Source organism: Streptomyces sp. NPDC033966 (genome assembly GCF_055575955.1).
Map to the genome: position 1 here is coordinate 1 of NZ_JBVIRQ010000008.1, position 55,080 is coordinate 55,080.

Annotated in this window: 50 protein-coding genes (1 of these 50 only partly in view); 22 read left to right on the forward strand and 28 right to left on the reverse strand. The window is 74.3% G+C overall.

Features of this window, described 5'->3' with window-relative positions; all coding sequences use genetic code 11:
- The 3 genes from ACZ518_RS22585 to ptsP form a co-directional block, all read left to right on the forward strand.
- The coding region (locus ACZ518_RS22585; protein ID WP_469114798.1) for a hypothetical protein at nucleotides 1–265 on the forward strand (265 nt) is incomplete at its 5' end.
- Between the two features lie 278 nt (nucleotides 266–543).
- Nucleotides 544–993, forward strand: a complete 450-nt coding sequence (locus ACZ518_RS22590; RefSeq protein ID WP_469114799.1) for a PTS sugar transporter subunit IIA — start codon at nucleotides 544–546, stop codon at nucleotides 991–993.
- Nucleotides 994–1,081: 88 nt separating this feature from the next.
- Nucleotides 1,082–2,752, forward strand: coding sequence for a phosphoenolpyruvate--protein phosphotransferase (gene ptsP, locus ACZ518_RS22595; RefSeq protein ID WP_469114800.1), 1,671 nt, complete (start codon nucleotides 1,082–1,084; stop codon nucleotides 2,750–2,752).
- A gap of 87 nt (nucleotides 2,753–2,839) precedes the next feature.
- Here the strand turns inward: ptsP and ACZ518_RS22600 are convergent, their stop codons facing one another.
- Both ACZ518_RS22600 and ACZ518_RS22605 read right to left on the reverse strand, forming a co-directional pair.
- Nucleotides 2,840–3,763 (reverse strand): hypothetical protein, encoded by a 924-nt coding sequence (locus ACZ518_RS22600; protein ID WP_469114801.1) that lies wholly within the window; start codon nucleotides 3,761–3,763, stop codon nucleotides 2,840–2,842.
- Between the two features lie 57 nt (nucleotides 3,764–3,820).
- A complete protein-coding gene (locus ACZ518_RS22605; RefSeq protein WP_469114802.1) occupies nucleotides 3,821–5,797 on the reverse strand; it encodes an acetoacetate--CoA ligase in 1,977 nt (658 codons plus the stop codon).
- Between the two features lie 209 nt (nucleotides 5,798–6,006).
- Between ACZ518_RS22605 and ACZ518_RS22610 the strand changes: the two genes are divergently transcribed.
- The gene (locus tag ACZ518_RS22610; protein ID WP_469114803.1) at nucleotides 6,007–8,388 is read left to right on the forward strand and encodes a glycoside hydrolase family 31 protein; all 2,382 of its coding nucleotides are present in this window, start codon (nucleotides 6,007–6,009) and stop codon (nucleotides 8,386–8,388) included.
- A gap of 79 nt (nucleotides 8,389–8,467) precedes the next feature.
- The gene (locus ACZ518_RS22615; RefSeq protein ID WP_469114804.1) at nucleotides 8,468–9,046 is read left to right on the forward strand and encodes a hypothetical protein; all 579 of its coding nucleotides are present in this window, start codon (nucleotides 8,468–8,470) and stop codon (nucleotides 9,044–9,046) included.
- A gap of 38 nt (nucleotides 9,047–9,084) precedes the next feature.
- Here ACZ518_RS22615 and ACZ518_RS22620 read toward each other — a convergent pair whose 3' ends face one another.
- Complete coding sequence (locus tag ACZ518_RS22620) at nucleotides 9,085–9,606, reverse strand: SMI1/KNR4 family protein (RefSeq protein WP_469114805.1); 522 nt, start codon at nucleotides 9,604–9,606, stop codon at nucleotides 9,085–9,087.
- A gap of 2 nt (nucleotides 9,607–9,608) precedes the next feature.
- A complete protein-coding gene (locus tag ACZ518_RS22625) occupies nucleotides 9,609–10,130 on the reverse strand; it encodes an NUDIX domain-containing protein (RefSeq protein WP_469114806.1) in 522 nt (173 codons plus the stop codon).
- Between the two features lie 87 nt (nucleotides 10,131–10,217).
- Here ACZ518_RS22625 and ACZ518_RS22630 point away from each other — a divergent pair, with 87 nt between their 5' ends.
- Together ACZ518_RS22630 and ACZ518_RS22635 are read left to right on the forward strand one after the other, a co-directional pair.
- Entirely contained in the window at nucleotides 10,218–10,673 is a 456-nt protein-coding gene (locus ACZ518_RS22630; RefSeq protein WP_469114807.1) for a Zn-ribbon domain-containing OB-fold protein, read from the forward strand.
- Nucleotides 10,670–11,860, forward strand: coding sequence for a lipid-transfer protein (locus ACZ518_RS22635; RefSeq protein WP_469114808.1), 1,191 nt, complete (start codon nucleotides 10,670–10,672; stop codon nucleotides 11,858–11,860). Before ACZ518_RS22630 ends, ACZ518_RS22635 begins: the two co-directional genes overlap by 4 nt.
- A gap of 197 nt (nucleotides 11,861–12,057) precedes the next feature.
- On the opposite strand, the gene ACZ518_RS22640 is transcribed toward ACZ518_RS22635, so the two are convergent.
- From ACZ518_RS22640 to ACZ518_RS22655, 4 genes are read right to left on the reverse strand one after another with little or no spacing between them, the layout of a single operon-like run.
- A complete protein-coding gene (locus ACZ518_RS22640) occupies nucleotides 12,058–12,684 on the reverse strand; it encodes a GTP-binding protein (protein WP_469114809.1) in 627 nt (208 codons plus the stop codon).
- A complete protein-coding gene (locus ACZ518_RS22645; RefSeq protein ID WP_469114810.1) occupies nucleotides 12,665–13,096 on the reverse strand; it encodes a DUF742 domain-containing protein in 432 nt (143 codons plus the stop codon). The genes ACZ518_RS22640 and ACZ518_RS22645 overlap by 20 nt, the downstream gene beginning before the upstream one ends.
- A 10-nt stretch (nucleotides 13,097–13,106) precedes the next feature.
- Nucleotides 13,107–13,544 carry a roadblock/LC7 domain-containing protein gene (locus tag ACZ518_RS22650; RefSeq protein ID WP_469114811.1) on the reverse strand — a complete coding sequence of 146 codons (438 nt, stop codon included), beginning with the start codon at nucleotides 13,542–13,544 and terminating at the stop codon, nucleotides 13,107–13,109.
- On the reverse strand, nucleotides 13,541–16,339 hold the full coding sequence (locus ACZ518_RS22655; RefSeq protein WP_469114812.1) for a sensor histidine kinase: 2,799 nt from the start codon (nucleotides 16,337–16,339) through the stop codon (nucleotides 13,541–13,543). Before ACZ518_RS22655 ends, ACZ518_RS22650 begins: the two co-directional genes overlap by 4 nt.
- 353 nt (nucleotides 16,340–16,692) lie before the next feature.
- Here ACZ518_RS22655 and ACZ518_RS22660 point away from each other — a divergent pair, with 353 nt between their 5' ends.
- The gene (locus tag ACZ518_RS22660) at nucleotides 16,693–17,115 is read left to right on the forward strand and encodes a hypothetical protein (RefSeq protein WP_469114813.1); all 423 of its coding nucleotides are present in this window, start codon (nucleotides 16,693–16,695) and stop codon (nucleotides 17,113–17,115) included.
- Between the two features lie 66 nt (nucleotides 17,116–17,181).
- Here ACZ518_RS22660 and ACZ518_RS22665 read toward each other — a convergent pair whose 3' ends face one another.
- From ACZ518_RS22665 to ACZ518_RS22680, 4 genes are read right to left on the reverse strand one after another with little or no spacing between them, the layout of a single operon-like run.
- Nucleotides 17,182–21,897: a hypothetical protein gene (locus ACZ518_RS22665; RefSeq protein ID WP_469114814.1), complete on the reverse strand. Its 4,716-nt coding sequence runs from the start codon at nucleotides 21,895–21,897 to the stop codon at nucleotides 17,182–17,184.
- A gap of 48 nt (nucleotides 21,898–21,945) precedes the next feature.
- Nucleotides 21,946–22,884, reverse strand: coding sequence for a hypothetical protein (locus ACZ518_RS22670; RefSeq protein ID WP_469114815.1), 939 nt, complete (start codon nucleotides 22,882–22,884; stop codon nucleotides 21,946–21,948).
- Entirely contained in the window at nucleotides 22,881–23,054 is a 174-nt protein-coding gene (locus ACZ518_RS22675) for a hypothetical protein (RefSeq protein ID WP_469114816.1), read from the reverse strand. The genes ACZ518_RS22670 and ACZ518_RS22675 overlap by 4 nt, the downstream gene beginning before the upstream one ends.
- On the reverse strand, nucleotides 23,051–24,556 hold the full coding sequence (locus ACZ518_RS22680; RefSeq protein WP_469114817.1) for a hypothetical protein: 1,506 nt from the start codon (nucleotides 24,554–24,556) through the stop codon (nucleotides 23,051–23,053). The genes ACZ518_RS22675 and ACZ518_RS22680 overlap by 4 nt, the downstream gene beginning before the upstream one ends.
- Before the next feature lie 122 nt (nucleotides 24,557–24,678).
- Here ACZ518_RS22680 and ACZ518_RS22685 point away from each other — a divergent pair, with 122 nt between their 5' ends.
- Genes ACZ518_RS22685 through ACZ518_RS22695 form a run of 3 tightly spaced genes read left to right on the forward strand, consistent with a single transcriptional unit; the run spans nucleotide 24,679 to nucleotide 26,938 of the window.
- A complete protein-coding gene (locus ACZ518_RS22685; protein ID WP_469114818.1) occupies nucleotides 24,679–25,458 on the forward strand; it encodes a LamB/YcsF family protein in 780 nt (259 codons plus the stop codon).
- Entirely contained in the window at nucleotides 25,455–26,075 is a 621-nt protein-coding gene (locus tag ACZ518_RS22690; RefSeq protein WP_469114819.1) for a 5-oxoprolinase subunit B family protein, read from the forward strand. The genes ACZ518_RS22685 and ACZ518_RS22690 overlap by 4 nt, the downstream gene beginning before the upstream one ends.
- 5 nt (nucleotides 26,076–26,080) lie before the next feature.
- Nucleotides 26,081–26,938 carry a 5-oxoprolinase subunit C family protein gene (locus tag ACZ518_RS22695; protein ID WP_469115132.1) on the forward strand — a complete coding sequence of 286 codons (858 nt, stop codon included), beginning with the start codon at nucleotides 26,081–26,083 and terminating at the stop codon, nucleotides 26,936–26,938.
- A gap of 450 nt (nucleotides 26,939–27,388) precedes the next feature.
- Here the strand turns inward: ACZ518_RS22695 and ACZ518_RS22700 are convergent, their stop codons facing one another.
- Together ACZ518_RS22700 and ACZ518_RS22705 are read right to left on the reverse strand one after the other, a co-directional pair.
- On the reverse strand, nucleotides 27,389–28,786 hold the full coding sequence (locus ACZ518_RS22700) for a HEAT repeat domain-containing protein (RefSeq protein ID WP_469114820.1): 1,398 nt from the start codon (nucleotides 28,784–28,786) through the stop codon (nucleotides 27,389–27,391).
- Between the two features lie 345 nt (nucleotides 28,787–29,131).
- Nucleotides 29,132–29,530 carry an ankyrin repeat domain-containing protein gene (locus ACZ518_RS22705; protein WP_469114821.1) on the reverse strand — a complete coding sequence of 133 codons (399 nt, stop codon included), beginning with the start codon at nucleotides 29,528–29,530 and terminating at the stop codon, nucleotides 29,132–29,134.
- Between the two features lie 390 nt (nucleotides 29,531–29,920).
- Between ACZ518_RS22705 and ACZ518_RS22710 the strand changes: the two genes are divergently transcribed.
- Complete coding sequence (locus ACZ518_RS22710; protein ID WP_007262923.1) at nucleotides 29,921–30,115, forward strand: hypothetical protein; 195 nt, start codon at nucleotides 29,921–29,923, stop codon at nucleotides 30,113–30,115.
- A 181-nt stretch (nucleotides 30,116–30,296) separates the two neighbouring features.
- Entirely contained in the window at nucleotides 30,297–31,919 is a 1,623-nt protein-coding gene (locus ACZ518_RS22715; RefSeq protein ID WP_469114822.1) for a hypothetical protein, read from the forward strand.
- Nucleotides 31,920–31,937: 18 nt separating this feature from the next.
- Here the strand turns inward: ACZ518_RS22715 and ACZ518_RS22720 are convergent, their stop codons facing one another.
- A complete protein-coding gene (locus ACZ518_RS22720; RefSeq protein ID WP_469114823.1) occupies nucleotides 31,938–33,440 on the reverse strand; it encodes an SCO1417 family PLP biosynthesis transcription factor in 1,503 nt (500 codons plus the stop codon).
- A gap of 214 nt (nucleotides 33,441–33,654) precedes the next feature.
- Here ACZ518_RS22720 and ACZ518_RS22725 point away from each other — a divergent pair, with 214 nt between their 5' ends.
- The 3 genes from ACZ518_RS22725 (at nucleotide 33,655) to ACZ518_RS22735 (ending at nucleotide 36,594) form a co-directional block, all read left to right on the forward strand.
- Nucleotides 33,655–34,425 (forward strand): glycerophosphodiester phosphodiesterase, encoded by a 771-nt coding sequence (locus tag ACZ518_RS22725; protein WP_469114824.1) that lies wholly within the window; start codon nucleotides 33,655–33,657, stop codon nucleotides 34,423–34,425.
- A 66-nt stretch (nucleotides 34,426–34,491) separates the two neighbouring features.
- Nucleotides 34,492–35,874: an MFS transporter gene (locus ACZ518_RS22730; protein ID WP_469114825.1), complete on the forward strand. Its 1,383-nt coding sequence runs from the start codon at nucleotides 34,492–34,494 to the stop codon at nucleotides 35,872–35,874.
- 345 nt (nucleotides 35,875–36,219) lie between these two features.
- Nucleotides 36,220–36,594 carry an RNA polymerase-binding protein RbpA gene (locus tag ACZ518_RS22735; RefSeq protein ID WP_007262928.1) on the forward strand — a complete coding sequence of 125 codons (375 nt, stop codon included), beginning with the start codon at nucleotides 36,220–36,222 and terminating at the stop codon, nucleotides 36,592–36,594.
- A 98-nt stretch (nucleotides 36,595–36,692) separates the two neighbouring features.
- Here the strand turns inward: ACZ518_RS22735 and fxsA are convergent, their stop codons facing one another.
- The 4 genes from fxsA to ACZ518_RS22755 all read right to left on the reverse strand — a co-directional run bounded on the left by fxsA (nucleotide 36,693) and on the right by ACZ518_RS22755 (nucleotide 40,642).
- The gene (fxsA, locus tag ACZ518_RS22740) at nucleotides 36,693–37,289 is read right to left on the reverse strand and encodes an FxsA family membrane protein (protein WP_469114826.1); all 597 of its coding nucleotides are present in this window, start codon (nucleotides 37,287–37,289) and stop codon (nucleotides 36,693–36,695) included.
- Between the two features lie 73 nt (nucleotides 37,290–37,362).
- Nucleotides 37,363–38,127 (reverse strand): polyprenol monophosphomannose synthase, encoded by a 765-nt coding sequence (locus ACZ518_RS22745; protein WP_469114827.1) that lies wholly within the window; start codon nucleotides 38,125–38,127, stop codon nucleotides 37,363–37,365.
- A 326-nt stretch (nucleotides 38,128–38,453) separates the two neighbouring features.
- Nucleotides 38,454–40,085: an amidohydrolase gene (locus ACZ518_RS22750; protein ID WP_469114828.1), complete on the reverse strand. Its 1,632-nt coding sequence runs from the start codon at nucleotides 40,083–40,085 to the stop codon at nucleotides 38,454–38,456.
- A gap of 116 nt (nucleotides 40,086–40,201) precedes the next feature.
- Nucleotides 40,202–40,642 (reverse strand): Lrp/AsnC family transcriptional regulator, encoded by a 441-nt coding sequence (locus ACZ518_RS22755; RefSeq protein ID WP_030011705.1) that lies wholly within the window; start codon nucleotides 40,640–40,642, stop codon nucleotides 40,202–40,204.
- Between the two features lie 217 nt (nucleotides 40,643–40,859).
- Between ACZ518_RS22755 and ACZ518_RS22760 the strand changes: the two genes are divergently transcribed.
- On the forward strand, nucleotides 40,860–41,309 hold the full coding sequence (locus ACZ518_RS22760; RefSeq protein ID WP_469114829.1) for a hypothetical protein: 450 nt from the start codon (nucleotides 40,860–40,862) through the stop codon (nucleotides 41,307–41,309).
- A 7-nt stretch (nucleotides 41,310–41,316) separates the two neighbouring features.
- Here ACZ518_RS22760 and ACZ518_RS22765 read toward each other — a convergent pair whose 3' ends face one another.
- The 3 genes from ACZ518_RS22765 to ACZ518_RS22775 all read right to left on the reverse strand — a co-directional run bounded on the left by ACZ518_RS22765 (nucleotide 41,317) and on the right by ACZ518_RS22775 (nucleotide 44,351).
- Nucleotides 41,317–42,408 (reverse strand): phosphotransferase family protein, encoded by a 1,092-nt coding sequence (locus ACZ518_RS22765; protein ID WP_469114830.1) that lies wholly within the window; start codon nucleotides 42,406–42,408, stop codon nucleotides 41,317–41,319.
- A 29-nt stretch (nucleotides 42,409–42,437) separates the two neighbouring features.
- Nucleotides 42,438–43,511: an Rv3169 family protein gene (locus tag ACZ518_RS22770; protein WP_469115133.1), complete on the reverse strand. Its 1,074-nt coding sequence runs from the start codon at nucleotides 43,509–43,511 to the stop codon at nucleotides 42,438–42,440.
- A 222-nt stretch (nucleotides 43,512–43,733) separates the two neighbouring features.
- Entirely contained in the window at nucleotides 43,734–44,351 is a 618-nt protein-coding gene (locus ACZ518_RS22775; RefSeq protein WP_469114831.1) for a hypothetical protein, read from the reverse strand.
- A gap of 107 nt (nucleotides 44,352–44,458) precedes the next feature.
- Between ACZ518_RS22775 and ACZ518_RS22780 the strand changes: the two genes are divergently transcribed.
- Nucleotides 44,459–44,722, forward strand: a complete 264-nt coding sequence (locus ACZ518_RS22780) for a hypothetical protein (RefSeq protein WP_469114832.1) — start codon at nucleotides 44,459–44,461, stop codon at nucleotides 44,720–44,722.
- Nucleotides 44,723–44,744: 22 nt separating this feature from the next.
- Here the strand turns inward: ACZ518_RS22780 and ACZ518_RS22785 are convergent, their stop codons facing one another.
- The 3 genes from ACZ518_RS22785 to ACZ518_RS22795 form a co-directional block, all read right to left on the reverse strand.
- Nucleotides 44,745–47,234 carry a DUF6185 family protein gene (locus ACZ518_RS22785; protein WP_469114833.1) on the reverse strand — a complete coding sequence of 830 codons (2,490 nt, stop codon included), beginning with the start codon at nucleotides 47,232–47,234 and terminating at the stop codon, nucleotides 44,745–44,747.
- 99 nt (nucleotides 47,235–47,333) lie between these two features.
- Nucleotides 47,334–48,506, reverse strand: a complete 1,173-nt coding sequence (locus ACZ518_RS22790; RefSeq protein ID WP_469114834.1) for an acyl-CoA dehydrogenase family protein — start codon at nucleotides 48,504–48,506, stop codon at nucleotides 47,334–47,336.
- 157 nt (nucleotides 48,507–48,663) lie between these two features.
- Complete coding sequence (locus tag ACZ518_RS22795; RefSeq protein WP_469114835.1) at nucleotides 48,664–49,356, reverse strand: TetR/AcrR family transcriptional regulator; 693 nt, start codon at nucleotides 49,354–49,356, stop codon at nucleotides 48,664–48,666.
- Nucleotides 49,357–49,460: 104 nt separating this feature from the next.
- On the opposite strand from ACZ518_RS22795, the gene ACZ518_RS22800 reads away from it, so the two are divergent.
- Both ACZ518_RS22800 and ACZ518_RS22805 read left to right on the forward strand, forming a co-directional pair.
- Nucleotides 49,461–50,075 (forward strand): DUF6230 family protein, encoded by a 615-nt coding sequence (locus ACZ518_RS22800; protein WP_469114836.1) that lies wholly within the window; start codon nucleotides 49,461–49,463, stop codon nucleotides 50,073–50,075.
- The gene (locus tag ACZ518_RS22805) at nucleotides 50,066–51,019 is read left to right on the forward strand and encodes a DUF6114 domain-containing protein (RefSeq protein ID WP_469114837.1); all 954 of its coding nucleotides are present in this window, start codon (nucleotides 50,066–50,068) and stop codon (nucleotides 51,017–51,019) included. The genes ACZ518_RS22800 and ACZ518_RS22805 overlap by 10 nt, the downstream gene beginning before the upstream one ends.
- 8 nt (nucleotides 51,020–51,027) lie before the next feature.
- Here ACZ518_RS22805 and ACZ518_RS22810 read toward each other — a convergent pair whose 3' ends face one another.
- The 3 genes from ACZ518_RS22810 to ACZ518_RS22820 all read right to left on the reverse strand — a co-directional run bounded on the left by ACZ518_RS22810 (nucleotide 51,028) and on the right by ACZ518_RS22820 (nucleotide 53,288).
- Nucleotides 51,028–51,180 carry an SCO1431 family membrane protein gene (locus ACZ518_RS22810; RefSeq protein ID WP_469114838.1) on the reverse strand — a complete coding sequence of 51 codons (153 nt, stop codon included), beginning with the start codon at nucleotides 51,178–51,180 and terminating at the stop codon, nucleotides 51,028–51,030.
- A gap of 138 nt (nucleotides 51,181–51,318) precedes the next feature.
- Entirely contained in the window at nucleotides 51,319–51,747 is a 429-nt protein-coding gene (locus tag ACZ518_RS22815) for an SPW repeat protein (protein WP_469114839.1), read from the reverse strand.
- A 95-nt stretch (nucleotides 51,748–51,842) separates the two neighbouring features.
- Nucleotides 51,843–53,288, reverse strand: coding sequence for a peptidase C39 family protein (locus tag ACZ518_RS22820; protein WP_469114840.1), 1,446 nt, complete (start codon nucleotides 53,286–53,288; stop codon nucleotides 51,843–51,845).
- A gap of 113 nt (nucleotides 53,289–53,401) precedes the next feature.
- Between ACZ518_RS22820 and ACZ518_RS22825 the strand changes: the two genes are divergently transcribed.
- Nucleotides 53,402–54,037, forward strand: a complete 636-nt coding sequence (locus tag ACZ518_RS22825; protein ID WP_469114841.1) for a uridine kinase family protein — start codon at nucleotides 53,402–53,404, stop codon at nucleotides 54,035–54,037.
- Nucleotides 54,038–54,403: 366 nt separating this feature from the next.
- On the forward strand, nucleotides 54,404–55,080 hold the 5' portion of the coding sequence (locus ACZ518_RS22830; protein ID WP_469114842.1) for an AAA family ATPase. Its footprint extends 1,240 nt past the window's final position; 677 of the gene's 1,917 nt are visible here — the first part of the coding sequence; its start codon is at nucleotides 54,404–54,406; the stop codon falls past the right edge of the window.

Sequence of the window (55,080 nt, forward strand, 5' to 3'; positions counted from 1 at the left end):
TTGGCACGCTGTTGAGTTCTCAAGGAACGGACGCTTCCTTTGTACTCACCCTCTCGGGCTTTCCTCCGGGCTTTCGTTCTTCGTTCTTGCGTTTCCGACTCTATCAGAGTCTTTCTCGCTCGCTTTCCAGGTCCTGCGCTTTCGCGCTTTCCCATTCCGGCGATTCCGACTCTATCAGTGGTTTTCTGTCTCTCCGACCACTCTCCGTTTTGCCATGACGGCACACGGAAAGGATCAAACGGAGATCGAGATGATCACTGATTGAGGAGGAGTCCCGGCCATCGACTGTTCGCGAGATGTTCACGCGGCACGTCCTGGCGGGAGTCACGACAGTACAGCTCCCGTAGGAGACAGGCAAATCGATTCACGCGTATGGTCTAGTCCACCGGTCTAGTCCACTAGTCTCCGTGTCCAAGGGCCAGCCCGGATCGGGACCATTATCGGGCGAACCCGTACAACCTGTGCAATATCCTTCAGACGAGTACGCCGTTCGCGACAGGCAGTGACGGCGGCACGACGAAGCCCCACCCCTGGGAGGCCCCCATGACCAACGTGACGTCCCCTCTCGCCGGACGCGCCATCGGGCTCGCGGCAGTGCCCGACCCGGTGTTCTCCGGCGCGATGGTGGGACCGGGCACCGCCATCGATCCCGTGCGCGAGCCCTCGGAGGCGGTGTCCCCGGTCGACGGTGTGGTCGTCTCCCTGCACCCGCACGCGTACGTGGTCGTCGACGGCGAAGGCCACGGCGTTCTGACCCACCTCGGTATCGACACGGTCCAGCTCAACGGCGAGGGCTTCGAGCTGCTCGTCAACAAGGGCGACACCGTGACCCGCGGCCAGGCCGTCATCCGCTGGAACCCGCAGGCAGTGGAAGAGGCCGGCAAGTCGCCGATCTGCCCCGTAGTGGCGCTCGAGGCGACGGCCGACTCGCTCGGCGAGGTCCGTGAGGACGGCGACGTCAAGGCCGGGGACCAGCTCTTCAGCTGGTCCTGACCTCATCCGCACCGAGGGTTGCGGTCCAGCCCGAACCGCCCCTTGCGGGGCGTGACCAGACCACTACAGGCCAGGGAAGACTGAACTGATGGAGACAACGCTGCGAGGCGTAGGCGTGAGCCACGGTGTGGCGATCGGCGAGGTTCGGCACATGGGTACGGCCGTACTCGAACCGCCCGCGAAGCAGATCGCCGCGGACGAGGCGGAGCGCGAGCAGGGGCGCGCCCGTCAGGCCGTGGAGGCTGTGTCGGCCGACCTGATCGCACGCGGTCAGCTGGCCGGCGGCGAGGCCCAGCACGTGCTCGAGGCCCAGGCGATGATCGCCACGGACCCCGAGCTGATGTCGGACGTCGACCGGCGGATCGTCGTCGGCAGCACCGCCGAGCGCGCCGTCTACGACGCGTTCGCCTCCTACCGCGACCTGCTCGCGGGCGCCGGCGAGTACATGGCCGGGCGGGTGGCCGACCTGGACGACGTACGGAACCGGATCGTGGCGCGGCTGCTGGGCGTGCCGATGCCCGGCGTGCCGGACAGTGACGAGCCGTACGTGCTGATCGCGCGGGACCTGGCTCCCGCCGACACCGCGCTGCTGGACCCGGCGCTGGTGCTCGGTTTCGTGACCGAGGAGGGCGGGCCGACCAGCCACAGCGCGATCCTCGCGCGGGCCCTGGGCGTGCCGGCGATCGTGGCGCTGCCCGGTGCGGGTGAGATCGCCGAGGGCACGGTCATCGCCGTCGACGGCAGCACCGGTGACCTGTTCGTGGAGCCTACGGCGGAGAAGCGGGCCGAGCTGGAGGCAGCGGCCGCCGAGCGGAAGGCGGCGCTGGCCGCTTCCTCCGGTCCCGGTGCGACGTCCGACGGTCACAAGGTGCCGCTGCTGGCCAACATCGGCGGGCCGGCGGACGTGCCGGCCGCGGTGGAGGCCGGGGCCGAGGGCGTGGGTCTGTTCCGCACGGAGTTCCTGTTCCTGGACGACAGCAGGAAGGCGCCGTCCGAGGAGAAGCAGATCGAGTCGTACCGCAAGGTTCTGGAGGCGTTCCCCGAGGGGCGTGTCGTCGTGCGGGTGCTGGACGCCGGCGCGGACAAGCCGCTCGACTTCCTGACCCCGGCGGACGAGCCGAACCCGGCGCTGGGCGTGCGCGGCCTGCGCACGCTGCTGGACCACCCGGAGGTGCTGCGTACGCAGCTGACCGCGCTGGCCAAGGCGGCCGAGGGGCTGCCGGTCTACCTGGAGGTCATGGCCCCGATGGTGGCCGACCGCCAGGACGCGAAGGCGTTCGCGGACGCGTGCCGCGAGGCCGGTCTGGTGGCGAAGTTCGGGGCGATGGTGGAGATCCCCTCCGCCGCGCTGCGGGCGCGCTCGATCCTGCAGGAGGTGGAGTTCCTGTCGCTGGGGACGAACGACCTCGCGCAGTACGCCTTCGCCGCCGACCGGCAGGTGGGCGCGGTGTCGCGGCTCCAGGACCCGTGGCAGCCCGCGCTGCTCGACCTGATCGCGATGTCGGCCGAGGCCGCCAAGGCGGAGGGCAAGAGCTGCGGTGTCTGTGGTGAGGCCGCTTCGGATCCGCTGCTGGCCTGTGTGCTGACGGGTCTGGGTGTCACCTCCCTGTCGATGGGTGCCGCTTCGATCCCGTACGTGCGGGCGACGCTCGCCAAGTACACCCTCGCGCAGTGCGAGCGTGCGGCCGCCGCCGCGCGGGCCTCGGACAGCGCCGAGGAGGCGCGGGTGGCCGCGCAGGCGGTGCTGTCCGGCGAGTAGCGGGCGGTACGCGTTTCTCCGGTCCGAGGGGCCTTCGCCGGTGGCGGGGGCCCCTCGGGCGTTTCGGTGCGGGCCGGGCCCGGCAGGCTACTCGTGGTGCGGGCCGGGGACGTCCACCTCGTAGCCGGGGCAGTATTCGACGCCGGGCTCCGGGGCCACGGGGTCGCCGGTGTCGGCGTCCGTGCAGTAGGCGTCGAAGACGGCCGCGGCGGTGAGGGCGACGAGGCGGCCCCGGTCCAGGCGCCAGCCGTGGACCCGGTCGCGGAAGCCTTCGGTGGTGCTCCGCAGTACCAGTCCCCCGGAGCCGCCGAGGGCGAGGCCGGCGGCCAGGACGGTCACGAAGTCGAGGCCCTCGCGGCCCTGGACGCGGGGCCGGGCGCCGGGCTCGGCGGCCGCTTCGGCGTGCAGGACGGCGATGAGCTGTTCCTCCTCGGCGGGGACGCTGCACACCAGGTGGTGGTGGCCGGGTCCGGCACCCGCGACGAGGCGGTCGAGCATGTCGGCGGCGCGCTCGAAGGAGGCCTTGCCGATGTCCTCGCCGCAGTCCGCGCAGGCGCCGACGCCTGCGAGGAGCTCGGTGGAGTACTCCCAGGTGGACTGCCGGACGGCTTCGTCGACGAGGAGCGGTACGAGTTCCTCGACGGGCTGGCCGGCGTAGGGCAGTGTCGGGCCGCCGGCGAGTTCGGCGGTGAAGCGGGTGCGGGTGTGGGCGCTGTCCGGGTCGAGGCCGTGTTCCGCGCAGTAGCCGGCGTACTCCTCCGGGTCGAAGAGGGCGACGGTGGTGTGGATGCCCTGGGCGGCGAGGGAGCGCAGCAGGGCGTCGATCCGGCGGAGGTAGTCGGGGTACTCGTCGTGGTGGTCGAAGCAGAAGGTGCGGTAGTCCCGCATGGCCGCGAAGTCCCCGGGGTCGGTGATGAGGCCGACGGTGCTGGGGACCTCGCGGCGCAGTGACGCGGTGGCCGATGCGGGTGCGGTCGCGGTGGTGCGTGGTGTGTCGGGCGTGGCGTTCATGGTTCCCCCTGAGCGTGCGATCACTTGCTCACTCACGGTAACCACCACCACTGACAGTCACCCCCGGGTGCGGCCGATCTCCTCGTAGAAGGCGAGCAGCTCCGGGTTGTCGACCGAGCCGGGGTTGACCGCCTTGGCCATCGGGGTGCCCTGGAGGAGGCGCTTGACCGGGACCTCGATGCGCTTGCCGGTGAGGGTGTGCGGGACGGCCGGGATCTCGATGACCTCGTCGGGTACGTGGCGCGGGGAGAGCTGCTCGCGGATGGTCGAGGCGATCTTCTTGCGCAGGGCCTCGTCGAGGACGGCGCCGGGGGCGAGGTGGACGAAGAGTGGCATCCAGTAGCCGCCGTTGGGCTCCTCCAGGCCGATGACCAGGGATTCCTTGATCTCGGGGAGGCGTTCGACGACCTCGTAGATGTCCGCGGAGCCCATCCGGACGCCCTGCCGGTTGAGGGTGGAGTCGGAGCGGCCGTGGATGACGACGGAGCCGTGGTCGGTGATCGTGATCCAGTCCCCGTGGCGCCAGACGCCGGGGAACATCTCGAAGTAGCTGTCGCGGTAGCGGCTGCCGTCGGCGTCGTTCCAGAAGTGGATCGGCATGGAGGGCATGGGGGCCGTGACGACCAGTTCGCCGACCTCACCGGTGAGGGGCTTGCCGGCCGGGTCCCAGGCCTGGAGGTCCGTACCGAGGCACGCGGCCTGGAGTTCGCCGATGTGGACGGGGAGGGTGGGGACGGCTCCGGCGAAGCAGCTGCACACGTCGGTGCCGCCGCTGACGGAGGCGATCCACAGGTCTTCGGCGACCTCCTCGTGGAGCCAGCGGAAGCCGTCGGGCGGCAGCGGGGAGCCGGTGGTGGCGACGCACTTGACGGCGGAGAGGTCGAAGTCGCGGGACGGGTGGACCTCGGCCTTCTTGCAGGCCATCACGTAGGCGGCGGAGGTGCCGTAGAGGGTGGCGCCCGTACGCTCGGCGATCCGCCACTGGGCGCCGGTGTCGGGGTAGCCGGGGCTGCCGTCGTAGAGGACGACGGTGGTGCCGGTGAGCAGGCCGGAGACGAGGAAGTTCCACATCATCCAGCCGGTGGAGGTGTACCAGAAGAACCGGTCCTCGGGGCCGAGGTCGCAGTGCAGGCCGAGCTGCTTGAGGTGTTCGAGGAGGATGCCGCCCTGGGACTGCACGATGGCCTTGGGCGCGCCGGTGGTGCCGGAGGAGTAGAGGATCCACAGCGGTTGGTCGAAGGGGACCGGCTCGAAGACCGGCTCCTGCGTGCCGGAGGTCAGGTCGGCCCAGGCTCGGGTGCCCTCGGGGGCCTCGGTGCCCAGGAGGGGGATGTGGACGACGGCCCGCAGGGAGGGGAGGCCTTCGCGCAGCTCGGCGACGGTCTCGCGGCGGTCGTGTTCCTTGCCGCCGTAGCGGTAGCCGTCGATGGTGAACAGGACGACCGGTTCGACCTGTTCGAAGCGGTCGAGGACGCTGCGGGCGCCGAAGTCGGGGGCGCAGGAGGTCCAGACCCCGCCGACGCTGGCGGTGGCGAGGAAGGCCACGACCGCTTCGGGGATGTTGGGGAGGTAGCCGCTGACCCGGTCGCCGGGGCGCACGCCGAGGGCGCGCAGCTCGGCGGCGAGAGAGCCGACCTGGCGGCGGAGCCCGGCCCAGGTGAGGGGGGCGGGTTCGTGGGTCTCGTCGACGTGGAGCAGGGCGGGGTCCCCGGCGCGGGCGGGGTCCTCGGCGGCGCGCAGGGCGTGCTCCGCGTAGTTGAGGGTGGAGCCGGCGAACCAGCGGGCGCCCGGCATGGAGCGGTCGGCGAGGACCTCCTGGTAGGGGGTGGTGAAGCGGACCTCGAACCACTCGGCGACCGCCTGCCAGAAGGTGTCGAGTTCGTCGACGGACCAGCGCTGGAGGGCCGGGTAGCCGCCGTCGGCGGGGGCGCCGAAGCGTTCGGCCGCCCAGGCCTGGAAGCGGGTGACCTGGGCCCCGGCGATCCTGTCGGGGCTCGGGGACCAGAGGGGTTCCGGCTGGGTGGCAGAGGTCATGGGTCGGCTCCCGGTCAAGTCTGGCTCTCGCGCTTCGTGTGCGTACGGCGCCGTCGCGGCGTCGGTGTGCGCGGCGGCTCACAGGGACCATGCCATGTGATCGACATCCGCACCAGAGCTGTCCTGGTCCGGTCGGTTTGATCGTTTTCCGGGTGAACGGCAGCTGAACGCCGCCCGCGCGGCGGGGGGCCGGTGGCAGGGTGGCCGGCATGGACGGTCGTGATCTGGTGCGTGCGGTGAGGGAGATCGGTACGGCGCGCGGGCGGCGGGCCTGGCGCTCGGCGTGGCGCCACCGGCGTGCGGACGCCGAGGGGCTGCCGCGCCGGGGCGCGGAGCGGGCGCGGGTGCCGGGGCTGCTGGCGGGTACGGAGGCCCGGCCGGGCGGTGGCGTGCTGCGGTTCGCGCGCAGTGAGCTGCTGGTACGGGTGGCCGTGGGCGGTGCGGTGTTCTGGGGGTGGGACGGGGCGGAGCCGGGACCCTCGTACGCGGTGGTGGGCGGTGGCCCGGCGCCGGATCCGCGGGCGGTGCTGGAGCCGGACACCGGGGGTGGCTGGCGGGTGGTGTCGGAGCGGGTGACGGTGGCGGTGTCCCGGCACGGCGCGGTGGAGGTGCGGACGCCGGGCGGGGCGGTGCTGCGGAGGGAGCTGCCGCCGCGCTGGTGGGATCCGGTGGGGGGCGCGGACGGCGACGGCGCGGACCCCGTGCCGGCCGGGGACGGTTCGCGGTGGCTCCAGCGGTCGGAGGTGCCGGCGGACGCGCGGTTCTTCGGGCTGGGCGGGCGGGCGCGGGGGCCGCGGCTGCGGGACGGGGAGTACCGGCTGTGGAACACCGATCCCAAGGGCGGTTTCGGGCCGGACACGGACCCGCTGTACATCACCATGCCGGTGCAGGTGGTGGCGGCGGACGCGGGGACGCACCTGGCCTTCTACGACAACCCCTGGGAGGGGCGGGTCGTGCTGCGCGAGGGCGAGGAGGGGGCCGGTTCGGGGGCGGACCGGCCGGGGACGAGCGAGCTGCGGATGGAGGGCGGGCCGCCGAGGTGCTGGGTGCTGCCGGGGACGCCGGCGCGGGTGATGCAGGGGTGGTCGGGGCTGACGGGGGCGGCGGCGGTGCCGCCGGAGTGGGCGCTGGGGTACCAGCACGCGCGGTGGGGTTTCGGGAGCGAGGCCGAGGTGCGGCGGGTGGTGGCCGGGTACGAGGAGCGGGGGCTGGCGCTGTCGGCCGTGCACCTGGACATCGACCACTACGACGGGCACCGGGTGTTCACCGTGGACCGGGAGGCGTTCCCCGATCTGCCGGGGCTGGCCCGGGAGGTGGGGGCGCGCGGGGTGCGGCTGGTGTCGATCGTCGACCCGGCGGTGAAGGCGGGGGACGCGGTGCACGCCTCGGGCCGGGCGGTGGGGGCGCGGGGGGCGTTCGTACGGGACGCGCGGGGCCGTGAGGTGCGCGGGGAGGTCTGGCCGGGCGAGTGCGCGTACCCGGACTTCACGGATCCGGCGGCGCGGGAGTGGTGGGGCGGGCTGTACGAGGAGCGGCTGGCGCAGGGCTTCGCGGGGTTCTGGCACGACATGAACGAGCCGGTGTCCTTCGCGCCGTGGGGTGACGCGACGCTCCCCCGGTCGGCGCGGCACGTCCTGGAGGGGGCGGGCGGGGACCACCGGGCCGGGCACAACGTGTACGGCCTGTTGATGGCGCGGGCCGGCTGGGAGGGCCTGGTGCGGCTGCGGCCGGCCGAGCGGCCGTTCCTGTTCTCCCGGTCGGGGTGGGCGGGGATGCAGCGGTACGGGGGCACGTGGTCCGGTGACGTGGAGAGCAGCTGGGAGGGGCTGCGGGCGTCGCTGGCGCTGGTGCTGGGGCTCGGGCTGTGCGGGGTGCCGTACTCGGGTCCGGACGTGGGGGGTTTCGGGGGGTCGCCGTCGCCGGAGCTGTACCTGCGGTGGTTCCAGCTGGGGGCGTACCTGCCGTTGTTCCGGACGCATTCGGCGATCTGGGCGGGGCGGCGGGAGCCGTGGGAGTTCGGGCCGGAGGTGGCGGAGCCGGCCGCGGCGGTGCTGGCGGAGCGGGAGCGGCTGCGGCCGTACTTCGTGACGCTGGCGCACCTGGCGCGGCGGACGGGGGCTCCGTACGTGCGGCCGGTGTGGTGGGGGGCGCCGGAGGACCGGCGGCTGCGGGACTGCGAGGACGCGTTCCTGCTGGGGGACGCGCTGCTGGTGGCCCCGGTGCTGGAGTGCGGGGCGGACCGGCGTGCGGTGCGGCTGCCGCGGGGGCGCTGGTACGACACGGCCACGGGGGCGGCGTACGAGGGGCCCGGGCAGGTGCTGTTGGAGGCCCCGCCGGGGCGGATGCCGGTGCTGGCGCGGGCGGGGGCGGTGCTGCCGGTGCGGCGGGGGGACGGGGCGGTGGGTCTGGAGGCGTGGGCCCCCGCGCGGGGGCGGACCGGCGGCGGGGTGGTGATCCGGGATCCGGGGCCGGGGTTCGAGGCGGGCGAGGTGGAGCGGTACACGGTGCGGTGGGCCGGGGAGGAGGTGGTGGTCGAGGACGAGGCGGGGGGTGTGGTGAGCGGGGTGGAGGTGCGGGGACTAGGGGTGTAGGTCCGGTGTAGGGAGGAGGAGGATGCTGCGGGCGGCGGCGGGTGTGCCGTCGGCGGTCGGTCGGAGCAGGGAGTTTGTGATGGTCTTAACGAGCCCGGCGCGGGCGTACGCGCCGGACCGGTCGGCGCTGGGCCGGCGGGTGCTGGCCACCGCGCGGCGGTGGGACCGGGTGCCGGGTTCCGAGGTGGTGGGGGCGTGGCAGCCGGTCACGGTGTGGGCCCTGCTGCTGGTGACCGGGGTGGTTCCGGCCGGGAGCCCCCGGGAGTTGGGGGTGGCCGCGGTTTCGCTGGCCGCGGCGGGTTTCCTGCACGGGCTGCTGCTGGTCAAGCCGCTCGCGGCGCTGGGCCGCTGGACCGCCCGGGTGAGCGCGTGGCCGCGGCCGGTCGCGGTGGCGGTGCTGGCCGCCCCGGTGTCGGCGCCGGTGGCCGTGGTGGTGCGGTGGTGGCTGGGGACGCAGGGCGCTCCCGTGCCGGGCTTCGGCGTGGTGTGGGCCGGGTGCGTGGCGGGCGCGGTGCTGCCGTTGGCGGTCGGGGCGTTGCTGCGGGGGCGGGCCCGGCCGGTGCCTGCGGGGGCGCTGTGGGCGCGGGGTGCGGTGGTCGCCGGGACGGCGGTGGGGGTGGTCGGGCTGGCTTCGCTGGTGATGGCGCTTCCGGTCTAGGGGGTGGGTGTCCGGGGTGGTGCGGGGGGCGGGTGCCGTCAGGGGAGGAACGCGTAGGTCGGGCCGTCGGGCGCGCGGTCGCGGGAGCACAGCGTCACGTCCCTGCCCTTGAGGTAGGCCAGCAGCCACTCGCCGAAGGTCATCTCGTAGCGGGTCCAGGCCGGGCTGTCGAACTCCTGGACCACGACCCGCCAGGGTGACGAGGGGGCGTCGGGGACCTGGAGGAAGACCGCTTCGCCCGTGGTGGCCGTCGCCACCGGCAGCAGCTCGCCGGGGTTCGTCCCGGCCGGCCCCGGCAGGAACTCGGCCATGTCCTCCTCGCGCCAGAGTTCGAGGTCCTTCCTGATGAAGGTCCCGAGGTCGTGCAGGAGATGGGGCGCGGGGTGGTGCAGGTACAGCTGGGAGTTGACCTCGATCGAGCCGTAGGCATCGGTGAACTCGCGGAAGTCGGCGGGGAATCCGACGCCGAGTTCGGCCTCCAGTGCGGTCCACGGCGCCGGGTCCGACCAGTTGAAGCGGGGTTCTCCCAGGAGGGCCGTGATCTGCGCGAGCGTCGCCACCGTCACTCCCCCGCCCGCGCGTAGTGGCCCGCGAACCAGGAGGCCGCCGCCCGGGTGTGGAGGGGGAAGGCCAGTTCCGCCGGGGCGTGGAGGAGGTGCCAGCCCGTCGTCTCGTCCGTGGCGGCCGAGGGCGGGAGGGCGGAGGCCGGGCGGGGCGGGAGGAGGCCGAAGACGAGGAGGTGGCCTCCCGGGGAGCTGAGGACGTCGGCGAGGGCCACTTCGGAGGCGGGGGCTTCGATGCCCGTCTCCTCGCGGAGTTCGCGGACCACGGCCGTGCGCCAGTCCTCACCGAAGTCCATGAACCCGCCGGGGAGCGCGATGCCCCCCAGGGCCGGTTCGATGGTGCGGGTGATGACCACCAGTCCGGTGCCGGCCGCGTCCTCCACCGGGAGGAGGGCGACGGCCACCGGGAGCGGGTTGCGGTAGGTGACCGCGTCGCACGCGGCGCACTTGCGGGGCCATCCGGCCGTGTCGAACGGAGCTCCGCAGGTGGAGCAGTGCGAGTCCCTCAGCTGTGCCGGCATGCGGCGATGGTACCGGCCCCTGTCGCGGCGGGGCGGCCCGTGGCAGACTTCTGACGCTTCGTCAGATCACGCTGTCCGGGAGGGGACTTGGAACGCACACGCACGCCCGTGCTGAGCGGGTGGTTCACCGACGCGGGTGCCGGGGGCGGCTTCCGCCTGCTCGGCACCCGGTGCTCCGCCTGCACCTCGGTGTTCTTCCCGCGCGAGGACGCGTACTGCCGCAATCCGCACTGCCCCGGCGGCGGCGAGCTCGCCGAGGTGCCGCTGTCCCCGCGCGGCCGGGTGTGGTCCTACACCGACGGGCGCTACCGGCCGCCCGCCCCCTACGTGTCCGATCCGGACGCGCCCTGGGAGCCGTACACCCTGGTCGCGGTGGAGCTGGAGGCCGAGCGGATGGTCGTGCTCGGGCAGGCCGCGCCCGGGGTGACGGTGGCGGACCTGGCGGTCGGCATGGAGGTGGAGGTGGTCGGCGGGGTGCTGGACGGGGACGCCGGGACCGGGTGGACCACCTGGCGGTTCCGGCCGGTGGAGGGGGCGCGGTGAGCGGGGACGTGGCCGTGCTGGGGGCCGGCATGCACCCGTGGGGCAAGTGGGGCCGCAGCTTCGTCGAGTACGGGCGGGCCGCCGCCCGGGCCGCGCTCGACGACGCCGGGCTGCAGTGGGCGGACGTGCGGTCCGTGGTCGGCGCCGACACCGTGCGCGGCGGCTACCCGGGGTACGTCGCCGGGGCCACCTTCGCGCGGGCGCTCGGCTGGCAGGGGGCCCGGGTCACCAGCGTGTACGCGGCCTGCGCCTCGGGGGCCCAGGCCATCGGTGCGGCCCGGGCGCAGATCCTCGCCGGGCTGGCGGACGTGGTGCTGGTGGTGGGCGCCGACGCCGCGCCGAAGGGGTTCTTCGCCCCGGCGGGGGGCGACCGGCCCGACGATCCCGACTGGCTGCGGTTCCGCATCCTGGGCGCCACGAACCCCGCCTACTTCGCGCTGTACGCCCGGCGCCGGATGGCCCTGCACGGGGACACCGCCGAGGACTTCGCGCTGGTCAAGGTGAAGAACTCGGCGGCCGGGGCGCACAACCCGTACGCCCGCTACCGCAAGGCGGTCTCCGCCGGGGAGGTGGCGGCCTCGGCGGTGGTGGCCGACCCGCTGCGGCTGCTGGACATCTGCGCGACCTCCGACGGGGGCGCGGCGCTGGTGCTGAGCAGCATGGACTTCGCGCGGGCGCGCGGGGTGGCCGACCCGGTGCGGATCCGGGCGGTGTCTACGGTGACGCCCACGTATCCGCGTACGGTGCTGGACCTGCCGGACATCGCGACCGACTCGGCGGCCGCCGTGGAGCCCGCGGCCGGCTCCTTCCGGGCCTCGATCGCCCGGGCCGCGTACGAGGAGGCGGGGCTGGGGCCGGAGGACCTGTCGCTGGCCGAGGTGTACGACCTGTCCACCGCGCTGGAGCTGGAGTGGTACGAGGACATCGGGCTGTGCGGTGAGGGCGAGGGCGCCAAGCTCCTGCGGGAGGGCGCGACGGCGCTCGGCGGGCGGGTGCCGGTCAACGCGAGCGGCGGGCTGGCCTCCTTCGGGGAGGCGGTCCCGGCGCAGGCCATCGCCCAGGTGTGCGAGCTGACCTGGCAGCTGCGGGGTACGGCCGGGGCGCGCCAGGTCGCGGGGGCGCGGGCCGGGATCACCGCCAACCAGGGGCTCTTCGGGCACGGGTCGGCGGTGGTCGTGGTGCGGTGAGTGCCGCGAACAAGTGCTGCCGTCAGGGTGCTTGACGGCCCCGGGCGGCGGGTTCACACTCGCTCCACGGTCCCGCGGCGACGGGGACCCGGCGACCCCCCATGAGAGCTGCGGCCCGTACCCCAGTCGGCGGGGGTACGGGCCGCCTCGACGCGCGGGGCGCGCCCGGCAGGGCGCTCTCGGTCGGCGGGGCGCTCTCAGGAGGAGGCGCTCAGGCTCGCGCGGCGGGCCCGGGCGAGCGACATGGCGTGCTCCACGACCCCCACCAGCACGTCCTTGACGGACTCCCGGTCCCGGGCGTCGCAGAGCAGCACCGGCACCTCGGGGTCGAGGTCGAGCGCGTCGCGCACGGTCACCACCGGGTGGCGGTCGGCCCCGTCGAAGCAGTTGACCGCGACGAGGAAGGGGATGCCGCGCCGTTCGAAGTAGTCGATGGCGGCGAAGCAGTCGGCGAGCCGGCGGGTGTCGGCCAGCACGACGGCGCCGAGGGCGCCCTGTGCCAGCTCGTCCCACAGGAACCAGAAGCGGTCCTGTCCGGGGGTGCCGAAGAGGTACAGCACCAGGTCCTCGCGGAGGGTGATGCGGCCGAAGTCCATGGCCACGGTCGTGGTGCTCTTGCCCTCCACTCCCGCGGTGTCGTCGATGCCGAGGCCCGGTTCGGAGAGCCGTTCCTCGGTCCGCAGCGGACGTATCTCGCTCACCGCGCTGACCAGGGTGGTCTTGCCCACCCCGAAGCCGCCCGCGACCAGGATCTTCAAGGTCAGCGGCTCGACCGGCGAGACGGCGTGCATCGCACCGGTGCGGCTAGAGCGCCCGAAGGCCATCGATCACCTCACGGAGAATGGATTCATCGGGCAGTTCGGCCGGCGGGACCGGCCTGGTCACGTGGACCAGCTCCTCGTCGACGAGGTCGCCGATCAGGACCCGGACGACGCCGATGGCGAGGTCGAGTTCCGCGGCGAGTTCCGCGACCGACTGGGGGCGTTCCCGGCACAGCCCGAGGATGTGGGCGTGTTCCGGGGAGAGGGTCATGTCCCAGACCGGATCGTCGGCCGCCGCCTCGGCGACGACGAGCGCGATCAGGTCGAGACGGTGCTGGGCGGCGTGGCTGGTCCGGCCGCGGGTCATGGCGTACGGGCGTACGACGGGACCCGCGTCGTCGTCGAACCAGTGCGGGTGGCCGGTCTCGGGCGTCGGACGGTCGGTCGGGGGGTGGTCCTGGCCTGGATCGCTCATGCCGTCCGACTCACCCTCCGGCTGGCTGCCCGGAGCGCGGGGCGGTCGCCAGGTGGTCGCCTACGCGCTTGACCATGAGCGTCATCTCGTACGCCACCTGCCCGACGTCGGAGTCGGAGTCGGAGAGCACGGCCAGGCAGCTGCCGTCGCCCGCGGCCATGACGAAGAGGAAGGCCTCGTCGAGCTCGACCACCGTCTGACGGACCCGCCCGGACTCGAAGTGCCGGCCGACGCCCTTGGCCAGGCTGTGGAAGCCGGAGGCCACGGCGGCCAGGTGCTCGCTGTCCTCGCGGGTCAGGTCCTTCGAGCTGCCCGTGGGCAGGCCGTCGCCGGAGAGGACGACCGCCTTGCGGATGCTGCCGACCTTGTCGACGAGTTCGTCGAGGAGCCAGTTGAGCGGGCCGGAGCCGCGGCCCCTGGTGTCGTTTCCGGTCTGCGGTGCGGTCATCGACCGTCCCCTTCGTTCTCGTGCGCGGGACCGGCGCCGGAGCGGCCGGCCTCGGTCTCGGACTGCTGCTGTGCGTGCTGGTCGCGGCCCGCCGTCCAGCCTCGCTGGAGGGCGGACATGCGCGTGCGTACGTCCTCCGCGTCCCGGTCGGTCACCGGGTCCCCGGGGGACTGCGCCGCGGCGGGAGCCGGGGCGTTCTTGAGCTGGGGTGCGAGGTTGGCCTGGCGCACCCGGCGGGGCAGGCCGCCCGGGCCGGGCGCGGGCGCGGGCTCCTCGGAGCCCGTACGCGGCTGCGCGGGGGCCGCCTTCACGGCGGCCGGGCGGGGCTCCACCCGGCGGCCGTGCTCGGCGACCAGGGTGGGCGTGGGGCGCCGCCGGGGCAGCGGGACCGCTGCGCCGGCGCGGGGGCCGTCGGGGTGCGCGGGCTCCGGGCGGGGGCGCTCCGAGCGGACCGGGCCGGTCGGGGCCAGGGCCTCCCGCCCGCGGTCGCGGTCGCGCTTCCAGGGGCCGCGCTCCGCGTGGCCCGCGCCGTGCGGGTGGCCGCTGGGGGGCCGCTCCGCGGAGCCGGTGCCGAGGAGGGCGCTGCGCGGGATGCCGCCGGGCGGGGTCTCGTCGTCGAGGGTGGCCATGGGCGGGCGGCCGCCGACGCCGGTGAGGCCGGCGATGCCGGCGGCGACCTCGTCGAGTCCGGCGGGGTCGTCGAGGGCGTCCAGCCCGAGGAGGCCGAGGGGGCCCTCCAGCTCGACCGGGCCGTTGAGCACGCCGGCCGGCAGCGGGCGGGCCGACGGGGCCCGGTCGATGGCGGTGGGGCCGGGCCGCGCGGAGCTCTTGGCGCCCGGGCCGGTCCTGACGCCCCTGACGCCCTTCACGGCGTCGAGGCGGATGCCGGTGCCGTTGGTGTCCGGGGCCTCGGTGAGGAGGTCGGCGGGGAGGAAGACCACGGCGGTGGTGCCGCCGTAGGGGCTGGGCTGGAGGACGACCTTGACGTTGTGCCGGCGCGCGAGGCGGCTGACCACGAAGAGGCCCAGGCGGTCGGTGTCGGAGAGTTCGAACTCGGGGGTCTCGGCGAGCCTGAGGTTGGCGTCGAGCAGCGCCTCCGGGTTCATGCCGAGGCCGCGGTCGTGGATCTCCAGGGTGAAGCCGTTGGCGACGCGTTCGCCGTGGACCTGGACGGCGGTGTGCGGGGGCGAGAACACCGTGGCGTTCTCCAGGAGTTCGGCGACGAGGTGGGTGACGTCGGCGACGGCCGGGCCCTCGATGCCGATGCGGGACAGGCGACGCACCTCGATGCGCTCGTAGTCCTCGACCTCGGCCACGGCGGCCCGTACGACGTCCATCAGCTGGACGGGCTTGCGCCACTGGCGGGAGGGCGCGGCGCCGGAGAGGATCACCAGGCCTTCGGCGTGGCGGCGCATGCGGGTGGTCATGTGGTCGAGGCGGAACAGGTCGGCGAGTTCCTCGGTGTCCTCGGTGCGCCGCTCCATGGTGTCGAGCAGGGTCAGCTGGCGGTGCAGCAGCACCTGGTTGCGGCGGGCCAGGTTCACGAACACCTCGGAGACACCGCGACGGAGCTCCGCCTGCTTGACGGCGGCCTCCACGGCGGCGCGCTGGAGGCTGTTGAGGGCCAGGCCGACCTGGCCGACCTCGTCCTTCTCGAACTCCAGGCGGGGGGCCTCGGTCTCGACGTCGACGGTCTCGCCGGCCGCGAGGCGGCGCATCACGCTGGGCAGCCGGACGCCGGAGGCCTCGTGCGCCTCCTTGCGGAGCCGGGACAGGTCGCGGATGAGGTCGCGTCCGATGCGGACGGACATCACGAGGGAGAAGACGAGGGCGATGAAGCCGAGGACGCCGGCCACGGCGGCCTGGACGAGGACGCCGATGGCGACGGGCTCCACGCGCTTCTGGTAGCGGTCGCCGGCGGCGGTTCCCATGGTGGCGAGGTCGCCGAGGACCTTGTTCGCGGCCTCGTCCCACTGGGCGGCGGTGACGCGCGGGTTCTTGCCGGCGCCGCCGGTGATGAACCGTTCCTCCGCGTCGCGCAGCGCCTTGGTCTGGGCGCCGTTCCAGTACTGCTCGAAGAGCTTGCGGTCGTCGGGCGGCATGATCGCGAGGTTGAACTCGTACAGCAGGGCGCGGTTGGCGGCGAAGTCGGAGACGCGGCGCAGGTCGCCGGCGGGGACGTTGCCTGCGGCGAGGGCGGAAGCGATGACCGCGTCCTCGCGGGAGAGGGTCTCGCGGGCGCGGGTGATGCCGACGAGTGCGCGGCCCTGCTTGTCCATCTCGACGTTCTCCAGGGCGTGGAGGTTCATCAGGAACTCGTAGCAGGGGTCGACGAGCCGGCTGTAGAGCTCCAGGGCCTGGCCGGGGCTGACCCCGCCCTGGTCGACGGAGCGGCGCAGTGCGGTGAGGCCGTGGAGGGCCTGGACGATCGACCCGAGGCGCTGGCGGGCCTGCGGGCTGAGCTCGTCGGAGACCTCGGGGTCGAGGGCGTTCGCGGTGATGGAGCGGACCATCGCGTCGGTCGCGGTGCGGCTCTTGGTGAGTTCGGCGGTGGCGGCCACCGCGCGGGGGTCGCCGAGGACGACCAGGGTCTGACGGCGTTCCTTCTGGAGGACGCGCACGACGTCCTCCATCGGGTAGCCGACCTTCTTGATGACGTACGCGACGTCGAGCAGCTGCACTGCCTCACGGCCGGTGATGACCGTGGAGAAGCCCCAGAGGGCGGTCAGGGAGACGAGCGGCACCAGGAGCAACGCCACGATCTTCCGGCGGATGGACTTCCCGCGAAAGCGCATGGCCTCCCCAGCCTCCCCCAGCTCAACCCCCTTGTCGGGGGTCGGTGTTCCGTCATTTAAACGGCGTGAGCCTACTACTGCCACGGAGCGGCTTCGCAGAGGTGTCCGGACGTTTTCGGCCTGACCCCCGTACGAAGATCACCAGTTGTCCGATGTTTCCGGTCAAGTCCGGCCCGATATGTGGCAGATGACACTCGGTGGGGTGTCGGTTCCATTGTCCGGATGGATGGCTGGAATTCTGCCCTCCGGGTCCGGTATACGGAACTCCGCGGGTGGTTCCGATCGTCTGACAGACAGGGCGGGAAGTGGGGCCGGGAGCGGGGCGGGGAGAAGAGGCGGGGAGTGAGCGGGCCATGAGGATGTACGAAGAGGACGGCACGGCGGCGGAGGCTCCGGGGCGGGGCCTGTGGGTGGAGGAGCCGGCCCGGCGGCGCCGGATGCCGGACCCGGTGCGCTCGTCGGCGGTGCGGGCGGTGCTGATCGTGGCCGTGACGCTGACGCAGGCCACGATCACCTTCTTCCTCGCGCTGACCGGGTCCTGGCTGGCCTTCCCGATGGTGCTGGTCGGGATAGCGGCGACGATCGTGGCCACCTGGTCGGTGCTGGACGTGTGGATCACCCGGCAGATGTGGAACCAGCGCCATGGCGTCCTGTCGGAGCCGAGCAGCGCCGCCCGCGAGCCCCGGCGGGGCCGCATACCGGCCCGGGAGGGCCGTCTGGCGGCCTCTCCCCTGGCCGGGGGCGTACCGGTCCACCAGCGCTCAGGGCATCGCTGACCTGCCGGGAGCGGCCGCGAGCCGGCCACCGCCCGGGAGCGGTGACCGGCTCGCGTCCGGGGCGGGTCAGGACTGCGCGGCGGCCGCGCGGCGGAACATGCGGGTCGCGGTGATCTCTCCGTGGATCGTCTCGCCCTCCGGGGACTGCTGGGGCAGGCCCGGGCGCAGGTGTTCCTCGACGCTGATGTACTTCAGGCCCGCGCGCAGGTCGGCGTCGTTGCGCAGCCGGATGACCAGCGGGAACTCGGCGAGGGCCGTGGTGTCGAAGAGGCCCGTGGTGTAGAGCAGCTGGACGCCGAGGGCGTCCGAGACGGCCCGCTGGAGCTCCAGCAGGTACGTGGCGTTCGCGCGCCCGATCGGGTTGTCGAGGAAGAGCGTGCCCGCGTGCCGGTGCTTGTCGCGGCCCCGGTCGTTGCTGCGCAGCGCGGCCATCGTGCAGTAGAGGGCGATGGCGGCGGTGAGCAGCTGGCCGCCGGAGAAGACGTCGCCCATCTGGCCGACGGGGACCCGCTCGGCGCGCAGCACGGCGTCGGGCTTGAGGATCTCGACCGCGATGCCCTTGGGCTCCAGGGCCGCCTGGACGCCGCGCAGGAGCAGGGACATGCCGTCGCGGCGGCCCTCGCCGAAGGCGGCGTTCTTCTTCACGGCCGTGCGGGTGGCCTCGTCGATGACCTCGCCGAGCCGTTCGGTGAGGGTGGCCTGGTCGGGCTCCTCGAAGCGGATCCGCAGGAACTCCTGGCCCGACCACTCGCCGAGGCCCTCGGGGAGCTGGGAGAGGCGCTGGGCGGAGCGGAGCGTGGCCAGGGCGGATTCCACCAGTCCGCGCAGCCGGTCGACGATGCTGTCGCGGTTGCGCTCCAGCTGCGCGAGCTCGTCGGTGAGCACGCGCAGCCGCGGGGCGAACGCGGCGGCCCAGGCGGCGGCGTGCTCGGGCAGGGCGGAGGCGGGCAGTTCGCGGATCTGCTGGCGCGCGGGGGTGCGTACCTGCTCGTAGCGGTTGGCGTTGGCGTGCCGGACCAGGACGTCGCTCGCCTCGCGCACCGCGGACTCGGCGGCGGAGAGGTCGGCGGCGCAGCCGCGCAGGGAGCGGCGGGCCTCGGCGGCGGACTGCCGGGCCTCCTCAAGGGTGCCGGGGTGGGCCACCGGCTCCGGCTCGTCCTCCGGGTGGGTGTGGTCGCGCAGCAGGTCCCGCAGGAGGGCGGCGGTCTCGTCGAAGCCGCCGGCGCCGTCCTCGGCGGCGCGGTGGGCGCGCAGCAGGTCGGCGTGGGCGGCCCGGGCGGCCTCCACGGCCGCGGAGTGCGCGGCGAGCTGGGCGGTGGCGGTGCGCAGCAGGCCCTGGGCCTGTTCGACGTCGGCCGGGATCAGCTCCTCGGGCAGCTCGGTGTGCGCCCCGCCCTCGGCGGGGGCGTGCCGTTCGGCTTCGCCGCGCAGCCGGCCGAGCTGCTCGCTCGCGGTGGAGGCACGGGATTCCAGCATCTGGACGAGGGCCTCGGCGCGCGCGGCTGCGGCCTGCCGGGAGGGGCCGTCGGCTCCGTCGGTGCCTTCGAGGAGCTGGGCGGCGCGGGTGCGGACCTTGTTGGTGAGCCGGTCGAGTTCGGTGAGGGCGGCGCTCTCGTCGCCCTCGGCGCGGGCCTGTTCGGCGCGCAGGTCGGCGCCGACGCCGACCTTCTCGTAGACCTGGGAGGCGGTGCGGTAGGCCTCGCGGAGGTCGGGCAGCGGCAGCCGGTGCTTGTCGGAGGTGCCGTCGTCCTCGGGCAGGGGCTCGGGGGCTCCGGCGATCTCGGCGCGTTCGGCGCGCAGGGCGCGGGCGGTGCGGCGGGCGTCGTCGGCGGCGCGCTGGGCGGCGCGGCGGTCCTCGTCGGCGGCGCGGGCGCGGTCCAGGCAGACCTCGGCGCGGGCTTCGGACTCGGCGGCCTCGTCGGCGAGTTCGCGGACCTTGGCCTGCCAGCCGGAGCGTTCGCGCAGGCGGTGGGCGAGACCGGCGAGGGCGTCGGCGGCCCGGCGGGCGCGCTGGGCGGCGTCCTGGCGTTCGTCGCGGACGCGGGCGGCGTCGGCGGCGGCCTCGTCGGCCTCGGCGCGTACGGTACGGGCCTCCGCGAGCTCGGCGTCGGCCTCCTCGGCGAAGGACCGGGCGGCGGCGGCCTGCTGGGCGAGCTCGGCGAGGCGGCCGGGCGGGCAGCCGGTGCGCCAGGAGGAGAGCCGGGCGGCGAGTTCGCGGTCGCCGGCGAGGCGGGCGGCCAGCTCGCGGATCTCGGTGTCGCGGGCGGTGGCGCGGGCGCGCAGCGCGTGGCGTTCCTCGTCGGCGGCGTGCTCGTCGTGCATGGCCGGGTTCGGCGGTACGAGGAACACGGCGTCGGTGCCGTCGGCCGGCGGCACCGGCGCCAGCAGGGCGGCGGCCGTGCCGACGGCGACGGTGGAGCGGGGCAGCAGGGCGGCGGCGGAGAGGACCTCGCGGGCCCGGCTGTGGGTGTCGGGGTCGGTGATGACGACGCCGTCGACGAGTTCGGGGCGGGCCGCGAGGACGGCGGCGTGGTCGGCGGGGTCCACGGACTGGGCGAGGTAGCGCCAGCCGGGCAGGGCCGGGATGCCGTGCTCGCCGAGGTACTCGACGGTGGCGAGGACGTCGGGGCCGGGCGGGAGCAGGCCGCCGTCGCCGAGCGCGCCGAGGATGCGGGCGTCGTCGGCGGCGGCGGTGCGCAGCTCGAACAGGTGGCGTTCGGCCGAGCCGACGGTGCCGGCCAGCAGTTCGCGGAGGCCGTCGGCGTTGCGGTCGAGGTCGTCGGCGGTCAGGGCGCCGGCGGGCGCGGGGTGGTCCGGGGCGGCGGGGCCGGTGCCGCCGCCCGCCGCCGGAACGGCCCCGGCGGCGGTGTGGGCCGCCAGTGCGGCGGATTCGGCGGCCTGGCCGGCCCGCGGGCGCGGGAGGAAGGTGTCGGGGGCCGACGGGAGGCCCAGGAGCTCCGCGAGGCGCGGGGACGCGGCCAGGGCCTCGGCCGCCCGGTGCTCCGCCGCGTGGGCGGCCTCGGCGGCGTCGGCGGCGTCGGCCGCGCGGGCGGCGGTGAGTTCGGCACGGGATTCCGCCGAGGCGGCCTCGCGGGCGGCTTCGGCGGCACCGCGGGCGGCCTCGCGGGACTCGTCCCAGGCGGCCACGGCGGCCTTCTCGGCGTCGCTGGCGGCGAGCGCGGCGCGGGCCGGGTCGGCGTCGGGGGCGGTGTCGTCGAGCCAGCCGGCGCGGACGGCGTCGGCGGTCTCCTGCTCGACCTCGGCGAGGCGGGCGCGCAGGTGCTCGGCCTCGCTGCGGGCCCGCTGGGCGGCGGTGGCGGCGGCGGTGGCGTCACGGTGGGCGGTCTCGCCGACGGACTGGAGCTCGGCGGAACGCTCCTCCTCCTCGTTGGCGGCGCGTTCGCCCTGCTCGGCGGCGGTGTGCAGGGCCCGTACCAGCTCGGCGGCGGCGGTGGCGCGGGCGGCCAGCGCGGGCGCGGCGTCCCGTTCGGCCTCCAGGATCGCGGCGGCGACGCGGGCGGAGCGGTCGGCGGCGGCGCGGTGGCGCAGCACGGTCTCGGCGGCCTGCCAGGCGGAGTGCAGGGTGCGGGCTTCGAGGAGCTCGCGGCGCTGGGCGGCGGCGGCCTTGTCGGCGACGGTCAGGGCCAGGGAGGCGTGCCGGTAGGCGAGTTCGGCGGAGACGGCGGCGCTGCGGGCGCGCTGGGACTCGGCGGCGGTGACCTCGTGGGCGGCGCCGGTGACCCGCTGGGCGAGGTCGGCGGCGCGGCCGCGTTCCTCGGAGGCCCGGGCGGACAGCCGCCGGGCGAGGGTGCGGGTGCGGCGCTCGGCGCCGGCGTGGACGTCGCGCAGCCGGGAGCGGGTCTCGGCGGCCTCCACGATGCGGGTGAGGAGGTCCACCGAGCCGGCGGTGAAGTCGCGTTCGGCCATCAGCTCGGCGCGGCGGCCGAGCTTGTTGCCGAAACCGTGGACCAGGTCGGCGAGGCCGTCGGTGTCGCGGGTGTCGGTGACGGCGCGCAGCAGGAGGTCGGTGAAGTCGGAGTCCTTCTTGACCGCGAAGAGGCCGGCGGCCTCGCCCTCGTCGGCGTTCATCTCGCGCTGGTAGCGGAAGAGTTCGGGGTCGAGGCCGAGCTCGGTGAGGTGCTCGTTCCAGCGGTCGTGGATCTCCTCCCAGTACACCTCCAGGTGCGGGTACGCCTTGCCGGCCTCGGTGATCGCGTCGCGGAAGCCCTTCATGGTGCGGCGGCGGCCCTGGGCGCCGGAGGCGCCCTCGGCGGGCGGGCGTACGGAGGTGGCCTCGGCGACGGGCAGGTTGTCCAGGCTCAGGCCCGGCCCGGGGCGGAAGGAGTACCAGGCCTCGGCGAACTTGCGCGGGTCGTTGGAGACCTGGCGGCCGCGCCACTCGCTGACCTTGCCGACGACCACGCACTCGCCGGTCTGGGTGTGCTGCCATTCGAGGGCGACGTGGCCGCAGTCGTCGGCGAGCAGGAACTTGCGCAGTACGCCGGAGCTGGCGCCGCCCAGGGTGTTGCGGTGGCCGGGGAGCATCACCGAGAAGATCAGCTTGAGCAGGACGGACTTGCCGCCGCCGTTCTCCAGGAAGAGCACGCCCGCGGGTGCGGGGCGGCGCGGGGGCCCGGTGGGCTCGTCCTCGAAGAACTCCGCCTGGGCGGGCGCCGGGTGGGGCACCGGCTCACCGACTCCGCGCAGGTCGAGCACGGTGTCGGCGTAGCGTGCGCCGGCGGGCCCGATGGAGTAGAGGCGGATCCGGGACAGCTCGTACATGGCGGCGGACTCTCGTTGCTTCTCGGTACGTACGGGGGCGCGTGGGGCTCAGGCGTGGAACGGCAGGCCGGCGTCGGCCGCGAGTTCCAGGTCGTCGCCCTCGGGCGGCGGCAGGAGGGTGGCGGAACCGTCGCTGACGGGGACCACGCCGAGTTCCAGGAGTTCGGCCATGGCCGCCGTGCCCGCCATGTCGCGGACCTGGAGCTGGTAGCGGGGGGTGGTGCGGTAGGTGCCGCCGGCGTCGTCGCCGGTGCGCTGGAGGAACCCGGACTCGGTGAGGAAGGCGGCGGCCTTGCCGACGATGCCGGTGGTGGAGCCGGCGAGGCGGCGGGCGTCCTTGGTGGCGCCGGTGGCGCTGCGGCGGGAGTAGACCCGCCAGGCGGCCTCCAGGCCGGGGGCGTCGGAGGCCGGGTCGGTGTTCTCGCCGAGCTCCTCGGCGCGCTCCTCCAGGCGGCGGCAGGTCTGGCGGACGAACGCGTCGACGCCGTTGACGGTGACGCGGCCGATGTAGCCGTCGTCGGCGAGGTCCTCGGGGCGTGGGAAGGCGAGGGCGGCGACGGCGAGGTGGGCGAGGCCGTGCAGGAAGCGGTCGCCGCCGTCGGCGGAGGTGCGGCGGGCGTAGTCGCCCATGCGGACGGCGAAGACGGAGTCCTCGCCGGCGGCGACGGCCATCCCGGCGCGGGGGGACACCTCCAGGACGACGAGGCCGAGGCCGGTGGCGACGGCGTCGGCGAGCCGTCCGAAGGCGGGGTCCTCGCGGTAGCGGCGCAGCAGCTCGGCGTACTCGGCGTCACGGGCGGGGAGCAGCTTGGGCTGGAGGCCGAACCCGACGAGCCGGGCCGCGTCGGCGGCGTCGGCCGGGGTGACGGACCCTCCGGGGGTGGCAGCGGGAGCGGCGGGCGGGACGGGAGCCGACGAGGTGTCGGGCTCGCTCCACGCGGGGTGCCGCTCGCTCCACGCGGGGTGCTCGGCGTGGTGGTCGCTCACGGGTGGGTCTCCTCGGCGGTGCGGGTGTTCCGGGTGCGGATGGTCCGGGCGGGGGTGGTCCCGGTACGGGCGGTCCCGGTGCGGGCGTTCCCGGCGGGGGTGGTCCCGGTACGGGCGGTCCCGGTACGGGTGTTCCCGGTGCGGGTGCGGCTGGTGTGCGGCGGGGTCATGCCGACTCCGCCCGGTCGGCGGCCATGCCCGCCGCGTCCAGCAGGGCCGTGCCGACGATCAGGTCGGCGCCGCCGAACTCGGGGTCGTCGAGCTGCGTGCCGTCGTCCACCGCGAACAGCAGCCGCTCCTCGCCCTGGCGGTACGCCGTGCCCACGGCCGGGCTCGCTGCGTGGACGGCGAGCAGGGCCACCAGGTACGGGAGGTCGGGGTCGTCGCGGCGGGCCTCGGCCAGGAGGCCGGAGAGGCGGCGCGGGGCGTCGTGCGGCAGGTCCAGGAGCTGGGTCGCGGCGGCGAGCTGCTCCTCGCTGAAGCGGCTGTCGTCCGGGGTGGCGATCAGGTCCGGCTCGGGCATCTCCGCGCCGAGGTGCTCCCGTTCCACGGGCGGGGTGAGGAGTATGTCCACCAGGTCCGCGACCCGTACCGAGACGGGGGTGCGCAGGCCGGTGCCGGCGGCGAAGAAGGCGTCGGTGACCCGGGTGGCCCGCTCCAGCGGGAGCGGCAGCAGGGGCGCGACGAGCTGGCCGTACAGGTCGATCCCGGAGCGCGGGGCGGGCGCGGCGAAGGCCTGGCGGTCCTGCTCGGCGCGGAAGAGCGGGCCGGCGTCCAGCAGCCGCGACTGGAGCTGGGTGTGCCGGCGGATGCAGTCCTTGACGATGTCGACGAGCTCGGCGGCGCGCCGCTTGTTCTCGGGGTCCTCGGCCTCGTCGCGGGCCTTGCGGATGTTGGTGAGGATCGCGTTCTCGTGCCGGTAGCGGTCGGCGACGTGGTCGAGGGCCTCCGCGATCATGTCCGGGACGGCCTGGAGCCAGTCGACCGCGCGGACGTTGCGCCGGGTCGCGTCGAGGGTGCGGCGCAGGGTCTCGGCGTACTGGACGGTCCGGTAGCGGGCCTGTTCGGCGGCGAGCTGGGCGTCGGCCAGCCGGCCCCGGCTGATCAGCACCTCCAGCTTGACCTCGGCGGCGATCTGGGCGCTGGTGACGTCCGTGTCGAGGGCGCCGACCAGGACGTTGACCGCCTCGTCGGTGGTCCGCAGGTAGACCGCGCCGCCGTGGCCGGGGACCTCCTCGATCAGCTTGAAGTCGTAGTCCCGGCGGACGTAGACCCCGTCGGGGCCGAACGTGCCGTAGATCGCGCGGAAGCCGCGGTCCACGCTGCCGACGTTGATCAGGTTCTCCAGCACCCAGCGGGCGACCCGCTCGTGCTCGGCGGCCGGCCGCCCGGGGGCCTGGGCGGCGACGCGCGGCAGCATCCGGGCCACTATCTGCTCGTGGTCGGCGCCGGTGTCGAAGTCCATGTTGAGCGTGACGAGGTCGATCGCGGACAGCGCGACCTCCGCCATCGCGTAGACCCCGTACTCGCCGGCCAGGTTGGCCTTGCGTACGTCGAGGTCGTGGAGCGGGGCGGTGCAGGCCAGGGCACGGAGCCGCCGGGCGAGGCCCTCGTCGGCGGCCGGGCCCGGCGCCGGGGACGGAAGGGGTTTCGCCGGGGCTGGGAGAGTCACGACGGAAAGAGTAGGCGGTGTCACGGACAACAACCCAAACGGCACGGTTTCCGCCGGATCGGCCCCCGGCGGCGGGCGCAGCGGCGCGGCCGCGCGACCGGGGGCTGTTCTACGCTCACCGCATGGCTTCCATGATCACACCTCTGATCGACCTGAACGCCGACCTGGGCGAGGGCTTCGGACGCTGGACCCTGACCGACGACGCGGCCCTGCTGTCGGTGGTCACGAGCGCCAACGTGGCCTGCGGCTTCCACGCGGGCGATCCGTCGATCATGCGCCGGGTCTGCGAGCTGGCCGCCGAGCGGGGCGTACGGATCGGCGCGCAGGTCTCCTACCGGGACCTGGCGGGCTTCGGGCGGCGGTCTATGGACGTGCCGGCCGGGGAGCTGGCGGCGGAGGTGGCCTACCAGATCGGGGCGCTGGAGGTGTTCGCGCGGGCGGCCGGGTCCCGGGTGTCGTACGTGAAGCCCCACGGTGCGCTCTACAACCGCACGGTGCATGACGCCGACCAGGCCGCCGCGGTGGTCGCCGGGGTCCGGCTGGCCGCCGGGGAGGCCGGGCTGCCGGTACTGGGCCTGCCCGGGTCGCTGCTGCTGGCGGCGGCCTCGGAGGCGGGGCTGGAGGCGGTGCCGGAGGCCTTCGCCGACCGGGCGTACACCCCGCTGGGGACGCTGGTCCCGCGCGGGGAGCCGGGGGCGGTGCTGCACGATCCGGACGCGGTGGTCGGGCGGGCCGTGCGGATGGCCGCCGAGCGGACGGTGACGGCCTCCGACGGGTCCCCGGTGGCGGTTGCGGCGCGCTCGCTGTGCCTGCACGGGGACACCCCCGGGGCGGCGGGGCTGGCCCGGCGGGTGCGGGAGGCGCTGGAGGGGGCCGGGGTGCGGGTGGAGGCGTTCGCGTGAGGACGCTGGTCGTGGGGCGGGAGGCCCTGCTGGTCGAGGTGGACACCGCCGGGGAGGTGGCCGCGCTCCACGCCGAGCTGCTGCGCCGCCGGGACGCGGGCGAGCTGGGCGGCGTACGGGAGGTCGTGCCGGCCGCGCGGACCGTGCTGCTGGACGGGGTCCGGGAGCCGGGCGTGCTGGCGGCGCGGATCGCGGGCTGGGAGGTGCCGCCGCTCGCGGAGGCCGAGGGGCCGCTGGTGACCGTGCCGGTGCGGTACGACGGGCCGGACCTGGCGGAGGTGGCGGCCGCGTGGGGCGTCGCGGAGCGGGAGGTGGCGGAGCTGGTCGGCCGCACCGTCTTCCGGGTGGCCTTCTGCGGGTTCGCGCCCGGCTTCGGATACCTGACGGGGCTGCCGGAGCGGCTGTGGCTGCCCCGGCGGGCGACGCCCCGTACGGCGGTCCCGGCGGGGTCGCTGGCGCTGGCCGGGGAGTACGCCGGGGTGTACCCGCGGTCCTCCCCCGGCGGCTGGCAGCTGATCGGCACCACGGACGCGGTGCTGTGGGACCCCGCGCGGGAGCCGGCGGCACTGTTCGCGCCCGGGGTGCGGGTGCGGTTCGAGGAGGCGGGGGCGGCGTGAGCGGGCTGCTGGTACTGCGGGCGGGGGCGCTGACCACCGTCCAGGACCTGGGGCGCCCCGGGTACGCGCACGTGGGCGTGCCCCGCTCGGGGGCGCTGGACACGGGGGCGTACGCGCTGGCCAACCGGCTGGTCGGCAACCCGGCGGGGGCCGCCGCCCTGGAGACCACCCTGGACGGGGTCCGGGTGCGCGCACTGGCCCCGGTGACGGTGGCGGTGACGGGCGCTCCCTGTGCGGTACGCGTCTGCGGGCGCCCGGCGGCCTGGGGTGCGCCGGTGTGGCTGCGCGCGGGGGCGGAGCTGGACGTGGGCCGGGCCGAGACCGGGCTGCGCTGCTACGTCGCGGTGCGGGGAGGCCTGGCTGCGCCCGCGGTGCTGGGGAGCCGCGCGACGGACCTGCTGTCGGGGCTCGGGCCGCCGGTGCCGGTGGCGGGGTCGGTGCTGGAGGTGGGCCCGCCGGGCCCGGATCCGGTGCCGTCCGCCGATGTGGTGGCCCCGGCGGGGATGCCGTCGGCCGAGCTGGTGCTGCCCCTGCGGCTCGGGCCGCGGGCGGACTGGTTCACGGGGGCTTCGCTGGCGGCGCTGCTGTCCTCGGCGTACCGGGTGTCCCCGGCGTCGAACCGGATCGGCCTGCGCACGGAAGGGGGCCCGGCGATGGCCCGCGCGCGGGGCGGGGAGCTGCCGAGCGAGGGGATGGTGCTGGGGGCGGTGCAGGTCCCGCCGGACGGGCTCCCGGTGGTCTTCCTGGCCGACCATCCGGTGACGGGCGGCTACCCGGTGGTCGGCGTGGTCCCGGCGGGCCCCGCGCTGGACGCCGCCGCGCAGGCCCGGCCGGGCCTGCGGCTGCGCTTCGTTCCCTTCTGACGCGCCGCTCGCGCGGCTCGGCCGCGGGCGGCCACGCCTCCTCCACGCGCCGCTCGCGCGGCTCGGCCGCGGCCGGCCTCCCCGGCTTCGCGCCGCTGCGCCGGACTCCGTCCGGCAGCCTGGCGGGCGGGGCCACGGGCCCGGCGGGGGGCCGGTGGGTCGTCTGCGGGTGGGGGGCGGGGCCCGGGCGGGGCCGTCCCCTACCCGCCCTTCCACCGTTCCTTGGGGCTCCGCCCCGAACCCCGCGCCTCAAACGCCGACGGGGCTGGGAAATGCAGGCGCGGGGCTGGGGGCGGCGCCCCCAGGAGGGGTCCGGGCGCAGCCCTGGGGGCACCTCCCGGCGGTAGCTGGGGGAGGAACGGGCGAAGGGCGGGTGGGGGACCAGCCCCGCGCCGCGGCGAGCCGCACGCACCGGCACACGGCGCTCCGGGGGCCTGGGCCCCCCGGGGGCTACACCGCTGATTCCGGGGTGATGCGGCTGCGGACGGCCGACTGGACGTCTTCCTCCTCCGCCGGGTCCGCCGCCAGGCGGCGCAGGCGGGGGGCCACCCGGGCGTCGGCGGTCTCCGCATGACGGGCCGCGACCTCGCGAGTGGTCTCCTCGCAGTCCCAGAGGCATTCGACGGCGAAGCCCGCCGCGAAGGTGGGGTCGGTGGCGGCCAGGGCGCGGGCCGCGCGGCCGCGCAGGTGGGAGGAGGCCGTCTCGCGGTAGACGTGCCGCAGCACGGGGGCGGCGCAGCCGATGGAGAGCCGGCCCGCTCCGTCGACCAGGGCGAAGAGGCGGACGGAGTCCGGTCCGGAGCCGCGGACGGTGTTGCGGAGGGCGCCGAGGACCAGTCCGGCGTCTTCGGCGCCGCCGCAGGCCGCCAGGAGGGCCGCGGCGGCCGCTCCGAGGGCGTCGGGGCGGTGGACCCAGAGCCGGGCCCGGTCGAGGGCGGCGGGGCCGCACATGCGCTCGTAGGCGGCCACGGCGGGCTCGTCCCCGGCGGCTTCGATGAGGTCCAGGACGGCCGGGTTCTCCGGTTCGGCGAGGACCAGGTGGTGCAGGGCGGTGGCCCGGGCGGCCTCGCCGGATGCGCCGGCGGCGGCGGCGAGGATGGCGGGCCGGTCCTCGGGGGCGGCCACGGCGGCGAGGCAGCGCGCGGCGGGCACGTGCAGGGGGGTGCCCCGGCGCAGCCCGTCGGCGGCCCAGTCGAAGACGGCCTGGACGCCCCAGCCGGGACGGGGGCCGCTGGGGGTCATCTGGCGCTGCCAGCGGTCGAAGGAGCCCTGCTGGCGGGCGGCGCGCAGGCGTTCCGCGTAGGCGGGCAGCTCCTCCCACAGGGCCCACGGGCGGGGCTCGTAGGCGTCGCGGACGGCGGCGGCCAGCCGCGCCTCACCCTCGGCGGTGGCGGGGAACCGGGCGAGGACGGGTGCGGCGAGGGAGCGCAGTCCCCCGTCGTCGTCGCGCAGGGCGAGCTCGTCGAGGGCCCAGGCCCAGTTGGCCCCGGAGGCCGCGTAGCGGCGCAGCAGCATGAGGGCGTCGTCGCGGCCGTACGAGGCCAGGTGCCCGAGGACGGACAGGGCGAGGCCGGTCCGGTGGTCCTCTTCGTCGAAGAGGTCGTCGGCGCCGAAGAGGTGGGCCTCGATCTCGCCGAGGGGGCCGTCGAGGTCCAGGTACAGGCGCGCGTAGTACAAGGAGCGGTTCTCGACCTGCCAGTCCTGGCGCGGGTCGCGCAGCACGCACTGGTTGAGTGCCGCGAGGGCCTCGGGCCTGGGTGCGGCGAGGGCATGCAGCGTGCCGTCGCCACGGCCCCGCTGGAGGAGCCCGAGCAGGGTACCGCTCGGCGCTATGACTGGTTCGAACATGGGAATGGCCTCAAATCAAGCTGGGGACGCGACCGGGAATCGGGATTCACAGAGCCGCGTAACAGCATGTGAGGACGTCCGCCGTCTGGTTCCGCTCGATGTAGACCATTGCCTTCTCACTCTCGTCGGTGCTTCGCGACCACGGCGGCCGGTGCGGCAGGGGTGGGTGTGGACACCCGTCGTGTCCAGCCCGCTCCTGCCCGTCCGTCATGTCCGCGAATCGAATCCGACGCCATGATGACCCAGGCGGTTTGTGCGCCGCGACCACATTTAAGGGCTCCGTGACCAAGCCGTGAGGTCGCGGGGCCCGTCGGGGCCCGGCGGCGCCCGGGAAAAAGCGGACTACTAGGCTCCGAAGAGTTCCAGCAGGTCGGCCTTGTTGAACATGCGGGCCGTGTCCACGGCGGAGGGGGTCCCGGCGTGGGGGTCGGCCCCACCGGCGAGCAGGGCGCGGATGACGGCCTCCTCGCCCTTGAAGACGGCGCCGGCGAGGGGGGTCTGGCCGCGGTCGTTGGCGCGGTCCGCCTCGGCGCCGCGCTCCAGCAGGACCGTGACGGCCTCGGCGTGGCCGTGGTAGGCGGCGAGCATGACGAGGGTGTCGCCGCGGTCGTTGGTGAGGTTGGCCGGAACCCCGGCGTCCAGGTAGGCGGCCAGCGTCGCGGCCTCACCCTGACGGGCGAGGTCGAAGATCTTGCCGGCCAGTTCGACGACGTCCTCGTCGGGGGCGTCCTGGTGCTCGCTCATCGGTCGTACCGCCTTTCGGTCTCTGGCTTGTCGGCGCGCCACCCGTGGCGTGCCGTCCGGGCCGCCCGCGTGCGCCCCGCGCCTTCCGGGAGGAGTTTCCCCAGGCCGGGAGGGCAGGACGGCGCACGGCACTGCGTCCGTACGGGTGAATCGCCAGGGTAGCGCCCGTTCCAGGACATGACGGGGCCGGTCCGAGGCAAGGATGCCTGGCGGCGGCACCCGCACACCCTCGGAGCCGGCCGCGCCAGTCAGGCGCGTCCGGTCAAGTGAAAAAACCCAGGATTCACCCGTATGCACCTTTTATCGCATTGATACTTCCTGTGAGCCTGGAACAACTGATGGTGACCGTAACCACCCACCAGGAGCCTCGACTCATCAGGAGAACGTCACATGGTCCTGTCCATCTCAGGTGTCGTCCTGCTCGGCATCATCTGCTTCCTGTTCTTCAAGAAGGACGGGATGAAGCTGACGCACGCGTTCGTCTGCGCGCTGTTCGGCTTCTTCCTCGCCGGCTCCGCCATCGCCCCGAGCATCACCGCCAGTACGGCGAGCCTCGCGAGCCTGCTCGGCGGGATCAAGCTCTAGGGCCTGTCCGGCCTGTCCGACCCCTGATCCGCCGGACAGGCCCTAGCCCGCCGGGGCTCCGGCCCCGCACGGGCCCTCCACGATCAGGCCCGCGGCCTCGGCGCCTGGGTTCCGCCCAGCACCCGCAGCGCCCGGGCCCTGACGCCACAGTCCCGCACCACCACGACTCCAGGAGACGACCGTGGCCCGGCGCCCACTCCCCCGCATCCTCAGCAGCGGCAGCGCGTCGCTCACCCGGGGCCGCGACATCGCCCGCACGGCTGCCGACAGCGCCACCGACGTGCTCCACCCGCTCATCGTGATCGGACGCGGCCTGCGCGTCCTGGCCTCCGCCGGGCGGCGCAGATGGGCGGCGACCCCGAAGGACAAGCGCGGTCCGGCGCTCTTCCTCGGGGCCGCCTGCGTCCTCGTGGTCGCGATCGTCCCCTACGGCCCCCTCGGCGCCCTGCTCGGCGTCATGGCGGCCGCGGCCTGGCACGGGCGCGACCGCTCCCCGGCCGGCTCCGGGCCCGGCGACGCCGAGGCCGAACGGCTGCGCTCGCTGTACGAGGCGCTGGTGCCGTACTTCTCCGCCCCGGAGGACCCCAGCCCGCTCTTCGCCCACGGCGGGTCCTGGGAGGAGGCCTTCAGCGGCTACGAGTTCGACGGTACGGGCCGGGTGAGCCGGCTCCGGATCCGCTACCCCGCGTACTTCACCGACGGCGAGACCGCCTCGCGGGCCCGGATCGAGGCCCTGCTGCACGCCAAGGCCGGGCGCGGCCGGGAGTACCGCTTCGACTGGGACGAGGAGGGCAACCAGCTCGAGCTGCGGGTGCTGGCCGCGCTGCCCACCGACATCGCCGCCCAGCCCTTCGTGACCGCGCCGGGCGAGACCGTCCTCGGCTTCACCGACCCCGGCGGCGTGCAGCGCACCGTGCCCGTACTGGAGGGGGAGGAGCCGGCCGACGTGCCGCCGGTGATCTGGCGGACCGGCCCGCGCTCCGCCGAACCGCACCTGCTGGCCGTCGGCCAGCCCGGCAGCGGCACCTCCACCCTGCTGCGTTCGATCGCCCTCCAGGCCCTGGGACAGGGCGGCGACGTGATGATCGTCGAGGGCGGCGGCAGCGGCGAGTACGCCTGCCTGGCCGGCCGGGCCGGCGTCCTCGCCGTCGAGTGCGGCCCCACGGGGGCGCTGGCCTCCGTCGAGTGGGCGGCGCACGAGACCGAGCGGCGGCTGATCGCCACGCACCGGGCCCGGGAGGCGGGCCGCCCCGCGCCCGAGGACTCCCGGCGCCCGCTGTGGATCCTGCTGGACCGGCCCAGCGTGCTCGCGCACCTGGCGGCCGCCGACGGCCGCCCCGATCCCCTGGCCCAGCTCCAGGTGCCGCTGCGGCACGGGCGCGCCGCGCACGTCACGGTGGTCGTCGCCGAGCACTTCGACCACCTGGAGCTGCTCAACGACGCCGTCTGGCAGCACACCCGCGCCCGGGTGGTCCTGGGGCCGGCCCCGGTCCAGCAGGTCGCGGACGTGCTGGGGCTGCCGCCGCACACCACCCCGCCGCCGCAGCTGCCGCCGGGCCGGGGATACGCGCGGCTCGGCACCGGGCCCGTGCACCGCCTCCAGGTGCCGGCCACGCCGGACCCGTACGACGACGCCGCGCACCCCGCCCACCGGCAGGCGGTGCTGGGGCTGCTGCCGGAGCGGCAGGCACCGGGCCAGGGCGGCGAGGGCCCGCCGGCCCCGTGCAGGCCGCTCCAGGTCCAGCCGCAGCCCTCCTCGACCGACGCCTCCGGGGTCCCTGAGGTCCCGGCGGAGGCGCCGTAGCGGGGCCTGCCGCAAGGGCTACGCGACGAAGGTGCGCGGGGGCTCCGACCCGCTGCCGCCCGCCCCCGTGCCGACCAGCCTGGCCGCCGCGGCCAGGCGGGCGGCGGCCTCCTCGGCCACCGGCCCGCCGACCGTGAACGGCAGCCGGACGTAGCCCTCGAACGCCCCGTCCACGCCGAACCGGGGGCCCGAGGGGACGCGGACGCCGACCCGCTCCCCCACCTCGGCCAGCCGCGACCCGGACAGGCCGCCCGCCCGGGCCCACAGCGTGAGCCCGCCGCCCGGCACCTCGTACTCCCAGTCCGGCAGCTCCCGGCGCACCGCCGCGACGAGCGCGTCCCGGTTCTCCCGGGCCTGGGTGCGGCGCATCCCGACGGCCTCGGCCCAGCCGCCGGTGCGCATGAGCCAGTTCACCGCGAGCTGTTCCAGCACCGGGGTGCCCAGGTCCGCGTAGGCCCGCGCGGCGACCAGGCTGCGGATGACGTCGGGGGCCGCCCGGACCCAGCCGATCCGCATGCCCGCCCAGAACGCCTTGCTGGCGGAGCCGACGGTGATCACCGTGGAGCCGGCCGGGTCGAAGGAGCAGACCGGGCGGGGCATGGCGAGGTCCGGGTCCAGCTGGAGTTCGGCCATGGTCTCGTCGGCGATCAGCACGGTCCCGGCGGAGCGGGCCGCCTCGACCATCGCCCGGCGCTTGTCCTCGGAGGCCAGGGCGCCGGTCGGGTTGTGGAAGTCGGCGACGACGTAGGCCAGGCGGGGGGCCGAGTCGCGCAGCACCTGCCGCCAGACGTCCATGTCCCAGCCGCTCAGCCCCGTCCCCATCGCCACCGGCACGAGGCGGGCCTCGGCGGCGCGCATCAGCTGGAGGATGTTGGCGTAGGAGGGGGACTCCACGGCGATCCGCTCGCCCCGGCCCGCGAAGAGGCTGCAGATGGCGTCTATGGCGCCCATCGCCCCGGTGGTGACCATGATCTGCTCGGGCATGGTCGGGATGCCCCGCTCGGTGTAGCGGTCGGCGAGCATCCGGCGCAGCGCGGGCAGGCCCGCCGGGTAGTCCCCGTGGGTGTGCGCGTAGGGCGGGAGTTCCTCCAGGGCGCCCTGGACGGCCTTGGTGAGCCAGGGCTCGGGGGCCGGCAGGGCGGCGCAGCCGAGGTCGATCATCGAGCCGAGGGACTCGGGGGGCAGCGGCTCCAGGCCGCGGGCCGGCAGCGGGTTCCCGGCCGGCACGGAGGTCCAGCTGCCCGCGCCCCGGCGGGATTCCAGGAAGCCCTCGCCGCGCAGCGCCTCGTACGCGGCGGCGACGGTGGTGCGGCTCAGCGACAGGGCGACGGCGAGCTCCCGCTCGGCGGGCAGCCGGGCGGCGACGGGGACACGGCCCTCCAGGACGAGCAGCCGGATGCCGTCGGCCAGGGTGCGGTACGCGGGCTGCTTGCGGGCGCCGGGCGGCGCGGGCCGGTCCTGCTGGGAGCCGATGAGCCTGGCGAGCTGCGCGGCACCGACCGCTGAGGTCCACTGAGCCATGGCGTCCGGTCCACCTTCGTCGGATTGGCCCCCGGACGGGGATCCCGGGGCCGGTATTGGATTGGTCGTGGGGGCCAAGACTGTCATGGGCCGGTCCATTGGGGCCAGGGGGGTGCCGCGCGGGCTCCGCGCGGCTCCGGCCGTTCACCCCGTGGCCGCACCTCCGCTCCCCCGGCCCTCCCGCCCGGCGGGACGCATTGGGCATACTGCGGCCGTGACTCACGTACGCCTCCGGCACCCCTACCTGGACCATCCGGCCCCGATCCCCTTCGCCCACCGGGGCGGGGCCGCGGACGGGCTGGAGAACACCGCCGCCGCCTTCCGCAGGGCCGCCGAGGCGGGCTACCGGTACTTCGAGACGGACGTGCACGCGACCGCGGACGGGAAGCTGGTGGCCTTCCACGACGCCACGCTGGACCGGGTCACCGACATGAGCGGCAGGATCCGGGAGCTGCCCTGGAGCCGGGTGCGCGAGGCACGGGTGGCGGGGGCCGAGCCGCTGGCCCTCTTCGAGGACCTGCTGGAGCAGTTCCCGCAGGCCCGCTGGAACGTGGACCTCAAGGACGAGTCGGCCCTGCACCCGCTGGTCAACCTGATCGCGCGGGCCGGGGTCTGGGACCGGGTGTGCGTGGGCTCCTTCTCGGAGAGCCGGGTGGCCCGGGCGCAGAAGATCGCGGGGCCCCGGCTGGCGACCTCGTACGGGGTGCGCGGGGTGGTCGGGCTGCGGCTGCGTTCCTTCGCGATCCCGGCGGCCCTGCGCGTCGGCGCGGTGGCGGCCCAGGTACCGGAGACCCAGGCGGGCATCCGGGTGGTCGACCGGCGCTTCGTACGGACCGCGCACGAGCGGGGACTCCAGGTGCACGTGTGGACCGTGAACGAACCGGAACGCATGGAGGCTCTCCTCGACCTGGGGGTCGATGGCATCATGACCGACCGGATCGACATCTTGCGCACGGTGCTGGACCGGCGCGGCGCCTGGGCCTGACACCGCCCGGCGGCCGTGCGGGCGCCCGCGGCCGTGCGGTACGGGGACCAGCGAAGGGGCTCTCGGATGAGCACGCAGACGACGGACGGGGCGGAGCCCGGGGCCGAGGACGGCAGACCGGCCGCGGAGGCGGCGGCCGCGCGCAAGCGCGAACAGCGCGGCTGGTACTTCTACGACTTCGCCGTGTCCGTGTACTCCGCGAGCGTGCTCACGGTGTTCCTGGGCCCGTACCTGACCTCGGTGGCGAAGGCCGCCGCGGACGCCGAGGGCTACGTCCACCCGCTGGGGATCCCGGTGCGCGCCGGGTCCTTCTTCGCGTACTCGGTCTCGGCGTCGGTGATCCTCGCCGTGCTGCTCATGCCGCTGGCGGGCGCGATCGCCGACCGGACGGGGCGCAAGAAGCCGCTGCTGGCCGTGGCCGCGTACACCGGTGCCACGGCGACGGCGGCCATGTTCCTCCTCGGCGGCGAGCGCTACCTGCTGGGCGGGTTCCTGCTGATCGTGGCGAACGCGGCGCTGTCCGTGTCGATGGTGCTCTACAACGCCTACCTGCCGCAGATCTCCACGCCGGACGAGCGGGACACCGTCTCCTCCCGGGGCTGGGCCTTCGGCTACACGGCGGGCTCGCTGATGCTGGTGCTGAACCTCGTGCTCTACCTGGGCCACGACTCCTTCGGCCTGTCCGAGAGCGAGGCCGTACGCATCTGCCTGGCCTCGGCGGGCCTGTGGTGGGGGGCCTTCGCGCTGATCCCGCTGCGCCGGCTGCGGGACCGGGCGGTGGTCCGGGAAGCGGGCGGCGCGCCGGCCGTGAGCGGCTGGAAGCAGCTGGTGGCCACCTTCAAGGACATGCGGCGCTACCCGCTGACCCTGTCGTTCCTGCTCGCGTACCTGATCTACAACGACGGCGTGCAGACCGTGATCTCCCAGGCCTCGGTCTACGGCTCCGAGGAGCTGGAGCTGGAGCAGTCCACGCTGATCGGCGCGGTGCTGCTGGTCCAGGTGCTGGCGGTGGCGGGCGCGCTGGCGATGGGCCGGCTGGCCCGGGTGTACGGGGCGAAGCGGACGATCCTGGGCTCGCTGGCCGCGTGGGCGCTGACGCTGGCGGCCGGGTACTTCCTGCCGGCCCGGACCCCGGTGTGGTTCTTCGCGCTCGCCGCGATGATCGGGCTGGTGCTGGGCGGCAGCCAGGCGCTGTCGCGCTCGCTGTTCTCGCACCTGGTGCCGGCGGGCAAGGAGGCCGAGTACTTCTCGGCGTACGAGATGAGCGACCGGGGGCTGAGCTGGGTGGGGCCGCTGGTCTTCGGCCTGACCTACCAGGTCACGGGCAGCTACCGGGACGCGATCATCTCGCTGGTGGTGTTCTTCGCACTGGGTTTCGTGCTGCTCGCGCGGGTGCCGGTGCGGCGCGCGGTGGAGGCGGCGGGCAATCCTGTTCCGGTACGCCTCTGAAGCGCGGATCCGGGCCCGGGCGGGCCCGGATCCGGCCCCTCCGCCACCCGCCGGGGATCGGACTCACGAACGAATCCCGAACGAATTTCGACGTTGTGGCAAAGGGCCGGTAGTGTACGCCTTTGGCCTGCCAGGCGGACCGTTACTGCGCGCACAAGAAGTATAGACGTTGGGTGACATCTGCTGCCAGATGTGACAAAACGGGCACTGGTGGGTACAACAAGGGGCGGCACGACGGGCGACGCATGACCCGGAGCGGGAATCTATACCGCCGACCGGACGTTGACCGGATGACGACGACAGCGACACCTGTCCTGTGGGCGACAAGCCCGGGAGGCACGATTCATGAGTGAGCGAGCTCTCCGCGGTACGCGGCTCGTGGTTACCAGCTACGAGACGGACCGCGGCATCGATCTGGCCCCGCGCCAGGCGGTGGAGTACGCATGCCAGAACGGACATCGATTTGAGATGCCGTTCTCGGTTGAGGCAGAGATTCCGCCGGAGTGGGAGTGCAAGGCGTGCGGCGCCATGGCACTCCTGGTTGACGGGGACGGGCCCGAAGAGAAGAAGGGCAAGCCTGCGCGAACGCACTGGGACATGCTCATGGAGCGGCGCACCCGCGAGGAGCTGGAGGAGGTGCTGGCCGAGAGGCTGGCCGTCCTGCGCTCCGGCGCCATGAACATTGCCGTGCATCCGCGCGACAGCCGCAAGTCCGCCTGACCCGCGGGCACCGCCCAATAGCCGAGGGGCCCCGCCACTGATGTGGCGGGGCCCCTCGGCGCTGTCCGTGGTCCGGATGTCCCGGCCGCGGGCACCCCTCAGGGGGCCAGCGGGGGCCGGTGGGCGGTGTCCGGGCGCGGCCCCTGCCCGGGGCGGTCCTCACGGATCACCTCGCCCTGGACGACCTTGCCGTCGGGGTGGTGGATCCGGGCCTGCGTGAAGGCGTCACCGAGGCCGCCCGGGGCGCCCGAGGCCATCTTCCGTTCCAGGGTGCTCTCGGCCCGGCGGCCCGCGAAGGCCCGTACGGGCGGCAGCAGCAGGAGCAGGCCGGCCAGGTCGGAGAGCAGGCCGGGCATGATCAGCAGCAGTCCGGCCAGCATGGTCATCGCGTTGCCGGAGCCCTTGGGGGGCTGCGGGGCGGACGGTATGCCGCCCGCCATCGCCTGCTCCTGGGCCTGCTGGAAGCTGCGGGTGAGGTTCTTGAACGCGCGGCGCCCCGCCCGCTTGATGACCACCACGCCGAGCACCATCCCGCCGGCGAGCAGCGCCGCGACGGCGAACCCGCCGGCCACCCCGGCGACCAGGCTGAGCAGCCAGATCTCCAGGATCAGCCAGGCGGCGACCGCCAGGGGGATGAAGGTACGGGCGGGCGAGCGCCGCCGGGGGGCCGTAGAAGGGCCAGTGCCGGTCGTCATACCCCCCAGTGTGCCCGGACCCCGGTGAAAGCGGGCTCAGCCGGAGGTACCGGGCATCCCCTAGGGGGTGCGGTCAGCGGCGCTTGCCGGCCAGCTTGGCGGCGCGCTCCTTCAGGCCCCACTGGGTGACCCGCAGGAGGGCCTCGACCACGATGTCCTTGCTCATCTTGCTGTCGCCGAGCTCGCGCTCGACGAAGGTGATGGGCACCTCCACGACCCGGAAGCCCTTGCGGACGGCCCGGCGCGCCAGGTCCACCTGGAAGCAGTAGCCCGCCGAGGCGACCTGGTCGAGGCCGAGGCCCTCCAGGGTCTCGCGGCGGAAGGCGCGGTAGCCGCCGGTCACGTCGCGGATCGGGACGTCCAGCATCAGCCGGGAGTACGTGGACCCGCCGCGGGAGAGGAACTCGCGGCTCTTGGGCCAGTTGACGACCCGGCCGCCCGGCACCCAGCGGGAGCCGAGCACCAGGTCGGCGCCGCCCAGCGCGGTGAGCAGCCGGGGCAGCTCCTCCGGCTGGTGGGAGCCGTCGGCGTCCATCTCGACGATGACGCCGTAGCCGTTCTCCAGACCCCAGGCGAAGCCCGCGAGGTAGGCGGCGCCGAGGCCCTCCTTGCCCTTGCGGTGCATGACGTGGATGTGGTCGTCGGCGGCCGCCAGCTCGTCGGCGAGCTTGCCGGTCCCGTCGGGGCTGTTGTCGTCCGCGACCAGGATGTGGGCCTCGGGGACGGCGGCGCGGACCCGGCCGGTGATCAGGCCGATGTTCTCGGCCTCGTTGTACGTCGGAATGATCACCAGGGTGGTGCCGAGCGGTCCGTACGTCCGCTGTCCGCCATCGCTCACTGGTTCCCCTTGTGTGTTCTTCGTCCGTCCCGTCACAACAGGATGATTTTAGAACAGTCGGCGACCGGGACCGGCGGTCCTTCGGGCCGGACCGGCTCCCGCTGGCTGCGGGCCGCCGTGACCGTTGTCTACTGGGCCGCCGGGCCCGGTCCGGGGCCACCCTCCCGCGGTACGCGCCGGGGGCCGCCGCCACCGGCGAAGCCTTCCCTCGCCCCCGAGGCGCGGGCGCGCGGAGCGGACGGAGCCGTCCGGTGGGGACGTCCTGTGGTGGGCCCGGCCGAACCTATCCGGGTCGGGGCGCCGGTACCGCACCGAGGCCCGGCGGATCACCCCTGTGGCCGTACGAATACCTCCCGGCCGCCGACCACCGTCGCCAGGCACACCGGCAGGGCCCCGCCCGGGCTCAGATCGGGCAGGCCCGGCGTGCCGGAACGGGGGTCGGTGGACCAGCGGGCGACCCGGTCGTCGGGCGCCTGGACCACCAGTTCGCCGGTCTGCCAGACCGCGTAGTCGGCCGGGGCGCCGGGTACGAGGGTGCCCGCGTCGTCGCGGCCCAGCGCCCGCCAGCCGCCCCGGGTGTGGGCGGCGAAGGCGGCCCGCACGGAGATCCGGTGCCCGGGGGTCCGGTGGAAGGCCGCGGCGCGGACCGTGCCCCAGGGGTCGAGGGGGGTGACGGGCGCGTCCGAGCCGAAGGCCAGCGGGACGCCGGCCTTGAGCATGGCGGCGAACGGGTTGAGGGTGCGGGCGCGCTCCGCGCCGAGCCGGTCGGCGTACATGCCGTCCTCACCGCCCCAGGCCGCGTCGAAGGCGGGCTGCACGGAGGCGGTGAGGCCGAGCTCCGCGAAGGCCGCGATCGTTTCCGGGGTCATCATCTCGGCGTGCTCGACTCGGTGCCGGGCGGCCCGGATCCGGTCCAGCCCCACCTTCCCGGCGGCCGCGCGGACGCCCTCGACCACGGCGGCGACGGCCGCGTCCCCGATGGCGTGGAACCCGGCCTGGAGCCCCGCCTCGGTGCAGGCGGCGACGTGCCCGGCGACCTCGGCGGCGTCCAGGTAGCCCGTGCCGGTGTGCGGGGCGTCGGCGTACGGGGCGTGCAGGCAGGCGGTGTGCGATCCGAGGGCGCCGTCCACGAACAGGTCACCGGCGGCGCCGACCGCGCCGAGCTCCCTGGCCAGGGCGAGGTCCCGGTCCGCCCAGTAGCCGTGGACGCGCGGCCCGGGGTGCTCGGCGGCCAGGGCCAGCAGGCCGGTGAAGTCCTCGGCGGAGGAGATGTCGGGCCCTCCGCACTCGTGCACCGAGCCGATGCCGAGGGAGGCCGCCCGGTCCAGGGCCGCCCGCTGCGCCTCGGCGCGCTGGGCGGGGGTGAGGGCGGCGAGCGCGGCGCGGCGGACGGCGTGGTGGTCGTCCTTGGTGAGCGGCACCTCGTCGCCGTGCGGGTGCACGTGGGGGACGAGGTCCAGGAGGGCCGTGGTGACCACCGCGGAGTGGACGTCGATGCGGCTCAGGTAGAGCGGGCGGCCCCCGGTGGCCTCGTCGAGCTCGGAGCGGCGCGGGGCGCGGCGCTCGGGCCAGCGGGCGGCGTCCCAGCCGTGGCCGAGGAGCACCCGGTCGGCGGGCCGCCGGTCGGCGTACGCGCGTACGAGGCCGAGGGCCTCGGCGAGGGAGCGGGCGCCGGTCAGGTCGAGGCCGGTGAGGGCGAGGCCGGTGGAGGTGGTGTGGACGTGGGCGTCGGTGAAGGCGGGGGTGACGAGCGCTCCGCCGAGGTCGACGACCTCGTCCACGCCCTGCGCGAAGGCGTCGGCGGCGCCCTCGGATCCGACCCAGGCGACGTGGCCGCGCTCGACGACCATCGCGGTGGCGAAGGGGTCGGCGGGACTGTGCACCTCGCCTCCGCGGAGGAGGACGGTGCGGGTGGTTCCGGCGGCGGGGGTGGGCGCGGAGGGGGTGCGGTCGGTCATGGGGACCAGTCTCGCCCCTCCGACGGCCGCGGTTTTCCCCGGGTGGGGTGGGCCGCTGAACGCCGGCGGGGCCGAGGGTGCGGCGGGGCCGGGAGGTGGGCAGGCCCGGAATTCGGCTATACGCGCGGTGGGCGGGCTTCGTAGGGGGTGCTGAGGACCACTGTGGTGCGGGTGGAGACATGGGCCAGGGCTCGCAGGCGGCCCAGGAGGTCCTCCAGTTCCAGCGGGGTGGCGACGCGGACCTTGAGGATGTAGTTCTCGTCGCCCGCGACGCTGTGGCAGGCCTCGATCTCGGGCACGCCCGCCAGCCGGTCCGCGATGTCGTCCGGCGCGCTCGGGTCGAACGGCTTGACCGAGATGAAGGCCGTCAGGGGGAGCCCGACGGCCTCGGGGTCCACTACGGCCGCGTACCCGCGGATGACGCCGCGCTGCTCCAGCCTGCGTACTCGCTGGTGGACCGCCGACGTGGACAGGCCCGTGGCCTTGCCCAGGTCCGTGTAGCTCATCCGCCCGTCCCGCACGAGCAGATCCACGATCTGGCGGTCCAGCTCCTCCATTGCGCTCATAGCCGCACAACCTATTGCCCCGAGCGGCTTCCGGCACAGCGGTGTCCACGGAGAAGTGGCACCTGCGGCGGGCATGTGACCAAAGCCACAGGCGTGTACGGGCGTACATCCCGTTCTTGTGGTTACTCGTGCCGCGCGGCGGGAAGTGCTTGGTGTGGCCGTGGCCGAAGTACCTGCCCGCCCGGCCCACCCAAGGGGGAGTACATCCATGCTGAACACCAAGCGCGCCGGTCGCACCGAACCGGAGCCCCTGGAATCCGTCGAGACCGATTACGCGGACGACGGGGAGTACCTCGAAGCCGGCGACGCCGAGGACTTCGAGGTCCGCCACGCGATCTGCCCGGACTGCGGGCAGTCGATCGCCCTCGTCGCGGACGAGGAGCACCTCCCGCAGCACGCGCTGTGCCTGACCCCGTGGAACCCGTTCGGGCTCACGGTGTGCGCCGGCACCGGCCGCCCGGTCTCGGACGCGCTGCCGACGCTGGGCGCGCTCCTGCCGGAGCAGCAGGAGCGGGACACCATCGTGCGCCTCGCCCTGCCGCAGGGGCTGGACTGGCGGACGCAGCCGTTCTCGCACGTCGGCGGGCCGGGCTCGCGTCCCGTGCGGGCGGAGGCGGCCCCGCTGCCGCGCAAGAGCCAGCACGCGCAGGCCGCCTGAGCCGCGCCTACCAGTAGGTGCCCTGCACCATGCCGGCCAGGCTGGCATGGTGCAGGATCAGCCCGTCGGGGTCGGCGGGGACCTCCACCTCGCCGAAGTAGGCCTGCCGGTAGGCGATGCGCAGCATGACGATCCCGTGCCGCAGGGCCGCGTACAGGGTGTGGAACTCCATGTCCGCCGGGGTGTGCCCGGTGAGCTCCGCGTAGCGGCGTTCCAGGTCCTCGCGGCGCAGGAAGCCGGGCAGGCCCGGCTGGCCGAAGCTCACGGTCAGGTCCTGGAAGAAGCGGTGCAGGTAGACGGTCCAGCCGAGGTCGACCTCGCGCGGGGCGTAGGCCGCCATCTCCCAGTCGAGGACGGCCGCCGGCCGGAAGCCGTCGTAGATGACGTTGCCGATGCGGGCGTCGCCCCAGTTGAGGACCGGGTCGCCCTCGTCGGCCGGCCAGAGTTCCTCCAGCCGGTCGAAGGCCCGCTCCAGCAGGGGCGAGCGCGCCAGCCCGGACACCACCCACTCGTAGTAGGCGCGCTGGGCGTCGACGTGGCGGCGCAGCGGGCTGCCCTCGCCCGCCGGGAGCAGGAACTCGGCCTCCTTCGCGGGGAACCGGTCGTGCAGCCGGGCGAGGAGGGAGATGGTCGCCTCCTGGAGTTCGGCGCGCTCGGCGTCGGTGGCGGAGTGCAGCCAGTTCCCCTCGTAGGTGTAGGGCATGACGTCGGGCGGTACGCGGCCCTCGGCGCGGGCCATCACGAAGAACGGCGCCCCGAGCGGGGCCGGGTCCTCCTCCAGCCACAGCACGCGCGGGACGGGCAGGTCGGTGTGTTCGGCGACCAGGCTCATCACGCGGTGCTGGCGGGGCATGTCGTAGGTGGGGAAGACGGTGTAGGCGGCCGGGTCGGCGGCCAGGCGCAGGGCGCAGGCGCGGACCGGGGCGTCGGGGTGCTCGATGTCGAAGAGCAGGGTCTCGCTGGACATGCCGTTGGAGCCGGGGACGGACGTATTGACGACCTTCGCGCCGGGGAGCCGGCCGTCGAGCCAGGCGGCGAGGCGGCGGCCGAGTTCCTCGGGCTCTCGGGTGGAGGTGCGGGGGCGGGGTGCCGTGGCCATGGCCGGCCCTTCCTGTCTCGGGTGGTGGGTCAGGGAGCGACGGAGGAGTAGTCGGCGAAGCCGCTGGGGTCGTGGCGGCCGAAACTGCCGTGTTCGAAGATCCCGAAGCCGGTGCGCCCGTCGAGGGTGAACCGGGCCGAATGGTCGGTGACGCCGTAGGCGGCCATGGGGTGGGCGGCCGGGTCGGAGAGGTCGTAGGTGCGGCGGTCGGTCCAGCCGCGGCCCTGCCAGGTGCCGTGCTGCCAGTCGGCGGCGGGCGGGTAGCCGGCGCCGACGGCGAGCGGGGACGAGTTCAGGATCTCGACGCCGAGTTCGAGGGGTTTGCGCGAGGGGTCGGCGAGGTGGACCACGGCGCGCTCGGGGTGGCGGCTGCCGGAACGGTAGCGGATCTCGGTCTGGGGCCAGCCGAGCTGGACGTCGTGGCGGCCGCTGCCCTCGGGGAAGACCTGGACCGCCTCGTTGAGGGTGCGGTGGCCGTCGGCGTCCTCCTGGGCGATGACCATCAGGAAGCGGTCCTCGAAGCGGACGGGGATCCAGAGCCAGTGGAAGCCCTCGGGGCGCATCTCCTCGGCGGCCCGGCCGCCGTCCTCGCCGGGTATGGGGCGCACACCCCAGCTGCGGTCGCGGGTGCCGGTCCACTCCCCCGGTGTGAGGGTGAACTCCTCGCCGCGGGCCCGGACGGTGCCGGTGACGTTGCCCGCCTGGACGAAGCGGCGGCCTTCGAGCATGAGGCGGTCGCCCCGGCGCTGGATGTGGTGGGGTTCCCAGACGGCGGGGAACTCGGCGGTCCAGGTGATGTCGTACGAGAGTCCGTGCGGGTCCGCCGGGTCGGGTTCGCAGCGCAGGGTGAGCCGCTTGAGCGGTACGTCGACGGTGATCGACAGGGGGCCGACGGAGAGGTTCATCCGGTCGTCGGTGAGGGCGTCGGAGGCGCGGACGGCGAGGAGTTCGTCACCCAGGCGCAGGGTGGCGTAGGCGTCGATGACCCCGGCGTTGGGGTAGACGCCGAGGCCGAGAATCAGGACGGCGCGGCCGGCGTGGTCGAAGACGTGGAAGATGCAGCGGTCGTAGGCGTTCCGGTCGCCGCTGACGTGGTGCTTCATCGACAGCGGGGCCTGGTGGACGGGGTATTCGTCGAGGGCGACGGGGCGGTCCGCGGGCACGGCAAACCTCCTGGGGCACGGGGGCGGTCAGGGCTGCTGAGCGGATATGACGGTACGTCAGAAACCGCGCCGGGTGCCAGGGTTCCGGCACACCCTGCCAAGGCGGCACGGCGGGCCACCGCACGGCTCCGCGAGGTGCCCCAACCGCCCCCGCACCGGAGGTCAGGGGCAGGTCTCACCGAACCTGACGACGTGCAGCTCCACCGGCCCGCCGTTCAGGGGGTTGCCGGCTTTCGGGAGCTGGGCGCACACCTGCCAGTTCGTCTCCTGGAGGACCGTCCGGCCCTGCCGCGCGTCCTTCACGGTGATGCTCACGCCGGAGGGCAGGGCGTCCCGGGCGGCCTTGACGGACTTGCGGAAGAAGTCCGGCATCGTACCGGCCGCCGCCGAGGGCAGACCGGGGTCCGAGGCCGGGCAGGCCTCGTCGGCCTTCACGGCGCCGAAGTCGATCCTGGCGTCGGTGGACGCGGCGCCGGGACCGGGGCTCTGAAAACACACCTTCCAGTTCCGGTCGAAGGCCTGGGCACGACCCCGGCCCAGGCCGTCGTGCGAGACGAGGCGGTAGAAGCCGGCGGCCTGCGCCTCGTCCTGCGCGGCCTGGAGACCCTTGCCGACGAGGTCGGGGAGGGTGCCCTGCTTCGCGGCGGACGGGGACGCGGTAGCGGGGGTCGGGGCGGAACCGGCCGCGGCTCCGCCGGCGGGCTTCGCCTCCTGGCAGCCGGTGAGCGCGAGGAGCGCGGCGGCGGCCAGGGCCGCCGGAAGGGCGTGATGTGTACGCATCATCCCATGATCGCCACTGCCCGGCCCCGCGGACAGTGGGACGCCTCGAACGGATGGGCGCGGACGGGGACGGGTTACCCCCGCGCCGGATCCGGCGTTGGCGGTGCATGACCACCCTCGAAACGCCGTCGGCGAGAGCGGGGCGCAGGCGGCGCCCCATCCCGCCTGGTTACGAAGAATCGGTTCAGCGCACGGTCCCGGAACCGGGCGGACAGCACGGGCGGGCGCACCAGCCCGACCCGCCCATCTATGGCGACCTCCTCGCCCGCTGGGCCGCCGCCGGCCGCACCCTGCCCGGGCGGCGCGACCCGGAGTGGTACCGGATCGCCTCCTCCCCGATCTGGCCGAGCGGGCCGCTGTACGAGTCCTGAGCGGATGCGGCGCGGACGCTCGCTAGCGGGACGTGGGAGGCGTCGGGCCCCCTTCGCGCAATGTCTTCCAGATCGTGGCGAGCGCCAGGAGCTGCGCCAGGCAGAACGCCACCGAGGCGAAGCGCATCTGGTAGACGTACGCGACGAGGCCGGCGCTCGTCGGCCAGTAGCGACGCTCGCTCTGGAACGTCTGCACGTCCATGACCAGGCCGGTGAACGTCATGACCGAGGCGAAAGCGGCCATGGCCGGGTTCGTCCCCTGCATGCTCTGACCGATGGTCTGGGCGATCACCTGGTGGGCCACGACCGGGACGGTGAAGGCCGCGGCGACGCCGAACGCCTTGGTCGGCCCGTGCCGGCCGGGGAGGTCGCGCCAGAGCGCCCCCAGGAAGAACCCTCCGGCCACCCAGGTGGACTGCCAGAAGAGGATCTCGGAGAGGACCTGGAGGAAACCGCTGCCGGACTGGGTGATCACGAGCCACGATTCGTTCCGGATCATGTCCGTCCAGTACATCAGGGCAGTAGCGGGGAGGCCCACCCAGCATGCGACGAGCGCACCCCGGCAGGCGTTGCCCCACCAGGTGGGCATGGGCCCGCAGGCGAACGGCAGGTCCACCGGCCTCACCCCTTCCGGCAGACACCGGTCCAACTCGTCGATCTCGTGCTCGATCGACTCCTGCGTCGGAGTGCGTTCGGCCGACTGGCCGGCGCCCGCGCGCTGCAGCCGCGACTGGAGCTGCCGAAAGCGCCGGGCCAGGCGCAGCAATTCGGAACGGTCGGTCCGCGAGACGGCCTTGCCGAGCGGGGCATTGTCCGCCGAGGGCTGCTCCAGCACCGATCTGGCATGCCCCAGGGCGAGCAGGCCCCAGGCCACGGCGAGGCTGACGATCAAGACGATGATGTCACCCGAGAAACCGTAGTACGAGGCGTAGCTGGGTACGACGGTGAGGGCGAACAGCGCCACCAGCAGGAACTTCTCGGCCTGGTCGGGCGTGAACGAGTCTTCCTCGCGCTGTTCGGAACGGCAGACCCGAAGCACCCCCACCAGGACCAATGGTGTCAGGTAGGAGGCGAGTGGCATCAGGTAGCCGAGAGCCTCCTTGGGGAACCACCACCACCACACGTCGTAGGAGACGACCCATCCCCGCCCGTACGTCTGCCAGTTGGGGTCGGCTAGCCAGGTGATGCGTTTCCAGTCCCGATCGAAGGCGACGAAGGACCACAGGACGGTCGATGCCGCCACCACGAAGGCGACCGATGCCATCAGCCAACGCGGCAGCCTTCCGTCGCCCATGAGCAGGAACCTCTGTCCCGACGAGACCAGCCCCAGAACGCACACGAAGACGACCGCCAGAAGGACGAGCGGCACGATCCAGGAGCCGGGCGGCTGGATCTCGGTGTCGCTGCTGGTCAGCAGGGTGGATTCGGACCATTCGACATAGACGCAGGCTGCCGCCAGACAGAGGGTGAAGGTGCACGCCCCGATGAGGAGGGGCTTTCCCACCCTGCCCAGGAAGCACAGGACGAGCCCGAGCGCCAGCAGGGTGAAGAGCCAGACATCCGACTCGTAGTTCTTCGCCCAGGACATCTGTCCGCTCATGAAGCGGAAGGCGTTGTCACCCAAGTAGACCACGAGGACCAGCAGCGCCTGGAGGAGCGCCCAGGTTTTCATCAGCTTGAGCGACCGTTCCTCCCTCGGCGCCGGATCGTCCCCCAGACTTCGCCGGACCCTCCTGGCACAGAGCAGCAACAGCGTGCTCGCCTCCAGGTACCAGACGGCACCCGAGGCACTGGCGAGGCCGAAGGTCTCCCAGAACTCCCCCACCGTCCAGGTGATGGCGCTCCACTGCTGTGGCGCGGGCGGACGGAACACCACCCGGAAGGCCTGCTCGCCCTTCAGGTTCCGCCACTTCAGTTCGGTGCCCTTCTCACCGAAGGCCGGCGCCGGGGTGACCGACATGGCACCGGGGCCGCCCAACCGGACCTGCACGTCCTCCCAAGTCGCCGCCGCGAGATTCGGCGGCGGCTGCAACGCGATGGTCCACTCGTTCTTGCGGGCGTCGAGCTGCCAAGGCCCGACGCGATAGGTGTCGAGCACCTGAACCCATACGACGGCCTCGTAGTGGACGGTGGTCCATGTGCCGTCGGCCATCACCGTCAGCGGTTTGAGCCGCCACTCCGAGTCGGCGACCTCTTTCTCGGTGACCTTGCCCAGCAGACAGCGCAGCGCGGCGCGGTAGCGCGGTGAGCGGGGGTCCAGGAGCAGGTCGGGGGCGAACCCCCAGCTCGTCGGAACCCGGATTTCCATCACGCTGGTGAGCAGGGTGTCGTCACGGCCGCGGTGGTCGAAATCCGCCGATGCGGTGACCTTCGCCCTGCCGAGCTGGTCCGCCCGGCAGGGGTCCGCCGCCGCGGCGGCCCGGGGCCAGACCCCTCCGGCCTGCACGGCGAGGAGCGCGAGCAGCAGGAGCACGTACGGCAGGAACACCCCGGAGCGTCTGAGACGGATCACCGCCCAGGATCTTCTCCGGCGGCCCCGGGCGGCTCCCGGCGACACGGCGGAACCCCCGCGGGTTCAGCCGGGCGGCCGAGAGCCTTCACACGTCCGGCGTCAGCGGGTCTCGGGGCCGGCCAGGTGGCGGGCGATGACCATGCGCTGGATCTGGTTGGTGCCCTCCACGATCTGGAGCACCTTCGCCTCGCGCATCAGCCGCTCCACCGGGAAGTCCGCGGTGTAGCCGTAGCCGCCGAGGATCTGCACCGCGTCCGTGGTGACGGCCATGGCCGCGTCCGTGCAGAAGAGCTTGGCCATCGCCGCCTGCCGGGAGAAGGGCTTGCCCGCGTCCCGCAGCCGTGCGGCCGCGAGGTAGAGCGACCGGCCCGCCTCGATCTTGGTGGCCATGTCGGCGAGCATGAAGCGCAGCCCCTGGAAGTCCGCGATCGGGTGCCCGAACTGCTTGCGGCCGAGGGCGTACGAGACGGCCTCGTCGAGGGCCGCCTGGGCCACGCCTATGGCGCAGGCCGCGATCCCGAGCCGGCCGGCGTCCAGGGCCGCCAGGGCGATGGTGAAGCCCTGGCCCTCCTCGCCGATCCGCCGGGAGTCGGGCACGCGGACGCCGTCGAAGTGCAGCTGGGCGGTGGGCGAGCCCTTCATGCCCATCTTCTTCTCGGGGACGGCGGCCGTCAGGCCCTCCGCGTCGCCGGGCACGAGGAAGGCGGTGATGCCCTTGGCGCCCGGGGCTCCCGTGCGCGCGAGGACGGTGTAGAAGTCGGCGACGCCGCCGTGGGTGATCCAGGCCTTGGTGCCGGTGATCACCCAGTCGTCGCCGTCGCGGACCGCCTTGGTGGTCAGCGAGGCGGCGTCCGAGCCGGCGGCCGGCTCGGAGAGGCAGTACGCGCCGAGCAGCCCGCCGCCGAGCATGTCGGGCAGGTGGGCGGACTTCTGCTGCTTGGTGCCGTAGCCGGCGAGGCCGTGGCAGGCCAGGGAGTGCACGCTGACGCCGAGGCCGACGGTCAGGCGGGCGGCCGCCAGCTCCTCCAGCACCTGCAGGTAGACCTCGTACGGCTGCTCGCCGCCGCCGAACTCGCCGCCGTACGGGAGGCCGAGCAGTCCGGCCTCGGACAGCAGGGTGAAGACCTCGCGGGGGAACCGGCCGGTCTCCTCCTCGTCGGCGGCGTGCGGGCGGATCTCCCGCTGGGCGATCTCGCGTACGAGCGCGAGGAGGTCCCGGGACTCCTCGGTGGGCAGCTGACGGTCCACCGGCTGCGGGGCGCGGTCTGTCATGGCGGCGCTCTCCTCCCTCGTCGGGCACGGCGGCGACGCGTGAGGTGTGGTACGCGCCGCCGGGTCTCGGTGCTCTCACAGCCGAATGCTGCCCTCCCGGGTTACGGAATGGCTCGCTCAGCGGCTGCGGCGGGTTGAGTATGCCCGATCAGGCGCTTTACGTCACCGGTACATGATCGCCATGATCATTCGATCCGCTCGCGGCCTCCTCGGGAGCGGGTGGAGGAGCCGGACAGTCGGGGACGAACTCCTCGATCACGGTCAGCGTCGCCCGCAGCTGGCGTACGAGCAGGGCGGCGAGCGCGTCCCGCTCGGGGCGCGCCCCGGTCGGCGGGGTGCCGATCCAGTCGAGGGTGGCGCCCTCCACCCCGGAGAGCCAGCCGACCAGGGCGAGGCGGACCAGCGGCGGGACCTCGCGGCGGCCGTAGGCGCCCTCGGCGATGGTGGCGACGAGCTCCTCCCGGACGGCGTCCCGGATGGCCAGCACCTCGGCGTCGGAGCCGACCCCGCCGGTGGCGATGGTGCGGTAGGCGGCGCGGTGGTGCTCGGCGTAGTGGAGGTAGCCGTCGATCGTGCGGCGGACCCGCTCGGCGGCCGGCAGGCCGGTGTCCCCGCCCGCGCGGGCGACGAGTCCGGCGACGGAGTCCTCGACGATCGCGAGGTAATAGCCGCGCTTGCTCTTGAAGTAGTAGTAGACGAGCCCCTTGGCGACGCCGGCCTGTCGCGCGATGTCGTCCATGGAGAGGGCGTCGTACGGCGTATCGGCGAACAACTTCCGCCCGATGGATATGAGTTCGGCCCTGCGGGCCTGCGAACGAGGGGCCGCGCCGCGCTGTTGACTATTATTCAAATTCGACCCTAGCCTCGAACTGCCACAGGATGCCGCAGTATGGCAGACCTGCCTGTCGCGCTCCTTTCGCACCGATCCTCCGGAATTCACACGGGAGGCACATCATGGGCAAGGGCAACAGAGCGGCCGTCGAAGGCCGGGTCGACTGGCGGAGGTCGGCGCTCGTCGCGGTGCCGGCGGCCGCCCTGGCCGGGGTGCTGGGGGTGGTGACGGCGCAGGGGGCGCTCGCCGCGTCCTTCGCCGTCTCGGGGACCTCCTTCCAGGTCTCCTCCTCCAAGCTGAGCAGCAAGGGGCTCGCCTCCTACGTGCACACCGACCGCTCCGTCGACGGCAAGGGGCACCCGGTCGCACTGCTGGGCATCGGGGAGGCCACCCTCAGCGACATCTGCCAGGCCGCCGAGGTGAACACCCCTCTGGGCAAGGTGGTGTTCAAGCTGACCGCCGGCGGCCCCGCCGGGCAGGTGACGGCCAGCAACCTGGTCATCGACGGCGAGGACCTCGAAGGCGACGCCACCTTCGGCACGGCGCAGATCGGCCGGGACGCCTCCACCCTCGACCAGGTGGACGGGGTACGGGGCGGACCCGGCGAGTTCGGCCTCCAGGCCGGGAACATCGAGGTCGTGGGCGTGAGATCGCACGCCTGGTCCGCGACCGGCGGCAATTTCCGGCTCAAGGGCATGAAGCTGGACGTGAGCCTGGACGGCCGGAAGTGCTTCTAGGGGGACTTCCGCTGCCCGGACCGCGGGCGCGGCTGCGGGCCTGGCGGCGGACCCGGCCGTTCTGGGGCGGCCTGCTGCTGGTGCTGGGCGGGGCCGAACTGCTGCTGGTCCCGCTCTCGCCGCTGACCGTGCTGGTCAGCCTGGGGCTGGGCGGGATCGCCGCGATCGGGATCGGGGCCGCGCTGATCGTGGCGGGGCTGTTCCTGTGGTTCCTGCCGCAGGCGCGGGCGTACGTATCGGTGCACGCCCTGCTGCTGTCGGTGCTGTCCTTCGCGGCGACCAACCTGGGCGGGTTCCTCGTCGGCATGCTGCTCGGCATCGCGGGCGGCGCCCTGGGCTTCGGCTGGACCCCGCGGCAGGAGGAGGGGGCCGCGGACAGGGCCGGGGACGGGGGCGGGGAGGAGGCGGCGGCGCGCGTCGTGGACGCGGGCGGCGGGCCGGCTCGGCTGCCCGCCGCGGTACTGCCCCTCGTGCTGGCGGCCGTCCTGGTCCCGTGGGCCCCGCAGGCGCGGGCGGAGCCGGTTCCCGCCGGGCCGCCGACGGCGAGCCGCACTCCCCCGACGGTCACCACCTCGCTGTTCGCACCGCGGGGCTTCGCCCTGGCCGGCGTCACCGAGGTGCCCACGGCCGGCGGACCCCGCAGGGTGCTGGTGCTGCGGATGGCGGCGGCGGCGCTGCGCGACTACCGGCTGCGCACCCGCGACGGGCAGGAGGAGTACGCGCTGGCGGCCGACTCCCTGGAACTGCGCGGGGACGTGACCCTGTACCTGACGAGGTTCAGCGGGTGCATCGAGGGGCTGCTGTGCGTCACCTTCAGCCCGGACGGGCTGCCGGCCCCGCCGGTGATCCCGCCGTTCGTGTTCATGACGCGGGTCAGCGCCGAGCAGGCGCTGGTCACCTCTGACGTGATCGCCGCGGAGGGGCTGCGGCTGGGGGCGTCGTGAGAGCGGGGTCAGATCAGGCCGAGCTGGGTGACGAACATGGCCACGACGACCACCAGGGTCCAGCCGAGCACGTGCTCCAGCCAGGCGGAGTCTTCCTTGGGGCCGCCGGTGCCGACGAGGCGGCGGGCGCGGGCGGTGAGGGCGGTGGTGTGTGCGGTCATGCCGTCCAATGTGCCAGCGTTCGCGGCTTTCGCGGTATATGACGAGGGTCACTGGTGGCACCGGTCACGCCGCCGGGCCCCGGCGGTCTCCGGTGGCCGGAGGTGCTGCCGGGGCCCGGCGGCGGGATGCGCTCCCGGTCAGGTCGTCGTGCCCCGGCGTCCGCCCATGGAGACCATGGCCAGACCCAGGCACAGCATGACCGCGCCGGTGATGACGTTGCTGACGACACTGCGGGTGGTGTCCATCTCACCGGCCATGACCCAGGGGGCCACGATGGTCCAGGCGCCGATCGCGACGGCCGTCCAGGCCATCGCGTGCGTGCGCTCGTACGCCGTCCCCAGTCCGCCCATGCACAGGCAGAAGGCCAGACCGGCGATCAGGTTGTTGATGGCCAGCGGGCCCAGCACGCTGAAGCCGGCTATCCAGGGCGAGGCCGCCAGGTACAGGCCCGAGATCAGGGCCAGTGCCTCCACGGCCTGCGCGGCGGGAGTGCTCGTCACCCGCTCGAACCGAGTCCGCATCTCGGCAAGGTCCGGGTGTTGTTCGATGCTCGAATGCATGGTCATGGTGGGCTGCCTCCTAGAGAAGCCTTATACGCCCTTTATGCCCATATTCCGCCCGTTAAGCCACATCGGCCGGCGAACCTTTCCGGGCCCTCGCCTCACAGCACACCGACGTCCCGCAGGGCCCTGACCTGGTCCGCGCTGGGCCGGGCCGGGGCGTAGAGGTAGCAGACGCCGCCGGTGCCCGAGACGGTCTTCCCGGCGGCGTTCCGGCGCTTGGTGCGCAGCCACGCGTTCTCCCACTCCCGGCGCGCGTAGACGCGGCGGACGGACTCGTTGTCCGCCGAGTTCGGGTCGTTGGCGATCACGTCCCCGGCGGCGGTGAAGCCGATCACCGCCATCAGGTGCCCCGCGGTGCCGTAGCCGGCCCCGGTGAGTTCCTGCGCGAGGAAGGACTGGGAGGTGATCACCGGAATCCCGGCCCGGACCAGGGTCTCCAGGTCGGCGAGGGAGGTCAGCCGGGTCACCACGGCGGCCAGATCGCGGTACGTGGCCGCGTAGGCGGCGTTGAAGGGCCAGTTCCCGCAGCCCTTGTACGCGGCGTCGTAGGTGGAGCGGGCCGCGTGGCAGACCTGCGGGTCGGCGTAGCCGGGGCGGACCCAGCTCAGGGAGGCGGCGCTGGGCCTGCGCCCCCAGTACTCGATGATCATCTGGGAGGAGGTGGGGCTGCACCAGGCCTCGCCGCCGTTGTCGTACTCGGGGTACTGGCCGGCGTGGACCTCCTGCGAGTAGCGCGGGACCTTCAGCTCGTGCCCCCGGCCCGAAGGGGCGGCGGCCGGGACGGTGAAGCGGTCGGGGACGGCGGAGGCCATCGCCCCCGCCAGCCAGACCCTGGGGCCCCGGGCGGCGCCGGGCTTGCGGTACAGGGTGAGGCGCAGCTGCCAGCCGGTGATCCGCAGGCCGGCCGCCGCGGCGGGGGCGTCGACGGCCAGGGTGTCGGTCCAGACGGTGGTCCGGCCGTCGGTCTGGCCGTCGACGGAGGTGCGGCGGATGTCGCCGTCGCCGGCGGCCCAGCGGCCCATCACGTACCAGCGGCCCTGCGTGCCGTCGCCGTAGGCGGGGCGCAGCTCGGTCTGGATCCAGGTGCCGGCCGGGGTGCGGGCGTTCCAGGAGGCGATGGCCTCGGTGGCGGGGACGGTGGTGCGGTGCACGGGGGAGGTCCAGGTGGCGTACTCCCAGGTGGACTTCCGGGCCGTGTGCGGGTCGGTGTACGCGGTGCGGCCGGCCGGGGCCGCGATCTCCAGGCCCGGCCGGGCGCCGGCGACGGCGGTGGTGCCGCGGTGGGTGCCGGCCTGCCAGTGGGCGTACGCGTACCAGAACCGGTTGTCGACCGTCCGGGCCGGGGCCGCAGAGGCGGCCGCCTCTGCGGGGGCGTCCCCGGCGGCACCTTCGGGGGTGCCCCCGGAGGCCTGGCCGGGGCCCGGTCCGGGAGCGGCGGCGGCCGGGCCGGCGGACGCCGAGGCCCGCCCGCCGGGGACGGTGGCCGCGGTGGCGGCGGCGAGGGCGACGGCCAGCAGGGCCCTGCGTGGTGTGGGTGCGGTCATCGGCTTGTTCCCCCAGGGGGTCGGTCTGGTGGTGCGGCTGCTCCACCCTTCCAGTTCCCGGGCGTGCGGCGGCGAAGCCCGGGGCCCGTGTCGGGGGCCCGTACCCTGGCCGGGTGGAGCCACAGCAGTCACTCGAGTCACTCGCGCGGGAGCTCGCCGCCCTGCCGCCCTCGCTCGGCCCCGTGCGGCTGATCGGCATCGACGGGCACGCCGGGTCGGGCAAGAGCACCTTCGCGGAGCGGCTCGCCGGGGCCCTGGGCGGCGCGCCGGTCCTGCACCTGGACGACGTGGCCACCCACGAGGAGCTGTTCGGCTGGGCGGGGCGGCTGCGGGCGCAGGTGCTGGAGCCGCTGGCCGCCGGACGGGCCGCGCACTGGGCCCCGTACGACTGGGTGGAGCGCCGCTTCGGTGCCGAGCAGGTGCTGGATCCGGCGCCCGTGCTGCTCGTCGAGGGCGTGGGGGCGGGGCGGCGGGCGCTGCGGCCCCATCTGGCGCGGCTGCTGTGGATGGAAACCCCCCGGGAGAGGTCCTGGGGACGCGGGCGGAACCGGGACGGACAGGAGCTTTCCGACTTCTGGGACGGATGGGAGCGCGCGGAACTCGCGCACTTCTCGGACGACCCTTCGCGCCCCTTCGCGGACACCTTGGTACACCAGAGCGGTACGGGATACGAGTGGACTTCCGGGGCTTCTGCGACCCCGGGAACGACCCCTTCCGTCACCGAACGTAACGGACTCCCCCAGGCCTGAGCGGCTGCGCGCCGACGGCCGCACGGGGCTTCCCCGACCCGCTTGACCCGGGCCCGGGAACCGCCGTACGTTCTGAATGCGCGGTCCGCAAGGGCCGCCGCGGACGCGAAGCCCCCGATCGTTCCCCCGTGATCGGGGGCTTCGTTCTGCCCCGGGCCGGTGCGGCGCGCGTCGCTCCGCCCACCCTTCTTCACCCTGAGTTACCCTGCGCTTCCGGGGCACGCCCACGACCCGTGCCCGCCGCACCCTGGGTAAGGTGCGTCACCGCAGGTACGATGCAGCCCTGATTTCATCGGCGGGGTCGACAACTCTGGTGCACGGCGCGGAGTTTGCCGCGCACCACGGGGCATGCTTGTGGGGGATGTGATGGACTTCGGCATGCCGGGCAGCGCACACGCTCCGGCCGAACTCGCCTGGCTGCGCGGGGTCGACGCCTGCACGATGGGCGCGTACCCGCAGGCCGAGGAGGAGTTCCGCGCGGCCGTGGGGCTCGATCCCACCATGGCCGACGCCTGGCTGGGCCTGCACGCGCTGCGGGTGGACACCACCAACGCCTTATTGCGGATGTACGCCCACCGGGACCGCTTCGGCGAGCAGCGCGCCCGGCACCGGCGGACCCTCAACTCCTGGTACTGGCTGGGCTGGTGGGTGCAGCCGGTGCTGGAGAGCCGGCGGGACCTGCTGCTGGCCCACGCCTCGCACTGGCTGGACGGCCGCCACGTGCCCGAGCTGGACCAGGCCCTCGCCGCGCTGCCGCCGGTGGACACCGATCCCCAGGTCCGGTTCCTGCACGCCTGCCGGGCCTACCTGGTCAAGGACTGGGAGCAGCTGGTACGGCACACCGAGCCGCTGGTGCTCGACCCGCTGCTCGGGATCGAGGCGGGGCTCTTCGGGGGGATGGCCCGGGTCCGGCTGGAGATGTACGGGCAGGCGGAACCGATGCTGTCGGCCGCGCTGATGCGGTGCCGCAGCGAGCAGCCCCAGCGCAAGGAGCTGCGGTACTGGCTGGCGCGGGCCCGGGAGGGCACCGGACGCAGCGCGGC

Excerpts from the sequence above, each read along its gene's own strand:
- ACZ518_RS22590 (WP_469114799.1), top strand. The coding sequence starts at position 544 with ATGACCAACGTGACGTCCCCTCTCGCCGGACGCGCCATCGGGCTCGCG.
- ptsP (WP_469114800.1), top strand. The coding sequence starts at position 1,082 with ATGGAGACAACGCTGCGAGGCGTAGGCGTGAGCCACGGTGTGGCGATC.
- ACZ518_RS22600 (WP_469114801.1), bottom strand. The coding sequence starts at position 3,763 with ATGAACGCCACGCCCGACACACCACGCACCACCGCGACCGCACCCGCA.
- ACZ518_RS22605 (WP_469114802.1), bottom strand. The coding sequence starts at position 5,797 with ATGACCTCTGCCACCCAGCCGGAACCCCTCTGGTCCCCGAGCCCCGAC.
- ACZ518_RS22610 (WP_469114803.1), top strand. The coding sequence starts at position 6,007 with ATGGACGGTCGTGATCTGGTGCGTGCGGTGAGGGAGATCGGTACGGCG.
- ACZ518_RS22615 (WP_469114804.1), top strand. The coding sequence starts at position 8,468 with ATGGTCTTAACGAGCCCGGCGCGGGCGTACGCGCCGGACCGGTCGGCG.
- ACZ518_RS22625 (WP_469114806.1), bottom strand. The coding sequence starts at position 10,130 with ATGCCGGCACAGCTGAGGGACTCGCACTGCTCCACCTGCGGAGCTCCG.
- ACZ518_RS22640 (WP_469114809.1), bottom strand. The coding sequence starts at position 12,684 with ATGGCCTTCGGGCGCTCTAGCCGCACCGGTGCGATGCACGCCGTCTCG.
- ACZ518_RS22645 (WP_469114810.1), bottom strand. The coding sequence starts at position 13,096 with ATGAGCGATCCAGGCCAGGACCACCCCCCGACCGACCGTCCGACGCCC.
- ACZ518_RS22650 (WP_469114811.1), bottom strand. The coding sequence starts at position 13,544 with ATGACCGCACCGCAGACCGGAAACGACACCAGGGGCCGCGGCTCCGGC.
- ACZ518_RS22655 (WP_469114812.1), bottom strand. The coding sequence starts at position 16,339 with ATGCGCTTTCGCGGGAAGTCCATCCGCCGGAAGATCGTGGCGTTGCTC.
- ACZ518_RS22660 (WP_469114813.1), top strand. The coding sequence starts at position 16,693 with ATGAGGATGTACGAAGAGGACGGCACGGCGGCGGAGGCTCCGGGGCGG.
- ACZ518_RS22665 (WP_469114814.1), bottom strand. The coding sequence starts at position 21,897 with ATGTACGAGCTGTCCCGGATCCGCCTCTACTCCATCGGGCCCGCCGGC.
- ACZ518_RS22675 (WP_469114816.1), bottom strand. The coding sequence starts at position 23,054 with ATGACCCCGCCGCACACCAGCCGCACCCGCACCGGGAACACCCGTACC.
- ACZ518_RS22685 (WP_469114818.1), top strand. The coding sequence starts at position 24,679 with ATGGCTTCCATGATCACACCTCTGATCGACCTGAACGCCGACCTGGGC.
- ACZ518_RS22700 (WP_469114820.1), bottom strand. The coding sequence starts at position 28,786 with ATGTTCGAACCAGTCATAGCGCCGAGCGGTACCCTGCTCGGGCTCCTC.
- ACZ518_RS22705 (WP_469114821.1), bottom strand. The coding sequence starts at position 29,530 with ATGAGCGAGCACCAGGACGCCCCCGACGAGGACGTCGTCGAACTGGCC.
- ACZ518_RS22710 (WP_007262923.1), top strand. The coding sequence starts at position 29,921 with ATGGTCCTGTCCATCTCAGGTGTCGTCCTGCTCGGCATCATCTGCTTC.
- ACZ518_RS22720 (WP_469114823.1), bottom strand. The coding sequence starts at position 33,440 with ATGGCTCAGTGGACCTCAGCGGTCGGTGCCGCGCAGCTCGCCAGGCTC.
- ACZ518_RS22730 (WP_469114825.1), top strand. The coding sequence starts at position 34,492 with ATGAGCACGCAGACGACGGACGGGGCGGAGCCCGGGGCCGAGGACGGC.
- ACZ518_RS22735 (WP_007262928.1), top strand. The coding sequence starts at position 36,220 with ATGAGTGAGCGAGCTCTCCGCGGTACGCGGCTCGTGGTTACCAGCTAC.
- fxsA (WP_469114826.1), bottom strand. The coding sequence starts at position 37,289 with ATGACGACCGGCACTGGCCCTTCTACGGCCCCCCGGCGGCGCTCGCCC.
- ACZ518_RS22750 (WP_469114828.1), bottom strand. The coding sequence starts at position 40,085 with ATGACCGACCGCACCCCCTCCGCGCCCACCCCCGCCGCCGGAACCACC.
- ACZ518_RS22755 (WP_030011705.1), bottom strand. The coding sequence starts at position 40,642 with ATGGAGGAGCTGGACCGCCAGATCGTGGATCTGCTCGTGCGGGACGGG.
- ACZ518_RS22760 (WP_469114829.1), top strand. The coding sequence starts at position 40,860 with ATGCTGAACACCAAGCGCGCCGGTCGCACCGAACCGGAGCCCCTGGAA.
- ACZ518_RS22765 (WP_469114830.1), bottom strand. The coding sequence starts at position 42,408 with ATGGCCACGGCACCCCGCCCCCGCACCTCCACCCGAGAGCCCGAGGAA.
- ACZ518_RS22770 (WP_469115133.1), bottom strand. The coding sequence starts at position 43,511 with ATGAAGCACCACGTCAGCGGCGACCGGAACGCCTACGACCGCTGCATC.
- ACZ518_RS22775 (WP_469114831.1), bottom strand. The coding sequence starts at position 44,351 with ATGCGTACACATCACGCCCTTCCGGCGGCCCTGGCCGCCGCCGCGCTC.
- ACZ518_RS22780 (WP_469114832.1), top strand. The coding sequence starts at position 44,459 with ATGACCACCCTCGAAACGCCGTCGGCGAGAGCGGGGCGCAGGCGGCGC.
- ACZ518_RS22790 (WP_469114834.1), bottom strand. The coding sequence starts at position 48,506 with ATGACAGACCGCGCCCCGCAGCCGGTGGACCGTCAGCTGCCCACCGAG.
- ACZ518_RS22800 (WP_469114836.1), top strand. The coding sequence starts at position 49,461 with ATGGGCAAGGGCAACAGAGCGGCCGTCGAAGGCCGGGTCGACTGGCGG.
- ACZ518_RS22810 (WP_469114838.1), bottom strand. The coding sequence starts at position 51,180 with ATGACCGCACACACCACCGCCCTCACCGCCCGCGCCCGCCGCCTCGTC.
- ACZ518_RS22815 (WP_469114839.1), bottom strand. The coding sequence starts at position 51,747 with ATGACCATGCATTCGAGCATCGAACAACACCCGGACCTTGCCGAGATG.
- ACZ518_RS22820 (WP_469114840.1), bottom strand. The coding sequence starts at position 53,288 with ATGACCGCACCCACACCACGCAGGGCCCTGCTGGCCGTCGCCCTCGCC.